The sequence below is a fragment of the Wolbachia endosymbiont (group A) of Phasia obesa genome (assembly GCF_964028125.1).
In the GTDB taxonomy this organism is placed as follows: domain Bacteria; phylum Pseudomonadota; class Alphaproteobacteria; order Rickettsiales; family Anaplasmataceae; genus Wolbachia; species Wolbachia pipientis.
The window spans coordinates 1,094,809-1,152,479 of sequence record NZ_OZ034764.1 but is presented as its reverse complement, the minus strand read 5'-3'; the positions used below and the strand labels follow the sequence as shown (position 1 = coordinate 1,152,479).

Genomic DNA, 57,671 nt, shown 5'->3' with positions numbered 1-57,671 from the left:
GCTTTTTTGACTCTTCATCTTTAATTATTTGAGCAATCTTTTGCTGGGCAATTCTTGCTGAAGCAAGATCAGTGTTAAGAGAGAGTAATTCACTAACAGTATCTCCAACTTTTGCATCTCCTTTTATTAATTTAGCTTGTGTAAGCGTAATTGATTCACACTCGGTATTCTCTTTTTCATTTGATTCATCATCAATAACTTTTAGTTTTCTATATGAAGTAACTTTGCCTGTGTTTCTATCTATATCAACTACAATTTTACTTTTGCTACCATATTTTTGATGAGCCACTGCTTCTATAGCACTTTCTAGTGCCTTTATTACAACATCAAAATCTAAACCTTTTTGAAGTGAAAGCTCTCCTGCTGTTTTTATTACATCAAGGCTTCCAACTATGTTATTCTTGTTACTTTTCTGCTTAACACTGCTTTTACGATTAGCAATCATAATAAATAAATCCAATGTAATTAGTTATAATTATAGCTCCAACGGGCAAAGAACACTATCTTAAATGTTAAATGATTGCTAATTTAAGTCAAGTTTTTTCATGTTTTTGTATAACAAGCAACGCAGGAGTAAAGAATAAAGTTAAAACCGTTGCAGCCAATATTCCACTTGCTATGGTTGTTGAAATGTCAACCCACCACTGGCTTGATGGAGCATCATATGTGATTTGTAGCGTAAAAAAATTGATATTTAACCTGGTAATCATCGGTATTAAACCAAGAACTGTGGTTGCAACGGTAAGCAATATTGGCCTAACGCGAGAAATTGCAGCGTTTATTACACATCGCTTGATGTCATTTTTGTGTACCTTAATTTGGTGATGAAAGGCATCAAGCAATAGTATGTTATTATTTACTATAATTCCTGCCAAAGCAATTATCCCCACTCCACACATAACAACTACGAAAACTTGTTGGATAAGAAAGAAAACAAAAAACACACATGTTGTGGATAAAAACACTGCTGTCATTACGATAAATGTATGGTATACATTATTAAACTGTGTCACTAATACCAATATCATTAGTGTAATCGCTAATATAAAAGCCTTTAACAAAAATGCTCCTGATTTTTGTTGATCTTCTTTGTCGCCTTTAAAATCAATTTTTACTCCCTTGTCCCAATCCTGGGCAATAGAATTCTGAATGAACTTTACTCTTTCATCAACAAGATAGCCAGTATCAACGTCAGCAGAGATTGTCACTGTGCGTAATCCATCAATCCTGTTTAGTTTGTTTACCTTTTTTTCGGGAGCATATTTTACTATATTGCTCATAGGATACGGGCCATTAACTGTATTGATAAAAAGATTGTCTATAGTCTTCATGTTGCGATCCTTTCCAGGGAAACGGAGTACAATATCGATTTCTTCATCCGTGTTATTTGGTCTATATTTTCCAATCAACACTCCATTTGTAACCATCTTTATAAAATCGCCAATGGTTGCAACACTTACTTCAGAGCTTGTAGCCTTATTCTTATCAACACTCATATTCCACTCTATTTCAGGTGCTGATCTGCTATCTTGAATATTTATAAACCCGGATGAAGGTTGGTTCATAATTTCTAGAATTTTCTCTGCTGCTAAATTCAAACTGGATGCACTCCCGCTGAGGTTGATTTGTATTGGCTTGTCAGCCGACGGTCCTGGCTTTTCCTCTTGAACATTAATTATTATTCCTTTCATGTCTTGCACACTGCTCCTTATATCATTTAGTATGTGCTTAGCTTTGCGCCTGAAGCGCCAATCCATAAGTTCTAGTTGTATTCTGGCGATAACGTTGTCTGAAAATGCTCCTGATCTAGCATAAGAAACATGAATTTCTTTTTCAATGCTCAAAATGCGTTCTTCCACTTCTTTGAGTATCAGATCTCGTGCTTTGGCTGATAAGCTTTCTTTTGCTTTAACACTGATTAAAATATTATCTGAATCCACTTTCGGAAAAAACTTTACTCCAGGACCAAAAGTAAAGTACAGCACACTAAATGAAAACAAAACGAATACAGTAGCACATACGAATTTTTTAGGATGATCCAAAACCTTCTCTAGCATTCGTACGTAAGCTCTTATTATAGGCCCAGCATTTTTTATTTCACCACTTTCGATAGCATTCATTTTTTCAATTTCTTCCTTTGAAGTTACTGATGGCTTTCCAAAGATTGCACCAAGTGTTGGTATAAAAACCAGAGCCATAATGAGCGATCCGGTTAAAGTTAAAATTATTGTAATTGGTATATACTGCATGAATTTTCCCACAGTATCAGGCCAGAGTAGTAAAGGAAAAAACACTGCCAATTTAGTTAACGTTGATGATAAGACCGGATAAAACATATCACGAACTGAAGTGTGAAAGGCTTCTACTTTGCCCATTCCGCAGATCATCTTTCTATCGGCATATTCGCTGATCACAATTGCATCATCAACCAGCATGCCAACAGCCATAATTAAACTGAAGAGCACAACGATATTTAAGGTTATACCCATAAAGTAAAGAGCTATTATCCCAATGAGAAAGGAACCGGGTATCGAGAGTGCCACAAGAATAGCAATCCTTGTTCCCATAGAAAGCATCATTATGATCAATATTAACAACACAGCAAATATTATGCCGTTTTCCAAGTCATCAAGCACATCGCGGACGTTTTTTGACTGGTCGTTTAAGTACACCACTTTTAAATTTTCAGGTAATTGATCTTTTGCCTTATCCATTAAGTATTTTACTTGATTTACTGTGTCTATTATGTTTTTTCCGTTACGTTTTGAAATTTCTAGCACGACACTAGGTAATCCATTAATGCGAGCAAACCCTTGGTGATCTTCAAACCTAGGGTATACTTTTGCTATATCTTTTATTCTCAAAACTGCATCGCCTTGAGATCTAATAGGAATATTCATAATATCTTCTATATCTTTTAGTAATCCTGATATTTTAATCGAATATTTACCGGTGTCATTTTCCAGTGATCCAGCTCCCACTAGTCTATTATTGCTTGATATAGCTTGGAATATTTCGTTTGATTGAATGTTATATTTTGTTAGAACTGTGGGCTCAATTATAACTTCCACTGTTTCTTTACGCATACCCGCCACTTCAACTTTGAGAACATTTGGCAGAGATTCTATTTCTTTCTTTAGCTTGCGTGCTATTTCAGTTAAGGCTCTTTCTGGCAAATTACCAATTAAGCCGACATTGAGTATCGGAAATAAGCTCAAGTTTATTTCATTGATTATCGGAGATTCCGCTTCAACAGGTAACTTCGATTTTATGTTTGAAAGCTTTGAACGAACATTATCGAGCACTTCTTTATTATCATACTCTGTTCCAAATTCGAGTATCATGTGAGCACCATCATTAGTTGCAAAAGCTCTCAATTCTCTTACACCTTCGATGGATCTTAGTTCATTTTCTATAGGAAGCACTAATAGCTTTTCACTATCTTGAGCAGAAATCCCAGGAAGTCCAACAAACACGCTGATTATAGGAATCTGTATATCAGGATTGCTTTCCCTTGGCATTTTTACATAAACGTATGAACCGAAGATAAAAATTACTATAAGTAATAATACCACCGCCCTGTTTCGCTCTATGAGTAAGCTCTGCATGTTGAATGTTAGCTGAATATGTGTGTTTGTACAATATTATAGTCGAGATACATTGCATATTAATTAATCCTTGTGTAGCTTTAAAACTTTATGCAAATAATTAAAATTTTCGCAAAATTGCAAGTATAAGAAAATTCCTGTATAATAATTCTAGAACAGTATTTGAGAGGTTATTATGGTGGCAATTCTAAATATAACAAAAGGCAAAAATAAAGTTATTGTGTCTGGATTAGCTGGAGCTTTATCAGCTTTAATATTTTTAACAGCAATCCACATTGCCGCAAAGATAGCCATTATCGTTTCTGCTGCTGCAGTTACTTACTTATTACTTTCGCTGATTCATAAAATAAGAACTAAAAAAGAACAGCCTGAAATTACTGGTGTTTCAGGAGAGAAAGTTTCAGAAGATGAAGGGTATAGCAGTGTTGATGAAGGTGAAGAAAAAGATACCGCAAAAGAACCAGAAAAAACTGAAACTGAGTTAGAAGAAGAAATAATAAGGAAAAGAGCACAAGAACGCATGGAGAAAGGATCACTTGGTGGTCCTATAAATGCGTTTGGCGAACCAATTCATGTGACTATAGATGCTGAAAATAGTAATCCTGTTGATTATACAAAAACTATGGTAGTGCCTGAGGAAATTATTCTTAGCATGCTAAATGATAAAACTCTTACACAAAATAACTCTAGCTCTATAAAGAATCAGATGAAACCTCTTCCTGAGCACATGGATGTGCCTGGTAATCCACTTCCTGGGCAAGTGTTAAGCAATCTAGAGCTTGAATCTAAAAGCACGCAGAAACTATCTGCTTTAGACTTGCTATTACAGTGCAAAAATGTAGATAATGATGTAAAAAAAATGCTAAAACAGCCAATTACCCAAAAGGGGTTTAACGGATTAGGATTTGATAGATAGTTGTTATATTAACCTCTCCATCTCATATTGAGGATCAGATGCAATGCCGTAGACCCTATTTGGCGGAGCAATTTTGTTCTCTATACCAAAAACCATACCTTCAATTATTGCTGTGAGTACTTTTTCAAGGTCACAATCTGCTCCGGGAACGCGGTGCTCTAGGCGGCATCTTTTGAAATCGTTGCCAAAATAGGGAATTCTTATCGCAGCAGTTCTGTTATTTACTCCCCAACTAATCGTAGTTGGAGTGTGAATATCCGGATACTGAAATCTTAAATATGAATCATCATTTGGAGCAAAAAACAACATATGTTTTTTCATCATTGCACATAATCCACCAATACTATGAATCAGATAGTCACTGTACTTTTGCTCATTGATATAAAATAAGTTACCGTTATTTGAATTCACGAGATTAACATGCACATTTAATGCACTGCCTGCTCTATCCAAATAAGGCTTTGCTTTAAAAGAAACATTCCCACCTAGTTTTTGTGCTGTTTCAGTAAGTGATTGTTTTGCTAACTCAAAATGCTTAATTAAATTGTAGGAGTTCGTATAACAACCACTTTTTATCTCATACTGATGTGTAGAATTCTCCTTCTCGCAAGAAAATTCAAGAGATGCTATTTTATTTTTGATGCTATTCAGAAATAAGTATTCTTTTTCTATTCCTTCAATGTAAAACTCTAGTTCAATACCTAATACAGCATAACAACTCAAATTACTTAATATAATCATAAATTTGCTTCAGTAAATCTATATTAGGTTAGCTATATTTATATGAATACTTTACTTATTTGCCAGTAAATTTAACATCTTATTTATACATAATGTATTACTGTTTTTAATAGCATGCTTCTAATCCTCGATACAAGCGACATTTACAAATTTTTCATTTTTTTGAAATAAAAATGATCAATTTTAATGTTTTTATACCCTTTACAACCCATCAAAAAATCACCATAATTTTTAGTATGTATTAAGTAGTATTAGCTTTTCATTTTGCAGTAGGCTATTGATTATCTTATATTTTTCTAATTATTGCTTTTTTCTTGGTGTGGTATATGAACTTAACTAGCCCTAAGGTTTCTACTATGTTTTTTGATCAGATTATTACAGTAACGGATCACAATGTTACTTGGGAAAAAATCCAAAATTGTCTTTATAATCTTTATGGAGAAGCAACATATAATAGCTGGCTGAGTTCACTAAAATTTGTCAGTAGCAGAAATGGGGAAGTTCTTTTATCCGTGTCAACAAGGTTTATAAAAGAGTGGATTACAGTTCATTACATGAAAAAAATATTATCATTATGGCAAAGCGAAGATAAAAGTATACGTTCTATTGATATTCAAGTAATTGAGGAGAGGAATTCAAATTTTAATGTTATACTAAAAAACAGAGAGGAAAGTAATCATAATCTTGGTTCGCCGCTGGATCCAAGGTTCACCTTTGATAATTTTGTAGTGGGAAAGCCAAATGAATTAGCATTTACGGCGGCAAAGCGTGTGGCAGAATCTATAGATCCAATATTAGGCAGCAATCCTTTGTTTCTATATGGTGGAGTGGGACTTGGTAAAACACATCTAATGCATGCTATAGCTTGGCACATAGTCAATTCCCCATCAGCAAAAAGAAAAGTGGTGTATTTATCAGCAGAGAAATTCATGTACCAATATATTACAGCGCTGCGAAGCAAAGATATTATGTTATTTAAAGAGCAATTTAGATCAGTAGATGTATTGATGGTAGATGATGTGCAATTTATCAGTGGTAAAGATAGTACACAAGAAGAATTTTTTCACACTTTCAATGCATTGATAGACCAAAATAAACAATTGGTTATATCAGCTGATAGGTCTCCTAGTGATCTTGATGGAGTGGAAGAAAGAATAAAATCACGACTCGGTTGGGGGTTGGTGGCAGATATTAATGAAACAACTTTTGAATTAAGGCTTGGTATATTGCAGGCAAAAGTGGAGCAGATGAATATGTATGTTCCGAAAGATGTCCTAGAGTTTTTAGCAAGGAACATAAAATCTAATATAAGAGAATTAGAAGGAGCATTAAATAAGGTTACCCATACCTCATTAATTGGAAGAAGTATGACGGTAGAATCAGCTAGTGAAACCCTAATCGATCTTCTTAGGTCAAATCATAGGTCAGTCACAATAGAAGAAATACAAAAGAAAGTAGCTGAATTTTTCAATATAAAGGTTGCAGATATGCAATCCAATAGAAGGCTTCGCAGTCTTGCAAGGCCAAGACAAATAGCTATGTATTTTGCCAAAAAATTTACGCAAAAAAGCCTACCAGATATTGGGAGAAACTTTGGTGGCAGAGACCATGCTACTGTTATACATGCAGTAAAACAAGTAGAAAATTTTATAAAGACCGACTCAAAATTTGCTGATGAAATCAATCGATTAAAAAAAATGTTTAAGTAGCGTTTTTAAAATAGCTAATAACAAATCCTAAAATGAATCGACTATAGTTTTAATCCGTTTAAGTTTAAAATCTTCTGTTAGCTTCGCAGAATACATTTCCTTATTGTGTTGATTATAGAAGGTAAATTCGTGATCATCTAAATTTAGTATTGCAAAGCCAAAGCCAAAAAAGTTTCTAACCTCGTGTGCTAAGTAGTTTTTACCATTTAAATAGTCAAATTCTACATTTTGATAAACAGATTCTTGATCTTGAGCGTGTAATGATGCACCACCGTTTCCAACTATAATTTGGTCTGGAACATTATCCATTAATAAAATCTGGGCTATATGAATGTGGCCAGAAACTATGGTAGTAACATTGCTTGGAAATTTATCTCCAAAAGCTTCGATTTGTGTAAGATTACCATGGCTTTTTAATGTCAAAAATTCTTTTTTTGGAGATCTCCAAAGCGGTTTATGAGTTAAAAACCACATGGGCTTGTCAGAACTATTTTGTATCAATTTATCAAATTGCCTCTCAAAAGCATCAATTGTGCTTTGGGTTGTAAAAATATCCTCACCGGATGAAGAGTCGAAGATAAAAAATTTCATCGGTCCAGCATCTAAGGACCAACTAGAAACGAAGTTTCCACATTTTTCAGACGAAAAGGGGTATGAATCTAGATACCTGAACCATCCTTCATAAGCTCTATCACAACTCTCATGGTTTCCACGAACAAAAAGGAAAGGGGATTGTGATAAAATATCCTTTGCAGGCTCAAACCAATCAGCGTACCAAACTTCTTTATTGTATCCATAAATATCGCCACACTTTTTTGTATTTCTACATTTTGTTTGTCTATAATGATAATCACCAACATGGATAATTAAATCTGGTTTATGAAGGGCGATTGAATCTAAATTTTTTTTTAAAGGCCAGCTATCTACCGAATTACATTCCTGCTGAAATAACATATTTATTCTACAGCCCGTGTCACCAATGAAAGCAATTTTATTAACCTTTTTTGGTAATATAGGAACCCGTAGATTCTCAATACTAATGTTTTTGGCACTTGTTTGTACTGTCAGTTCACAAACTGTTTCGTTATGATCACCATTGTTAATTGAGCTGCGATTCAGCATTTCTGTTTCCTCGCCATCAACATAAACAATGGGACACATGTCATTGTCCGTAATTGCGCGTATGCTTAGTTTATTTTCTGGGATAACTTGAGACCATGTGTATAATATTTGTGCATGGACGAAATGAAAGCTAGTTATAAGAGAGAGAGCTAAAAAAATAAAGATATTAGCTATATTCATTTGTATAAAAACCTAAGTTAAAAATTAGTAGTAAGGTTATCTTAAATGATTAAAATTTATAATCACAAAATTCATAATCAAATTATACAAACAATTTCTAAATTATTCTAGTATCAGATTGACACTCTAGATGAAAAATTCTAAAATGATTAAGTAATTTAAAATAATTATATAAAAACTAGAATATAGTGCGGCCGTGGTGGAATTGGTAGACACGCAGCGTTGAGGTCGCTGTGGCTCATAAGGCCTTGGAAGTTCAAGTCTTCTCGGCCGCACCAGTTTTTATCGCTGTTTAATATGGGTAAAAATGTTTATAGGAAATCAGAGTAGCAATAAGGTAGAAAGAGCTATCAGCGAAATCAGGCGCGGTCGGCCAATTGTAATATATGATGAAAGTAATTACCTATTGTTTGCTGCTGCTGAGGCTTTAGAAAGAGATTTATTTAATCAATACAAGCTTACATCAAGTAATGTATATGTTACTTTAACTTCAAGTAAGGTAAAATACATATCTCAGAATAAAGAACATAACAGCAAACGTCTGTTGGTGAATAATTTTGATGAACTGCTCTATTTAATAAACTGTTCAAAGGAAGATTGCATAAAAGAGTTGCAATGCTCAAAGACAATAGATGAATGTGCTATTGCCTTGCTTAAGTTCTCAGAATTATTGCCATACGCGTTAGTGGCTGATATGACTTTTGAGAATAACCATGAAATGCGAAATTGGTGCGAGAAAAATGACGTTATTGCACTGGACACGTCATTCATAAATAATTTTCAAGAAAATCAGGATGTATATGAAGTGTGCAAAACATCATTATTTTTAAAACAGACTCAAGAAGTAAATATCATATCTTATAGAACCGAAAGTGGTGGAAGAGAACATCATGCAATTATCATTGGCAATCCAGATAAAGATGACGAACCATTAGTGAGAATTCATTCTTCGTGCTATACGGGTGACTTGTTAGATAGCTTATCATGCGATTGCAGAAGTCAGTTACATCAAGCAATTCAAATGATAGCTGACTTTGGAAGTGGTATTATATTGTATTTGATGCAGGATGGAAGAGGTATTGGTTTAACTAATAAGTTAAGAGCATACAGTATGCAAAGAGAACATAACCTTGATACTGTTGATGCAAATAGAATATTGGGTTTTGAAGATGATGAAAGGAGTTTTGTTGTTGCAGCTAAAATGCTTAAGAAATTGAACATTAACAAAATCCAATTACTTACAAACAATGATAGGAAATTGTCAGAATTGGAAAGTAGTGGTATAGAGGTTACAAAGTGTCTACCACTTATTGTGGAACGTAATAAATATAACGATTCATATATGGAGACAAAGTTTGGTAAGCTAGGCCATAAGTTAAGAGTTTTTTAGCTTTTTTGTTGTAACTACTTTGTTAATTTGCTATGTTTATTAACACAAGTTAAGATTTTTAAGAATATTAAAATGCTAAGATTTTTTAAGCGAGAGAAAAGTACTGAATCGTTAGATAAGGATATAAATTGGAATTCAAACCGCTACAGCACAGTTATTGCTCAAAGGAATATTCTACTTTTATTTGCGTTAATATTATTAGCAACGATCTCTATCAGCATATTAGTCATATTTAAAATTAGCACAAGTAGCACTATTGAGCCATTTGTTATAGAAATTGACAAGAAATCTGGAATAGTGCAATTGGTTGATCCTGTCACAGTAAAGCAGTATTCTGCAGATGAAGCGCTGAACGATTATTTTATTTCAGAGTATATAAAAGCAAGGGAGGTTTTTGATCCATATCATTATAATTATAACTATTATACAAAGGTGAGGTTGTTTTCCTCATCTAATGTGTATAATGAATTTAGAAATTATATAGGATCGCAGAATATGGATGATCTTTTTAATTTATATTCAGATACCAAAAATGAATTTAAAATTCGCTCGATTCAAAAATTGGGTAACGATGCTCTTCAGGTGAGGTTTTTTGTGGAATTTATACGGAAAGATGGAAGTTCCACAAGAAAAAATAAGATAGTTATTATGTCATATAGATATGCATCGCTTGAAATGAATGATCAGCAAAGATATATTAACCCATTAGGGTTTCAAGTTATTTCATATAGAGTAGATGATGAATATGTATAGGATATTATTAGTTTTAGTTTTACTTGTAAGTAGCAATTTAAACGCATCCATTAATTATAATGAACCTATTTCTGTAGATAGTAGAATAAAGACTTTTGTGTATAGCCCTAATGAAGTATTTACGGTGGTTTTTAGTCAGGGTTACTATTCTTATATTGAATTTGCGGAAGGAGAAAAAGTTAAAAATATCGCTGTTGGTGATGCATCAAGTTGGAAAATTAATCCTTATGACAATAAATTGCTTATCATGCCATTTGAAGTTAGTAGCCGCACTAACATGATTATTACGACAACTAAAAAAAGAAATTACATTTTTGATTTAATCTCAAGGCCAAACTACGATAAATACCTGGACACTAATGCTAAGAAAGTGGATCACGATTATTCTGCTGAAAAGGATATATCTTACGTAGTACGTTTTTATTATCCTCAAGAAGAAGGTGAATTTGATGTTGATTTAGATGAGGTTTCTTTACCTACTCAAATGCAGTATACTACAGACAAGCTAGAAAAAATAATACAAGAAAATGATACGAAGTATAATTATACATATATTGATGAAGGTGGTAATGCGGATATAGTTCCGATTGAGTTATTTGATGATGGTTATTTAACCTATTTAAAATTTAGAAATAATAATAAAATACCTCAGATTTTTGTAGAAGGGGAGGATAAACCTTGTAAAAGGCTGTTATTTGATGATTATGTTATAATAAAAGGGGTACATAAAAAGCTATTTATGCGTTATGAAGATGATGAAGTTGAAATTATAAATAGGTCACTTTAGCTGTGGTACATGCAATATGAATAAAGAAAGGCGTAACAATTCAGAAGATGAGTCAGAAATAGAGAACAAGGTAGTAACAGTTGGCTCTAATCAAGGTCATAGGGCATTGATGGTTATGATTTTAGTGCTTCTGGTTGGTGTAGTGTATTATTTCTATTTTAGTCCTTCTCATAAAGAGGATTCAGAAGTTATTAAAAAAGAGGAAACAAAGCAAAACGTTCAAGAATTTAAAGGAAAGTTGGAACAAGTTCCAGATAATGTAATAGTTCCAGAAAGAATAATAACCGATTCCTTACCACCCTTACCTCCTCTTCCTACACCACAAATCGTACCAGAAATAAAACAAATTAAAAAAGAAGAAGAGAAACCAAAAGAAACCCCTGTGTCAAATATACCTATTTTGCCAAAGCCAAATTTTCCTTCTAGTAATGTTATTAGCAATTTACCTACCTCGTTTCCTACAATAGGGGGCGGAGGTTATCCTAGAGACAGACGTAGTGCACAAATGTTAACAATTTCAGGTAGTAGTGGAGAGAACAAGGCTGCTGATGCTATTTTATCCGACACTTCAGCACAGTCGAGCAAAGCTACCAGAGTAGGAAAGCTTGGTTTAATGATTACTCAAGGTAAAATTATTGATGCTGTTCTTGAAACTGCAATAAATTCTGATCTGCAAGGAATGCTGCGTGCTATGGTGAGTAGAGATGTTTATGCAGAAACTGGTGATACAGTTTTAATACCTAAAGGCTCAAGATTGATAGGTAGTTATTCATTTGACTCGAATGTTGCTAAATCTCGTGTAAATATAAACTGGAATAGAGTGATTCTGCCACATGGAATAGATGTTGCCATCTCATCACTTAGTACTGACGAGCTTGGTAGAGCAGGGATAGCGGGAATAGTTGATAATAAAATAGTAAGTGCGTTATTCTCTTCAGTGGCACTTGCTGGTGTTTCAATTAGTTCGGCTGTTATAGGGCAAAAGGCTTCTAATCTTATCGATGCGCTAACTGCCATGGATGCAGTGAAGTCTATTACTGCAACTGAAATAGATATTTCTTCTCTCAAAGGGGCTATTGTTGAGAGATTGGAGGATGCTATAAAAACTGAAGTTGGGAAGGTAGGAGACGAAAAATGGAAATTGGGTCTTAGGGCTATTGAAAAAATTCGGAATGCTAAAAGTGATCAGGATTTACTGAGAATAATAAAGGAAGAAATAGTAAGTGTGATAAAAAGTTCTGGAGCTAGTGGAGTTGATGCAATTACTAGTGACAATATCGGTATAACTTTAGACGATGTACGTCAACTGTTGAGGCAAACTCAGAAAAGAAGCAAATCTGTTTATGATGAAGCAATCGGGAAATCAATCAATGATTTTTCTAAAGACATGCGAGATATAGTGGGCAGATATACAGATAAAAAACCAACTATTTATGTTGATCAAGGCACTGCATTGAAAGTATTTGTTAACCAAGATATAGTATTTCCTCCACAGGCAATATTAAATCAATGAAATGAACTATGCTGCACTTGATACATATTTGGAGCCATTACAGGGCATATTTCAAGAAGAAGGCGTAAATGAAATATCAATAAATAAGCCAAAGGAAGTATGGATTGAAAATCGTGGTGAAGTAAGGTGTGAAAAATTAGAAATATTCGATCTTAACCATTTGAAATCTCTTGGCAGACTGATTGCTCAAGCTACAGAACAAAAGCTTAGCGAAGAAGCGCCGTTACTTTCGGCAACATTACCAAATGGTTATCGTATACAGATAGTATTTCCGCCAGCATGTGAGCCTGATAAAGTAGTCATGTCGATTCGTAAGCCTTCTAGCATGCAATTAGCACTCGATGATTACGAAAAAATGGGGGCTTTTTCTGAAACTGTTACAGAAGCAACTGATAATCCAGTTGACCGTCATTTGGATTTACTGTTAAGGCAAAAAAAAATAAAAGAGTTTTTAGAATACGCTGTAATAAGTAAGAAAAATATTATAATTAGTGGTGGAACTTCCACTGGTAAGACTACTTTTACTAATGCTACTTTGCGTGCTATTCCAGATGAGGAAAGAATTATTACTGTTGAGGATGCAAGGGAAATCGTTTTGAACGATCATCCCAATAAAGTCCATCTAATTGCCTCTAAAGGAGGGCAGGGCAGAGCAAAAGTAACCACTCAAGATTTGATAGAAGCGTGCTTACGTTTAAGGCCAGACAGAATAATAGTTGGTGAGCTCCGTGGAGCGGAAGCTTTTAGTTTTCTTAGGGCGATAAATACTGGTCACCCTGGATCAATATCAACCCTTCATGCGGATAGTCCAACAATGGCCCTTGAGCAAATAAAACTGATGGTTATGCAAGCAAACCTTGGCATTCCTCCAGACCAAATTATACCATACATTAGAAATGTGATTGATATTGTTATTCAGCTAAAAAGAACCGGTGGGGGCAAAAGAAGCATTTCTGAGATATTATTTACTAGATCTGCGAGCGAAAATGCTTAAATTTATACATAAGTTAAGGAAGAGTAGTTTATGAGTAATGGAAATCACCTACGTAATATTCTCATAGGAGGTGTAGTAGCTTTTAGCGTACTTGAGTTTTGCTTCTATCTATCTGGTATATTGTTTGTTCTGTTTGCTGATGGTCCGGATGCTGTGGATTTTAAGGCAATTAATCCTAGTTTGACGCCTTTCCCTCAAGCTCTTTGGCCAACGATTTTTGATCATATACAATATTGTTGGCATCATCCAGAGTTATATAGCCTTGAGCTCAAAATCACATTAATTATATCTTCTGCACTGCCTATCATTGTTTTAATGATTATCTTATGGAATTTAAGAGAAAGGATAATTGAGTGGCGACCATTTAAAAAGAAGGAATCACTTCATGGAGATTCGCAGTGGGCATCAGAGAAAGACATACGAAAAGCAGGATTAAGAAGCAAAAAGGGATTATTGCTTGGTAAAGATAAAAGAGGATACTTCATTTCTGATGGGTTTCAGCATGCATTGTTATTTGCACCTACAGGTTCTGGTAAGGGTGTTGGCTTTGTAATTCCTAATTTATTATTTTGGACTGACTCGGTAATTGTACACGACATAAAATTAGAAAACTATGAAATAACAAGTGGTTGGCGAGAACGACAAGGACAAAAAGTATACGTATGGAATCCAGCGCAGCCAGATGGAATAAGTCACTGTTACAATCCATTACAATGGATTAGTGAAAAACCTGGGCAGATGGTTGACGATGTGCAGAAAATAGCTAACCTAATCATGCCTGAACAAGACTTTTGGCAGAATGAAGCAAGAAGCTTATTTGTTGGAGTGGTATTATACTTACTTGCTGCACCAGAGAAAGTTAAATCTTTTGGTGAAGTTGTGCGTACGATGCGTAGTGATGACGTGGTTTATAATCTTGCTGTTGCTCTTGATACAATGGGTAAAATACTACACCCTGTAGCATATATGAATATTGCAGCTTTTTTACAAAAAGCTGATAAAGAAAGGTCAGGTGTTGTATCAACCATGAACTCATCACTTGAATTGTGGGCAAACCCATTGATTGATACTGCAACTGCGTCAAGTGATTTTAATATTCTAGATTTTAAAAAGAAGAAAATTACAGTTTATGTTGGTTTAACTCCTGACAACTTGACTAGGCTCAGGCCTTTAATGCAGGTTTTTTACCAACAGGCAACTGAGTTTTTATGTAGAAAATTGCCATCGGATGACGAGCCTTATGGCGTATTGTTTTTAATGGATGAGTTTCCTACACTTGGAAAAATGGAGCAATTTCAAACAGGTATTGCATATTTTCGTGGTTATCGAGTTAGGTTATTCTTAATTGTTCAAGATACTGAGCAGCTCAAAGGAATATACGAAGAAGCAGGGATGAACTCCTTTTTGTCAAACTCGACTTACAGAATAACTTTTGCAGCCAATAATATTGAAACAGCTAATTTAATATCGCAACTTATAGGAAACAAAACTGTACAACAAGAATCGTTGAATAAGCCTAAATTTTTAGATTTAAATCCTGCTTCAAGGTCATTACATATCTCTGAAATACAGAGAGCATTGCTATTGCCTCAAGAAGTTATTATGTTGCCACGTGACGATCAGATAATTTTAATAGAGTCGACTTACCCAATTAAATCAAAGAAAATTTTGTACTACAGTGATACCACCTTCACAAGAAGGCTGCTCAAACAAACTCGTGTGCCTACACAAGAACCATATGACCCAAACAAAGTTCTTTCTGCCGCTGCGAGCAAAGATAAGGTTAATAACGAGGGGAATAATGTTCTTGAGGGACCTAATTCAGTTGATTATCCTGCTGAAACTAAAACCGAAGATGCAGTATATGATGAATCAGATGAATTTGCAGACGAAGATATTGATGATGAAGATATCGACGATAAGTTTGAAGATGATGACGAGGAAGATGAGGATAGGAGCGATGATGGGTTTGATGACGAAGAAGAGGAGGATGAATTTGAAGATGAGGATAAATTAAAAAATGACGAGAAGTAAGGTTAACTTTGCCTATTTTTAGCTCAGAAAAGTGCAAGTTATGCAAATAATTAGCTTTTTCATATTAAGCCATTTTTAATTAATTAGTATTAGATTAGCTATTTTAACTAGGGGAGTAGTAATGATTAGTAAAAAAACATTAGCGGTTACAGCATTTGCTTTATTGTTGTCACAACAATCTTTTGCAAGTGAAACAGAAGGGTTTTACTTTGGTAGTAGGTATTACGGTCAATATTTAAATAACACAAGCGTACTAAAAACAAGCACTACAGGTATCAAAAATTTGTCTATAAATGACAGGGGTGCTCAGAACACAGAAGGTCAGTCACTAAGTGAGTATAAAGGAGATTATAATCCACCTTTTGCTGCAAATGTGGCATTTGGTTACACAGGAGAATTGGGTAACAACAGCTATAGGGCTGAATTGGAAGGGATGTATTCTTCTGTAAAAGTGGATAATATTGGTTTAACAAGTAGCCAAATAACTGTTTCATACCTAAAGGAGACTGGTGAGGATCCTAATAAAGAAACTTATCTCTATAGTGCTGCAGTTAGTCATGACCAAATTGAGAACATATCTGTAATGGCAAATGTTTATCATCATTGGAAAAGTGACCGTTTCTCTTTTTCTCCTTACGTTGGTATTGGGATCGGTGCAACAAGAATGACGATGTTTGAAAAACCGTCAATAAGACCCGCAGGTCAATTAAAAGCTGGCTTTGACTATCGCATAAACGAAGATGTAAATATGCATATCGGATATAGAGGTTTTGGTGCTATTGGTAGCGATATTAAGCTTACAGCAAAAAGGTTAGGACAAGTGGTAGACGACCCTAATAATGATAAAAAAAAGAAGCTTAATCCTAGCTCAGGTAGCAAAGTAACTGAGGAAATAAATATAGGTAATCAACTATTTCACACACACGGTATAGAGGCTGGTCTTACTTTCCATTTTGCCAGCAAAGCTTAAACATGTTGCCCTTTAAAAAATGCATAAAACCGTTCCTGTCGTCCTATGGCTTGACCATAGGATCTAGTTAAATATAGATCCAAGTAGTCACGCTACTTGGATGACTAGGTAGAGGGTACTGGGATGATATAGGATAATATGGGATGAAGGCAAAAAAACATTAGCTATGTTCTTTTCACAACAATGCATCTCTTCATTCCCGCTAAGTCATATACATATTCCTGAAAAGCTAATTCGTATGAGGGGATTATTTTGTCAATATTGCTTTGATCTTCACCTATCTCCAATATCGCAAACCCATTTTTTTTAAGGCACTTTCTCAATATTGGAAAAATGCTCAAATAACAGCTCAAACCATCAATACCACCATCAAGGGCAATTCTTGGTTCCTTTTGCACTTCAGCTTGCAAGTCTTTCAATTTGCTTCTTTTAATATATGGAGGATTACTGATTATAAGATCGAATGAACCTCTGCACTCTGTCCACGAACTTGGAAATATTTTGGCTCTGCTGAGAAGATCATGTTTTTTTGTGTTCTGATAGGCAACTTTATATGCTTCCAAGCTTTTTTCAAAACCGACGCCAACAGCATATTCATACTCACTAAGTACGGATATCAATAAACAACCTGTGCCTGTACCAAAATCTGCAATTTTTAGTTTCTGTTTTTTGTTTGGGTAATATTTTAACACTGCTAGGATTATTGTTTCACTATCTGGCCTTGGATCTAAAACATGCTGGTTAACTATAAAATTTTTACTCCAGAATTCACGATTACCTATTATTTGCGATATTGGATATCTTTCCGCTCTTTTTTTTGTTAATTTCCAAAATAAAAGTTCTTTCTCCATCGGCACTTGATCAGCATGGTTCACAATTATAAATGATCTTTCCACTCCAAGTACGTGCTGCATGATGATTTCACAATCTAAATGTGGTGATTCAACTTTATGTGACGATAATAACTCCGATCCTTCTTGAATTAAAGTGCTGATTGTTTTCATTATTCTAAAAATATGTTTCTTTCAGCCAAAAATAGCAAGATGAGCTTCCAGTTTAGGGTAGCTGCGCTAAATCCCAGTGTCAAGCACGCAGCTGTACGAACATTGCAATTTGCAGATCCAAGTAGCTTGACTACTTGGATCCAGCTAAGTTGGTGAGCATAAAAGTATAGCTAATGCGAGCTTTACGTCATACCGTCACGGTATCTCTAGATTCCGCTAACACGTAGCGGGACGACGAGGTCAGGGTGTCATCCTAGTACCTTCTCCTGTCATCCCAGTGCCCTGACTACTTGGATCCAGGAAAAAGAATGGTGTCATCCAAGTAGCCTCCCTCCCCTGTCATCCCAGTGCCCAGACACTGAGATCCAGAAAAGTTTGCTTGTAAGCAAGCAAACTAGCACAGAAAGTGGTTACAACATTTTCGATGAGATTATATGGAAAACTGGATTCCAGTGTCAAGCACTGGAATGACACCTTCCTGCTCAGTTCATGTTGCCATAAATATTAAGAAATTTACCAAGCAAAAAAAAAGGCAAAAGAAGCCCTAGTCATTGTCTATTTTCAGTATTGGCGTTTTTTAAGTCTTAAACACTGCAATTTAGCTGCTTTTAAATGCAACTCACCTTAGTTTAAATGTTTAAGAAATTTACTAAGCAGAAAAAAAGGCAAAAGATATCCCGTATTAGCTAGTTGTCACTCTCTAATCCTGGAAATTGGCGTACTATACTGTCTTAAACGCTTTATAAGCGCGTTTCAGCTTATATAGGTAAAAACCCAGAAATGTTGTGAAGACGTAAAGTGTGCATAGTGCAAAAAATTAAAAATAAGACGCCAATTACGTAATACTGTTGTCATTTAATCTGCACAGATTGAAGATAAATGAATACCTTCAGTACCATGATAATGGGGCTGGCGAAGGGTGTCAAGTAAGTTTTTTCGTTTCTACTGAATGACAGTTGTGGCTTGGGAGGTAGTGCAAGAAGTCTACTGATGGCTTTCAAGGCAGTTGAGCTTAATTATTAGAGTAGTAATGTTTATTTTTATATTGACTATTGAGGTTTATTATTTTATAACTAAAAACTTAGTTATTTTAATGAGCTTGAGTTTATAACATATGCCTACGATAAATCAATTAATACGTAAGGGTAGATTAGGATTGACCCATAAGAAAAAGGTACCAGCTTTGGGAGAAAGCAACCCTCAAAGGAGAGGTGTTTGCACTAAGGTGTATACTACAACTCCTAGAAAGCCTAACTCAGCACTCCGTAAAGTAGCCAGAGTAAAAATTAGTGGGTATGGTGAAGTGACGGCTTATATACCTGGTGAAGGTCATAATTTACAAGAACACTCTGTTGTTTTGATACGTGGTGGGCGGGTTAAAGATTTGCCAGGTGTGCGTTATCACATAATAAGAGGTGCCCTTGATCTGCGTGGTGTGCAAAATCGAAAGAAAGCTCGTTCAAAATATGGTGTAAAGAAATCTGGTTAAAGTTTATGGCTCGTCGGAATAAAGCAAAAAAAAGAGAAATAAGTCCTGATTCGCGTTACGGCAGTGTTTTGCTGATGCGTTTCATTAATACAATCATGAAATGTGGTAAAAAATCTACTGCAGAAAAGATTATCTATGACGCTTTGTCTTTAGCTGAAAAGAAAATAGGCGAAGGTGGGTTATCAATTTTTGAGACAGCAGTAGGAAATGTTACTCCTTCTATAGAAGTGCGTTCTCGACGCATTGGTGGTGCAACTTATCAAGTGCCTGTTGAAGTTCGACAAGATAGAGCGGTTTCTTTAGCGTTAAGGTGGATTGCTAAAGCAACTTCTGCTGCTCGAAAAAAGAGTGGAAAAACCACTGTTGATTGTTTGCAATCTGAAATACTGGATGCTTATAATAAACGCGGTGGTGCGTTTAAGATGTGCGAAGAAAAATATAAAATGGCTGAAGCTAATAAGGCATTTTCTCATCTTCGTTTTTAATGTTAGCTAATTAATTGTGATATGGAAATTGGAATATCTAAATACAGAAATATAGGGATAATGGCTCACATAGATGCTGGTAAGACTACCACAACAGAGCGTATTTTATTTTATACTGGTAAGCAAAATAGAATTGGTGAAGTGCACGATGGTGCAGCTTCTATGGATTGGATGGAGCAGGAAAAAGAGCGTGGTATTACAATCACATCTGCTGCAACAACATGTTTTTGGAATGATCATAGGGTCAATATAATAGACACTCCTGGTCACGTTGATTTCACTATTGAAGTTGAGAGATCTTTAAGGGTTTTGGATGGTGCAGTTGCTGTATTTGATGGAGTTGCTGGAGTTGAACCTCAATCTGAGACAGTGTGGCGTCAAGCTGATAAATATAGCGTTCCTCGTATCTGCTTTGTTAATAAGATGGATAGAATAGGGGCAAATTTTTATCGATGTGTTGATATGATAAAGACGAAGCTTGGTGCAGCACCTTTAGTTATTCATTTACCAATAGGGAGTGAGAAAGATTTCAAAGGTATAATTGACCTTATTTCTATGAAAGCCATTATATGGCAAGAAGAAACGTTGGGCGCTAAATTTTCTTATGAAGATATTCCTTCTGATTTGCTTGATAAGGCTCAAGAATATCGAAATCTTTTATTAGATGCTGCAGCTGAGATGGATGATGAAGCGATGAATACTTACTTTGAGTCTAATGATCTGCCAGTGGATTTACTGAAAAAATGCGTGAGAAATGGGACCATTAAAGGAAAATTTGTTCCTGTGTTATGTGGATCAGCTTTTAAAAATAAAGGCGTACAACCACTTTTAGATGGTGTAGTTGACTTTTTACCTTCTCCTATTGATGTTGATGTAATTGTTGGAATTGATCCTAAAGATTCAGAAAAGAAAATTGAGGTCAAACCTTCAGAAAAAGAGAAATTTGTTGCTCTTGCATTTAAAGTGATGACGGATAAATTTGTAGGCAGCTTGACGTTTATCCGTATTTATTCTGGTAAATTAAAGTCTAAATCTACCGTTTCAAATGCGTTAAAAAACGAAACTGAAGGGATTGGCAGAATGTTACTTATGCATGCAAATAACCGAGAAGATATAACTGAGGCTAGGGCTGGAGATATAGTTGCTTTAGTTGGGCTAAAGAAAACAACCACCGGAGATACTTTATGTTCTGTTGATTTTCCTATATTATTGGAGCGTATGGAATTTCCTGAGCCTGTTATTGAAATTGCTGTGGAACCTAAAACCACTTCAGATCAGGAAAAATTAGGTATTGCTCTAAATAGGTTGGTTGCAGAAGATCCTTCTTTGAGAATGTCAGTAAATGCGGAAAGTGGCCAGACTATATTGAAAGGCATGGGTGAGCTCCATCTTGAGATTATTGTTGATAGAATGAAGCGCGAATTTAACGTTGAGGCTAACGTCGGTGCTCCTCAGGTTGCATATCGTGAAACTATCACTAAATCTGTTGAAATTGATTACATTCATAAAAAACAATCTGGTGGAGCTGGTCAGTTTGCTAAGGTTAAAATAAAATTTGAACCTCTTGAGCCTGGTTCTGGGTTTCAATTTGAAAGTAAAATTGTAGGTGGTGCTATTCCAAAAGAGTATATTCCTGGGGTAGAAAATGGCTTGGAGTTGATAAAAGAAGGTGGTGTAATTTCGGGATTTCCGTTGATTGATTTTAAGGCTACCCTTCTTGATGGTGCTTTTCATGAGGTTGATTCTAGTCCTTTAGCTTTTGAACTTGCTGCTAAAGGTGCTTTTAAAGAGATGGCAAATAAAGCTGGTCCAAAAATGCTGGAGCCTATAATGAAAGTTGAAATCATTACTCCTGAAGAATATATGGGTGATGTTATGGGTGATATAAATAGTAGAAGAGGAAATGTTGCTGATATGCTCGATTTAGGTAATAATAGTAAAATAATTACTGCTTCGGTACCTCTTGCAAATATGTTTGGTTATATCAACGTTTTGCGTTCTATGTCTCAGGGAAGGGCGCAGTATAGTATGCATTTTTCTTGTTATGAGCAAGTGCCACAATATGTGGTTGATGAGTTAAAGTTAGAGTATAATTAAGGGTAATAATTATGACAGCAGTAGTGGAAGCATTTGGAAAGCCGCATGTAAATGTGGGAACAATAGGACATGTGGATCATGGGAAGACGACGTTAACAGCGGCGATAACGAAGCATTATGGAAATTTTGTAGCGTACGATCAGATAGATAAAGCGCCAGAAGAAAGGAAGAGGGGGATAACGATAGCAACAGCGCATGTTGAGTATCAGACGGAAAAAAGGCATTATGCACACGTTGATTGTCCTGGACACGCTGACTATGTAAAGAACATGATAGTAGGTGCAGCACAGATGGATGCGGCGATATTGGTAGTGTCGGGGGTTGATGGGCCAATGCCACAAACGAGAGAGCATATATTGCTGGCGAAGCAGGTAGGTGTTGGATATATCGTGGTGTATATAAATAAAGCTGATGTTGCTGATACTGATATGATAGATTTAGTAGAAATGGAAGTGAGGGAATTACTGAGTAAATACGGATTTCCAGGGGATGAAGTGCCTGTGGTGGTTGGTTCAGCGCTCAAGGCGCTGGAGGATGACAGCAGCGAATATGGAAAGAAATCAATAGACAAATTGATGGAAAAGTTAGATGAATATGTAGCGGTTCCACCAAGGCCTGTGGATTTACCATTTTTATTGCCAATCGAAGATGTATTTTCGATATCGGGGCGAGGAACAGTGGTAACAGGAAGAATAGAGAAGGGAGAGATAAAGATGGGAGAAGAGATAGAGATAATAGGTCTGAAAGCGACGCAAAAGACGATATGCACAGGTGTTGAGATGTTTAAGAAGTTGCTGGATAAGGGAAGTGCAGGACTCAATGTAGGAATATTGTTAAGAGGAACAAAAAGAGAAGAAGTGGAGAGAGGGCAAGTATTAGCGAAACCGGGGACGATAACACCGCATAGAAAGTTTAAGGCGGAGGTTTATATATTAAAGAAAGAGGAAGGAGGAAGGCATACACCATTTTTTGCGAATTACCAGCCACAGTTTTATTTAAGGACAACGGATGTAACTGGGAGCATAAAATTGCTAGATGGGAAGGAGATGGTAATGCCAGGAGATAATGTGAGTGTAGAAGTAGAATTGCAAGTACCGATAGCAATGGATAAGGGATTGCGTTTTGCGATAAGAGAAGGCGGTAGAACTGTTGGTTCTGGTGTTGTTTCTGAAATTTTGGAGTGAGAGTTTGAGTTATAGGAGTGTAGCTCAATTGGTAGAGCGCTGGTCTCCAAAACCAGAGGTTGTAGGTTCAATTCCTATCGCTCCTGCATTAATGTTGTGGTGGAAATGTTAAAAAGTTTGTGTGGTTTTTTCTGTGATATAAAGCAAGAAATACGAAGAATTGCTTGGGTAAAGAAACAGGAGGTGTTGTCATCTCTATTTGTTGTAATGATTGTTATATTATGCTTTTCGATTTTCTTCTGTTTTGTGGATTTTATGTCTCTTTACGTAATTAAGGCTTTATTTGGAATTATTTATGGAATGTGAATATAAATGGTATATCATTAAAGTTGATTATGGATATGAGCAAAACATACGCGAATTGGTAAGTAATGCTGTTTATTTTAAGGAAGTGTTTATTCCTTATCAAACGGTATGTAATTCAAAGTCTGATATAAAAGAGTTATGTGAAGTGTATGTATATATGCATCTGTGTGATGAAAGCAAAAATATTTTGAATCAAACGCCTGGATTCTGTAGTGGCGAATCTGGTGATTTTGAGATGATTTCAGATGATGAGATAAGTTTAAAGTGTAAAGAATTTAATAGATATAAATGGTATATCTTGAGAGTTGCTTCCAATTGTGAAGAGAAAGTGCGCCAACATATATTGGAAAATTCTATGAGATTGGGTGTTAATGATTACTTTAAGGAAGTTTTTATTCCATATGAAGAGCTAAGTGAAATAGAGTTAAAATCTAAGAAAATTGCTACACGAAGGAAATGCTTTCCTGGTTATGTCTTTTTATACGTGAATTTATGCGATGAAGTATTGAATTTTATCAATAATATACCAAAATCTCTTAAGGTTTATGGATTTTTGAAAAATGGTAATATTCCAAAGGTAATTTTGGATGATGAGATTCACTCAATGTGTAATGCACTTTATAATGCTCAAGAGACAAAGAAGTTAGGTTATGGTTATGAAAAAGGTGAAAAAGTGAAAATTAATGATGGTCTTTTTCAAAATTTTACTGGTAAGGTAAATATGGTAAACGATGAGAAAAAAATTATTAATGTGGAAGTATCGATTTTAGGTAAGCCGACAATAATAGAGCTTGATCTGGCTCAAGTAGAGAAAATAGAGGATTAATTATGAGTGTTGTAGTTGCTAAGATTAACTTACTTATGGAAGCTGGAAAAGCAGTTCCAGGACCAAAAATTGCTTCAGTACTTGGTCCGCGTGGTATACCTGTTCCTAAGTTTTGTGAAGCTTTTAATAAAGTTACTAGCGCTGCTAACGCTAATTATAAAGTAGGTGATTTAGTAACAGTGCGAATTTCCATAAAGGATGATCGCTCTCATGATTTTACTGTCAGCGGTCCTCCTGTGGCTTATTTACTTAAGCAGGAAGCTAAATTAAGTAAAGGTTCTGGTAATCCTGGTAAAGAATTAGTGGCTAAATTACCTATGTCTGCTATAATTAAAGTGGCAAAGTGCAAGATGGTTGATATGAAAGTGGATAATGAAGATTCAGCAGTGAAAATGGTTGTAGGCACTGCAAAATCTATGGGTATAGAAGTTGTGGAAGGTTAGGTAAATGAATACATATAATGGTAATCCTAAGCAGTGTTTGGAGAAGATTGTTGAGTCTGCTTCAGCAAAATTTAATGAATCAGTTGATGTTGCGGTCAATCTAGGCGTAGATTCATGTAAATCTGAAGAGCAGGTGCGTGGTACAGTAGTTTTGCCTAAAGGTATCGGGAAGAATATTAAAGTAGCTGTTTTCGCTCAAGATAAACATTTATTAGAAGCTGAAAAAGCTGGTGCTGATATTGCAGGAGGAGAGGATTTAGTTGAAGAAATAAAAAAAGGTAGAAAATTAGATGTTGATTGGTGCATTACTACTCCTGATTTTATGGCAAAAATCACTCCTATTGCAAAAGTATTGGGTGCTAAAGGGCTGATGCCTAACCCTAAATTTGGTACTGTGACTTCTAACATTGCAGAAGCTATTAAAACCATTAAGTCTGGTCAGATAAAATTTAGAACAGATAAAAATGGTGTTATTCATGGTAAATTAGGAAATATTAAATTTGATATTGATGACTTGCTAGAAAATTTAAAAGCCTTTCTTAAAGTAATTAAAGATAATAAACCTATTTCTGTGAAAGGAGTTTACTTTAAGGGTGTTTTTTTAAATTCAACTATGGGTAAAGCTTATAAGATAAGCAAAGTGGAAGATATAATTTAAGGGAGCGATACCGTGAAGCGTAAAAATAAGGATGAATTTATACAGAACACAATAAACGTATTTGTAAATAATGATTTCTTAATATTAGTAAATTTTAAATCTATAAATGCTAATGATTCATTAATCCTGAGGAATAACCTGAAGTCTATAACAGGTGGGGTATTAGTAGTTAAAAATACTCTGGCTCGCTTGGCTTTGGAAAGGACTGGCAAATTTTCTTATTTATCAGGCAAATTTTCTGGTCCTGTTGCTATTATATACTCTAGTGGCATAGTAGAAGCTGCAAAGTTAATAGTTGATTTTGCTAATGCTAACAAAGAAAAAATGTCTGTGATTTGCGCGGCTCATTTAAATGAATTGTTAACAGTGGAAGATGTTAATAAACTGGCTAAGTTGCCTTCTCTGGATGAATTGCGTGTTAAAATTATGCGTTTAATATCTTATGATATTCCTGCTCGATTGGCGTTGTCTATTAATTCATCTTCTATGAGGCTTATGAGAGTTTTGGATTATTATAGTTCTAAAAAATAAATTTATTGTTAAGTAAGGTGGTAATTATGAGTAATGTAACAAGTGATTTGGTTGATAAAATATTATCTTTAAATCTATTAGAGGCTTCTGAACTTGTAAAAGTTCTAGAAGAGAAAATAGGGTTGCCTGCTGGTTCTTTTCTTGGTGGAGCTGTTGGTGCTGGGGCGCCTGTTGGCGATAATGCTGCTGCTCCTGCTGCTCAAGAGAAAGTTGAATATAAAGTTGTGATTAAAGAAATTGATGCGAGTAAAAAAATAGGAGTTATTAAAGCTGTGAGAGAGGTTAATTCTACATTGGGTTTAAAAGAAGCAAAAGAGTTGGTTGAATCTTTACCTAAAGATTTGACTGCTAATGTTCCTAAAGACGAAGCAGAAAAAATCAAGCAAAAACTTATTGAAGCAGGAGCAACTAAAGTGGAGCTTGAATAATATTTAATGTATTAATTTTATATTGATATAGCTCTTTTAATTAGTTTGGGGTATTTTAATGGTTGATTCTTCTTATATGTACGCTTCTGGTGCTTTTGTTCCTAGAGTTTCTTATTCTAGGTCGATTGATTTAAAAGATTCTTTATTGGATTTGGTTAAGGTTCAAAAAGAATCGTATGATTCATTTACTCCTCAGAATAAGGGTAATGAAAGACTTGAAGTTATCTTTCATACAATCTTTCCAATAAATGATCCTTTGCGTAGGGCTACTATTGAGTTTATAAGTTGTAGGGTGGATGATCCTAAGTATGATGAATCTGAGTGTATAAAGCGTGGTGTAACTTTTTCTGCTCAGGTTATTGCTTCTATACGTCTTGTTGTTATGCAGGATGGTATTTCTCTTGATGAATATAAATCGATTAAAGAGAGTGGAGATCATTCTAAACTTGCAACCGTTGTAAAATCTATAGAAGAGCAGAAAGTCCACTTTTGTGGGTTGCCTATGATGACTGATAAGGGCACTTTCATCATTAATGGTGTGGAAAAAGTTATCGTCTCACAAATGCATAGGTCTCCTGGTGTATTCTTTGATAGCGATAAGGGAAAAACTTACAATTCTGGTAAATTGATCTATTCTGCTAGAATTATTCCTTATAGGGGTTCTTGGCTTGATATTGAATTTGATGTTAAAGACCATTTGTATTTTCGTGTTGATAGAAAAAGAAAATTGCCAATCTCAGTTTTATTAAAGGCGTTGGGTTTATCAAATAATGATATACTCGATAGATTTTATGAGAAAATAAAGTATGTAAAACATAAAGATGGTTGGAAAGTGCCTTTTGTTCCTGATAAATTTAAAGGAGTGAGGCTGCCTTTCGACTTAATGGATATTGAAGGTAATGTGCTGCTTAAAGCTAACGTTCGTATTACCTCAAGACTAGCTAAAAAGCTATATGATAATGAATTGAAAGAGTATCTGGTTCCTTTTAATTCTATATGTGGTTTATTCCTCGCAGAAGATTTAATGGATAGTGCTAGCTCTACGAAAATTTTATCTGCTGGTGAATCTATAAAGCTGGAAGACATAAAGAAGCTTGAGTTATTATCTGTAGATGAAATATCAGTGTTGAACATAGATAATTTGTTTGTTGGACCTTATATATTAAATACGCTTTTCTTAGATGAAAACATGTCTTATCAGGATGCACTATATGAAATATATAGAGTTTTGCGTCCTGGTGAAGTTCCTGTTTTAGAGATAGTAGAAGAGTTTTTCCGTAATCTTTTCTTCAGTCCGGAATATTATGATTTGTCTAACATTGGTAGGTTGAAGCTTAACTCTTACCTTGGATTAAATTATGATGAGGATTTAACTGTTTTAACGCATGAAGATATTATTGAAATTGTGAAAAAAATAGTATTGTTACGTGACGGTCAAGGATCTGTAGATGATATTGATCATTTAGGAAACAGAAGAGTAAGATCAGTTGGAGAGTTTATAGAAAATCAATTTAGAACTGGGTTGTTGAAATTGGAACGCGCAATAGTTGATTCTATGTCCACTTCTAGTTTAGATAAAGTTTCTCCATCTGATTTTATTAATCCAAAAGTGTTAACTAATGTCTTAAGAGATTTCTTCAATTCTTCTCAATTATCTCAATTTATGGATCAGACTAATCCGTTATCTGAAATAACACATAAAAGAAGGTTATCCGCGTTAGGTCCTGGCGGTTTAACAAGAGAACGGGCAGGATTTGAGGTGCGTGATGTTCATCCAACTCATTATGGAAGAATTTGCCCTATTGAGACTCCTGAAGGGCAAAATATAGGGTTAATCAACAGCTTAGCTATATACGCGCGTATTAATAAATATGGTTTCATTGAAAGCCCTTATAGAAAAGTAGTCAATAGGGTTGTTACTGATCAAATTGAGTATCTTTCTGCTATAGACGAAGGCTCACATCATATAGCTGACACTAGCGTAAAGCTTGATGAAAATAATTGCTTTGTTGATGACATGCTATACTGTAGATATGCTGGTAGCTTCGTCATGGTAAGTAGCGACCAAGTTAGTTACATTGACGTATCTCCTAAGCAGGTAATATCAGTTGCAGCTTCCTTGATTCCATTTTTAGAAAATGATGATGCTAATAGAGCATTAATGGGCTCAAATATGCAACGTCAGGCCGTACCTTTATTGAAGCCTACCGCTCCTCTGGTTGCTACTGGTATGGAGTCTTTTGTAGCTTCTGGCTCTGGTGCTGTAGTTTTAGCAAAACGCGATGGCATAGTTGATAGTTCTGATAGTAACTCTATAGTTATACGTGCTTTTGATAAAGAAAGGGTTAACTACTTGGACGTAGATATTTATCATCTAAGGAAGTTTCAGCGTTCTAACCATAATACTTGTATTAATCAAAGACCGCTAGTGTGCGTAGGTGATTATGTTAAAAAGGGTGATGTAATAGCTGATGGTCCTGCAATTAACAGTGGTGAGTTGGCGCTTGGTAAAAATTTGCTAGTCGCTTTTATGTCTTGGCAAGGTTATAATTTTGAAGACTCTATTATTATTTCTAGTGAAGTTGTTAAAAAAGATCTCTTTACTTCTATTCATATAGAAGAATTTGACTGTGTTGTACATGATACCCCTTTAGGATCAGAAAAAATAACTCGTGCTATACCTGGTGTTAATGAAGAAAATCTATATCACTTGGATGATAGTGGTATAGTGAAAATTGGTACAAGAGTTGGTCCAGGCTATATTCTGGTAGGTAAAGTTACACCTAAACCTTCTCTTTCATTGCCTCCTGAAACGAAGTTATTAATGACAATTTTTGGTGAAAAGTCATTCGATTGTGCGGATTCCTCTTTATATACATCTCCAGATGTTGAAGGGACAGTAATTGATGTACAAGTCTTTACACGCAGGGGGGTTGAAGAAAATGAAAGGGCATTACTCATCAAACAAAAAGAGATAAATGACTTTGAGGAAGAGCGAGATTATATAATCAATGTTACTAGTGAATATTTCTATGATGAATTGAAGAAACTTCTTATTAATTCTGGTTCTCAAGATCGAGAAAAATTTGACTCTATTGAACGTGAGCAATGGTGGGGTATAGGATTAAAAAACCAATCCATTTCTGAGCAAGTTAAGAGCTTAAAAAAAGATTTTGATGAAAAAGTATCACATGCAATAGCACAGTTTAAGCGAAAAGTAGAAAAATTACATGAAGGTTATGACCTGCCTCAAGGTGTGTCGATGTCAGTAAAAGTTTTCATTGCTGTGAAACATAGTCTGCAACCAGGGGATAAAATGGCTGGTAGACATGGAAATAAAGGTGTGATTTCTCGAGTTGTGCCAGTGGAAGATATGCCTTATTTGGAAGATGGTACTCCTGTTGATATTATTCTTAACCCTCTTGGTGTTCCTTCACGAATGAATGTAGGGCAAATACTGGAAACGCATGTAGGTTGGGCTTGTAGAAAATTAGGGGAAAAGGTAAGTAATATTCTCGATGAGATCAATAAGATCAAAAGTGCTTTTTGCAAGGGAATTAGGTCCCTTAACGATGATAATTTTACACAATTTGCAGTAGCATACCTTGATAATAAAAAAATTGAAAATATTGATGATGATGAAATAACGGCTTCTGTTTTAAATACACCTAATAAGAATGCACTAAATGACGAGTTGAATGAGTTAGTAGAGAACTATTTGAACTCTTGTAAAAGTTCATACAGCAATTTACGTAACTTCCTGATTGAGGTTTATAGCTATGGCAGTAACGTATCTATCTGTAATGATATTCGTAATATTAGTGATAATAATCTCATTGAATTTGCACGCAAATTACGTGATGGCGTTCCTGTTGCTGCACCTGTATTTGAGGGTCCAAAAGATGAACAAATAGCAAAATTATTTGAACTTGCTGGTTTAGATAACTCTGGACAAGCTGTATTATATGACGGTTGCAGTGGTGAAAAATTCGACCGCAAGGTTACAGTTGGTTACATGTACATGCTTAAGTTGCACCACTTGGTTGATGGTAAAATTCATGCGCGTTCAGTAGGGCCTTATAGTTTGGTTACTCAACAACCTCTTGGAGGAAAATCTCATTTTGGTGGTCAGCGTTTTGGTGAAATGGAATGTTGGGCATTACAAGCCTATGGTGCTGCTTATACTTTGCAGGAAATGTTAACTGTGAAGTCTGATGATATTAATGGTAGAGTTAAGATTTATGAATCGATAATAAAAGGTGACAGTAATTTTGAATGTGGAATTCCTGAATCCTTTAATGTGATGATAAAAGAACTACGTTCTTTATGTTTAAATGTAGATTTAAAGCAAAATGATGTAGTGATTGAAGATATATCTCACACTAACATTGCACAACCTTTTAATGAGGTTAGCATATCGATTGCTAGCCCTGAAAGTATTAAGCGTATATCTTGTGGTGAGATAGAAGATGTTTCAACTGCAAATTATCGTACGTTCAAAGTTGAGAAAGGTGGATTATTTTGCCCTAAGGTTTTTGGCCCTGTCAATGACGATGAATGTTTATGTGGAAAATACAAAAAAAGAAGACACAGAGGTCGCATATGCGAAAAATGCGGAGTAGAAGTTACATCTTCTAAAGTAAGAAGAGAAAGGATGGGTCATATAGAGCTTGCATCTCCTGTTGCTCATATATGGTTTTTGAAATCGCTTCCTTCAAGAATTGGAGCATTATTAGATATGTCTCTCAGAGATATTGAGAATATTTTATATAGCGATAATTATATCGTAATAGATCCTCTTGTTTCGCCTTTTGAAAAAGGTGAGATTATTAGTGAAAAAGCTTATAATGAAGCTAAAGATAGCTATGGGATCGATAGTTTTGTAGCTATGCAAGGTGTTGAAGCTATAAGAGAGTTGCTAACGCGCCTTGATTTACATGAAATTAGGAAGGATTTAAGACTAGAATTAGAATCTGTTGCTTCTGAGATAAGAAGAAAGAAAATTATAAAGAGATTGCGTATTGTTGAAAACTTCATTAAATCTGGAAATAGGCCTGAGTGGATGATACTTACAACTATACCTATTTTACCACCTGATTTGCGTCCTTTGGTATCGCTTGAGAGTGGTCGTCCTGCAGTTTCTGATCTGAATCATCATTATAGGACTATTATTAATAGAAATAACAGGTTGAGGAAATTGTTGAGCTTAAATCCTCCTGAGATTATGATTCGTAATGAAAAAAGGATGTTACAAGAAGCAGTTGATTCTCTTTTTGATAATAGTCGTCGTAATACTTTGGTAAATAAAGCTGGTGCTGTTGGATATAAAAAGTCCATTAGTGATATGTTAAAAGGAAAACAGGGTCGTTTTCGCCAGAACCTCTTAGGAAAAAGGGTAGACTACTCTGGACGTTCTGTAATAGTTGTTGGTCCAACTTTGAAACTAAATCAGTGTGGATTACCAAAAAGAATGGCTCTTGAACTATTCAAACCTTTTGTTTACTCAAAGCTTAAGATGTATGGTATGGCTCCAACTATTAAGTTTGCTAGTAAGTTGATAAGAGCAGAAAAACCAGAAGTTTGGGATATGCTTGAAGAGGTAATAAAAGAGCATCCTGTTTTGTTGAATAGAGCGCCTACGCTACATAGACTTGGTATTCAGGCTTTTGAGCCAATCCTTATTGAAGGCAAAGCAATACAGCTTCATCCGCTTGTCTGTACGGCGTTTAATGCTGATTTTGATGGTGATCAAATGGCAGTGCATGTGCCAATTTCATTGGAAGCTCAGCTTGAAGCTAAGGTGTTGATGATGTCCACTAATAACGTTTTAAGTCCTTCTAATGGCAGACCGATTATAGTTCCTAGTAAAGATATAGTACTTGGTATATATTATCTGACTTTACAAGAACCTAAGGAAGATAATTTACCATCTTTTGGTGCTTTTTGTGAAGTTGAGCATTCCTTGAGTGATGGTACTTTACATATTCATTCTAGTATAAAGTATAGGATGGAGTATATTAATAGCAGCGGTGAAACTCACTATAAAACTGTTTGTACAACTCCTGGCCGTTTAATATTATGGCAAATTTTTCCTAAGCATGAGAATCTAGGCTTCGATCTAATAAATCAGATATTAACAGTCAAGGAAATAACTGGTATAGTTGATTTGGTATATCGTAACTGTGGTCAAAGTGCTACAGTGGCATTTTCTGATAAATTAATGGTACTTGGCTTTGAGTATGCCACATTTTCTGGTGTCTCTTTTGGTCGTTGTGATATGGTTATACCTGAAACTAAAGCTACACATGTTGATCACGCGAGGGGTGAAATTAAGAAATTCTCTATGCAATATCAAGATGGGCTAATAACTAGAAGTGAGAGGTATAACAAGGTTATAGATGAATGGTCTAAGTGTACGGATATGATAGCTAATGATATGTTAAAAGCAATATCTATATATGATGGAAATAGTAAGTACAACTCAGTGTATATGATGGTTAACTCTGGTGCAAGGGGTTCTACTTCACAGATGAAACAGCTAGCAGGAATGCGAGGGCTCATGACCAAACCTTCTGGTGAGATTATAGAAACACCTATAATTTCTAATTTCCGTGAAGGATTGAACGTATTTGAATACTTTAATTCTACTCACGGTGCGCGTAAAGGTTTAGCTGACACTGCACTTAAAACTGCAAACTCTGGATACTTAACTCGTCGTTTAGTTGATGTATCTCAAAATTGCATAGTTACAAAGCATGACTGTAAAACAAAAAATGGTCTTGTTGTGAGAGCTACAGTTGAAGGAAGTACTATAGTTGCATCTCTAGAGAGTGTTGTGCTGGGTAGAACAGCTGCAAATGATATATATAACCCAGTGACAAAAGAATTATTAGTAAAAGCAGGGGAATTAATTGATGAGGATAAAGTAAAGCAAATCAGCATTGCAGGTCTTGATGTTGTAAAAATTAGATCGCCTTTAACTTGTGAAATAAGTCCTGGTGTATGTTCTTTATGTTATGGAAGAGACCTTGCAACTGGTAAAATTGTTTCAATAGGTGAAGCAGTTGGTGTTATAGCTGCTCAATCTGTTGGAGAGCCAGGTACTCAGTTAACGATGCGTACTTTTCATATAGGTGGAGTAATGACTAGAGGCGTTGAATCCTCGAATATTATAGCTTCTATTAATGCTAAAATAAAGTTAAACAATAGTAATATAATTATAGATAGAAACGGAAATAAAATTGTGATAAGCCGTTCCTGTGAAGTCGTGTTGATTGATAGCCTTGGTGGTGAGAAGTTGAAGCACAGTGTACCTTACGGCGCTAAGCTTTATGTAGATGAGAGTGGGTCAGTAAAAATTGGCGATAAAGTTGCGGAATGGGATCCTTATACATTGCCTATTATCACGGAGAAGACTGGTACAGTGTCTTATCAGGACTTAAAAGATGGAATTTCGATCACTGAAGTGATGGATGAATCTACAGGAATATCAAGCAAAGTAGTAAAAGACTGGAAATTGCATTCTGGTGGAGCTAATTTACGTCCTCGTATTGTGCTGCTTGACGATAATGGTAAAGTAATGACACTCGCAAGTGGCGTTGAAGCATGTTATTTTATACCAATCGGTGCAGTGCTCAATGTACAAGATGGCCAGAAGGTTCATGCAGGTGATGTTATTACAAGAACACCAAGAGAGTCAGTTAAAACTCGTGATATTACTGGTGGTTTACCGAGGGTTATAGAGTTATTTGAAGCACGTCGTCCTAAAGAGCATGCTATTGTTAGTGAGATAGATGGCTATGTAGCGTTTTCTGAAAAAGACCGTAGAGGAAAATGCAGTATATTAATTAAACCTGTAGATGAACAAATTTCTCCAGTTGAATATTTGGTATCAAGAAGTAAGCATGTAATAGTCAATGAAGGTGATTTTGTACGTAAAGGTGATCTATTGATGGATGGTGACCCTGATCTCCATGATATTTTACGTGTGCTTGGGTTAGAAGCTTTAGCGCACTATATGATTTCTGAAATACAGCAAGTTTATAGATTGCAGGGTGTTCGTATAGACAATAAGCATTTAGAGGTGATCTTAAAACAAATGCTACAAAAAGTGGAAATTACTGATCCTGGTGATACTATGTACTTGGTTGGCGAAAGCATTGACAAGCTGGAAGTTGATAGGGAAAATGATGCTATGAGTAACTCTGGCAAACGGTCTACTCATTATCTTCCTATTCTGCAGGGGATTACTAGGGCAAGTCTTGAAACTAGCTCCTTTATTTCTGCTGCCTCTTTCCAAGAGACAACAAAAGTACTTACAGAAGCAGCATTCTGCGGGAAGAGTGATCCTTTAAGTGGATTAAAAGAAAATGTTATAGTAGGAAGATTAATTCCTGCTGGTACAGGTTTGATTATGAATAAGATCAGAGCACTTTCACTTTGTGATAATGTGGATAAATATGAAAAATATTTTGATATTGAAACTTATGACGAGGAATGGTTGATGGATAATGGTTGTCATTTACACTCTGGTGAGGAAGAGAGCGTAGTGGCATACGATCAGTCGAATTGAGTACAGCTAGTGTGTCTCTTGACCAAAAAAGCCAATAATATTTTCTTTCACTTCTGTGCTATCTGTCATGTTATTTACTCTCACACGAAATTCAGATGAGCCTTGAAGCCCGCTACTGTACCAACCTATGTGTTTGCGGGCCATCTTTATTCCTGTGTCATTTCCATAGTACTCAAGAATATTGTCGTAATGCTCGAGTATGATGCTTAATCTCTCTGAAGCTGTTGGCTCAGAAGTTTCACTTCCACTGAGAAAGTTCATTGCTTGATTAATCAGCCAAGGTTTACCGTAGGCACCACGACCTATCATCACTCCGTCTGCTCCAGATTCTTTGAGAGCATTCTGAATATCATTTAAATTTTTAATATCGCCATTTACTATAACTGGAATTTTCACTTGCTCTTTAACATTTCTAACGAATTTCCAATCTGCTTGACCATTATAAAGCTGCGCTCTTGTTCTTCCATGCACAGTGATCATTTTTGCTCCTAAGTCTTCGGCAATTTTCGCAAGTCTCGGGGCATTGCGATTTTCATCGTTCCATCCAGTGCGCATTTTCACCGTAACTGGCATATTCACTGCTTTGACCACAGCTTCAATTATCTCAGCGGCTTTTTTCTCATCACGCATTAGCGCTGATCCTGCATAACCGTTTACAACTTTTTTAACAGGGCAACCAAAGTTTATGTCTATAATTTTTGCTCCCATGTCCTCGTTTAATTTTGCAGCCTCCGCCATAACATCTGGCTCACACCCAGCAAGCTGCACAGCAGTTAATGCATCGACTTTTGCTTTTTGCAAACTCTGGCGAGTTTGCATAATCATAGCTCTGCTTGCGATCATCTCTGAAACTAACAAACTTGCACCAAGTTTCTTCACAATACTTCTAAACGGATAATCAGTCACTCCAGACATTGGAGCTAAAATAACTGGAGAATCAATTGTCAAATTTCCTACTTGTAGGGACATATATTCTATGTGTTCAAACCTAGCGCATTTACACATACTGTTACAACACTTTGTATAGCCGAACTTACTTTTTCCATAAGAGAAGGCTCTACCTCTACTATCTCAGCTCTCTCATAATGACCAGGTGCCAAGTATACCGTTTCTTGTTCTTTATTTCCCCATAGCTCGTTGTTCTGCTGATAACCTTCATTTATCATTCCCGCATTTGGCAGAAACAATGTATTTACATCATTACCATTATTTTTATAGTAGACGTCAATTTCAATATTAGCCAGCGAAGCTAAGATAGAAATTTCTTCTATGAAAACATGGTAACTTTGGCTGCTGATTGCCTCTAGATAAGATCTATAAATGGATTTGCCATTGAGAAAAGAATTTGCTGCAGTATCACTATTATAATTTCTATCATATTTTCTTTCACTAATATTGAGATTACTAGCACTAATGCTTCTTAAATCACCTATAACTTCATTTTCTTTTAATGTTGTAAGACAACATAACTTTTTTATTAATTTATTAGTCTTTTTTTTGATCTTCTCTACCCGTCTGTTTGTATGCTGAACCAAATCTTTTATTGAGTCCGACATACCAATCAAATGATTTGGATTTTCTAAGAATGCACCAAAAACTTTCTGCATCTGTCCCTTCAATAACTCAGGCATCCTTGGATCATTCAAAGAGTTAAATTGACTTAAAAATTTGTGCCATTCCATTCTCATATCTTGTGCTTTTTCAGTTTTATATTGACCAGAGCTATTATCACCAAATACCGCATGGAAAAAGCAGTTGCCATCACCTGTAGTATTATATTGAACAATTTTTGTTTGCTTACTTTCTACTGAATCTAAACTTACTCCGCTATCTTTACGACTTATATTTCCTGGACCACCTAATACAGGGCTTGGCGTGCCAGCCCTGCTTTGTTCATCCTTTTTCAACGCTTTTGCAAATTCTTTTCTCTTCTCTATTAATTGCTCTGAACTAAGTTCATATTTTAGCTGATCATCAATTTCATCAAACGATTTGCCTGCTTTCAGCATATCTGTAATTTTCTTAGCATTCTCTAAGGCAAATATTCCACAATTATACTTATCATCTTGTTGTTTAGCTTTTGAGTTTCTAATACTACTATTGTCTATTCCTAGAGTTTTCTGTAGCGCACTTGATACCTCTTCTGGTAATGGTTCACCAAATGAATCGCAATAATATGCTCTAAACTTTTTACTCTTTTCATCATGAGAAATAACCAATGTTACCCAATGATTGTTATTTAAGTTAAGAATTGAAGATAATACTAAATTGTTATCCCCTTTTACTTTATCTTTATATTCTTGCAATCGGTTCCCCAGAAAAGATGTAAGATTATCGAGGCAAGAAAAGAACACTCCTTTGGAAAATTCCCTGTGACCTTTTTTACGATATGGCATCCATCCATAGTAACTTTTTGCAATCTCTGCAATATCAAAATTACTTAACCAAAATTTATAATCTTCTTTTTTATTTGTCTTATATACAAAAGAATCCTTATTTTCTTTGCAGTCAAAAATACCACTATCCCTATCAGGAGTTTTCGGTCTTGCTTGCTTTTCTGGAGTCTTGCCTTGCAAATCTTGTAGTTCTGTATCTTTTTCTTCACTCTTTTCCCCCTTTGAAGCTCTTTTTCCATTAATATAGTTCTTCGCTAAGTAAAATAAAGGTTCAACAACCATTTTGTATGCTACTGTAAGAATTATTCCCATTAAAACCCAAACTACGGGGTTAGAGATGAGCATAGCAAGTGGAAAGGTCAATAGAGGGGATCCTATTACCGCCCCTAAACAGCCAGCAGCGAATGTGGCTGCTAGGCATACACAAGTAGCGTAGATAACGAATTCCTCACCAGCAAAGTCAGTGCTCTCTTTCTGATTATTTTTTGTAATACCCAACATACTACACCCTATGAACGCTAAGTTAATTAAATTTTAACAAATTCTAACAAAAAAATCAACCATAATAATTTTAGTAGTATGAGAATATATTGAATATTAAGAGCTTTTGGAGTACAGTAACAATGTTAGTAATAGCACAATATATGCACGATATAGAATATATACGCAAAAACCCTGAAGGATTTGAAAAGGCAATGAAAAGCAGGGGAATTAGAGAATCTACTGCGGAAGAGATATTAGAAATCGATCACGAGAAAAGATCATTAACCACTAAACTGCAGGATTTGAATAGGCAGCGCAATGAAATCACAGAGGAAATAAAAAAGCTTAAAATGAGCAAGAGCCCCTGTGAAGAGCAAATAGAGTTGTCAAAAAGCATCACAAATGAGATAGAGGCAATCAGCTTAAAAGAACAAGCAGAAAAGGATAAGTTAGTGAATGTTTTATCTAACTTGCCGAATATTCCTGCGCAAGATGTGCCAATAGGCGCAGATGAGAACTCTAATTTAGAGGTGAGAAGATATGGAGGAAAAAGACAGTTTGATTTTACAGCAAAATCTCATTATGAGCTCGGGGAAAAGTTAGGTTTAATGGACTTCGAACAAGCGGCGAGAATTTCCGGATCAAGATTTACGATATTAAAAGGACAGTTAGCTAAGCTTGGACGAGCGCTAATAAATTGTATGCTTGAAATGCATGTTAATGAATTTGGCTATACTGAGGTGTACCACCCGGCTTTGGTGAAAAACGAAGCTATGTATAATGTTGGTCAGCTACCGAAATTTTCTGACGATTCGTATTTAACTACCGACGAATTGAGGTTGATTCCCACAAGTGAAGTGTTTTTAACAAATTTAGTTGCTGACAAAATAATGGAAGAAAAAGAACTGCCTATTCGCTTTACTGCATATTCGGAGTGCTTTCGTAAAGAAGCAGGTAGTGCAGGTCGCGATACCAGGGGCATGATAAGGCAACACCAATTTGGTAAAGTGGAGTTGGTAAGCATCACAACTGAAGACCAATCAAATGATGAGCTTGAGCGTATGACGAGTGTTGCTGAAGAGATATTAAAAAAATTAGAATTGCCATACAGAGTAATGCTGCTTTGCAGTGGCGATATGGGTTTTGCTGCACAAAGGACTTATGACATAGAGGTATGGTTACCTGGGCAAAATAAATATAGAGAAATATCAAGCTGCTCAAATTGTGGTGCATTTCAAGCAAGAAGGATGAACGCTAAATACTCTTCAGAAACTGATAAAAAGATGAAAAAATATATTCACACTTTAAACGGCTCAGCTTTAGCTATAGGAAGAACGATTATTGCCATAATGGAGAATTATCAAAATTCTGACGGGTCGATTGCAATACCAAACGTGTTGCAAAAATACATGAGTAATGATACTGTTATAAGCAAATAATAATTTTGACATATAGAAAAGCGAGGAAATAAAGATGAAGGTTCTGGTTATAGGTTCTGGTGGGCGTGAGCACGCTCTACTTTGGGCTCTAAAAAAATCTCCTATCTTGACTGAGTTATATGTAACTCCTGGTCGCCAAGCTATGAAAGATCTTGGGGCTCTTGTGGATGTAAATATTCAAAATTCAGTAGATGTTACACAATTTTGCAAGAGAGAAAATATAGAGTTGGTTGTTATTGGTCCAGAACAACCAATAATTGATGGGCTTGCTGATGATTTAGTTGCAGAGGGAATAAATGTTTTTGCTCCAAGTCAAGCAACTGCAAAACTTGAGGGATCGAAGTCTTTCACCAAGGGACTATGTAAACGATATGGTATACCAACTGCCAAGTACGAGTGTTTTGTTGATGAAGGGTTAGCTAAAGATTTTGTACGTAGCAATAAAATAAAGTTTCCACTTGTAGTGAAAGCAAATGGAATTGCAGCAGGAAAAGGGGTGGTTATATGTAATACAGAAAGCGAAGCTTTTTCAGCAATAAATTCAATGCTAGTGGAGAAAAAATTTGGTGAATCAGGTGAAGAAATAATCATAGAAGAGTTTTTAGTTGGAGAAGAAGTAAGTTTTTTTGCTCTTATTGATGGGTTGAAAGTAGTAACTCTTGGGTGTGCAAAAGATTATAAGAGAGTTGATGAAAGTAATGAAAGCCAAAATACTGGAGGTATGGGGTCGTACTCATCACCTTCAATTATAAGTAAGGACATGGAGCAAAAAATTATCCAAAAAATAATATACCCTACAGCTCAAGCATTGGTTAACATGGGTACGTCTTATAAAGGAGTACTCTTTGCTGGTTTAATGATTTGCAAAGATAGCCCAAAACTTCTCGAGTATAACGTTAGATTCGGTGATCCAGAAACGCAATCTATATTACCTAGATTTGATTCAAATTGCGATTTGTTAAAATTGATGTTGTCAGTTGCAGAAGGAAAGTTAAATGTCAAAATGGTGGAACTTAACAACAAATCTACAGTTTGTGTAGTTGTTGCAAGTAAAGGCTATCCGGGTGATTATCAAAAGGGAGAAGTAATTAAAGGATTAGATAAGATTGAAAGCATTCCTGGTGTGTTGGTGTTTCATGCTGGTACTAAATTCGATGAAAGTGGTAACTTAGTTTCCGATGGCGGAAGAGTGCTAAATATAGTAGCAGAAGGGAGCACTATAGAGGAAGCCAAAAGTAAGCTGTACTCAGCATTAAATTTTTTAGAATGGCCAGGGGGCTTCTTCAGATACGATATCGGTAGTTAATGTTAGCTGTCGGTTAGCAGGTGGTTCACAGAAACGAAAAACTTCCTTGACAAACTCCGCCAGCCCCCTTATCATGAAACTGAAGCTATTGTATTTGCTTTCGCCAATCTGCAGATTAAAAGGTAAGGATTACTTAATGTATCGGCGTCTTATGTTCAATTTTTTGCAGTATATAGATACTGTATGTCTTTACAAAACTTCATCTACATCTAGATTTTTATCTAAATAAGCTGAACGCGCTTATAAAGCGTTACAAGACATCAAAAAATGCCAATACTCGACAGAGATAGTAAAAGACTAGCTAACTCGGGGATTCTTTGTCTTTTTTTCTGCTTGGTAAATTTCTTAAACATTTGCAGCGTAAGTTAGTTGCAATTAAAAGCAGCTTAATCTTGCTTGTCAAGCGTTTAAAACATAAAAAACGCCAATATTTTAAAGCGGATAATAACCCCAGGGCTTCTTTTGCCTTTTTTTTCATTTGGTAAATTTCTTAAATATTTATGGCTAAACGACAATCGTCATCCCGCTACTTGTTAGCGGGATCTAGAGATACCGCGGCGGTATGACGTAGGGAAACCTTTCTTGGGTTAGCTATAAAACTAATCAGCATCTTGTTTAGCACATATAAATTAAGTTTCACAAATATAGTGCTAAACCTTGAAAATATGTTATAGCTACTTCTTCCAATTTAGTGGTGGGTTTTGACAGTACACATGTTATTTTACTAGCTACCAACTCAAGTGTCACAGAAGTTGCAATCACTGCATTTATATTCTGTACTTTAACATTTACTCTACTTTCTATTAGAGGCTTTACCCCCCTACATCATTACGTACAGCAGTATGATTTATTTCATTTTTAGTTCCACTACTATGCTGCAACAAGATATCCCCATTAACTTTTATTTCAACATTTTTGTCACTACTACCATTGTTAAAATTTAATCCCTCATCTCTTCTACTTTGTCTTTTTTCTTTTAATTTTAATTCAGTTTCTCTTTCATCAAGTACGGAAACGGTAGGAAATGGGATGTGAGTTTTTTCCTGACCATCTTGATTTATAGCTCTTGTTGTATTAAAAGCTTCGTTGCTTTTACATGATATTGTATAAGTAAGTGGTGTGTAGATTTTTTCTTCACTATCTGGATATTTTATAGTTATTGTTGCATTAAGAATGTCTTTCAGAATATCGTTTTCTCTAGCTATGTCTAAAATTTCTTGAATAACTTTGCGATCATGTAATGCGGCAAGTAACTTATCAGTTACTTTTTGATTATTTTTATGTTTTATGGTTATTGTTGTGTTAAGAATGTCTTTCAGAATACCGTTTTCTTTAGCTACTCTTAACATTTTCTCAACAGCTATACTATCTTTACGTAGTATAGCATAAGCAAGTGGTGTGCAAGTTTCTTCCTGACCATCTGGATATTTTATAGTTGTTGTTGCGTCAAGAATGTCTTTCAGAATATCGTTTTCTTTAGCTACTCTTAACATTTTCTCAACAGCTATACTATCTTTACGTAGTATAGCATAAGCAAGTAGTGTAACAGTTACTCTCCGACCATCTAGACATTTTATAGTTATTGTTGCGTTAAGAATATCTTTCAGAATACTGTTCTCCTTAGAGATTTTTAAAATTTCTTCAATAGCTATACTATTTTCACGCAGTATAGCATAAGCAAGTAGTGTGTAAGTTACTTCCCGGCTATCTGAATGTTTTATAGTTGTTGTTGCGTCAAGAATATCTTTCAGAATACCGTTTTCTTTAGCTACTCTTAACATTTTCTCAACAGCTATACTATCTTTACGTAGTATAGCATAAGTAAGCGGTGCGCAAGTTTCTTCATGACCATCTGGACATTTTATAGTTGTTGTTGCGTCAAGAATATCTTTCAGAATACCGTTTTCTTTAGCTACTCTTAACATTTTCTCAACAGCTATACTATCTTTACGTAGTATAGCATAAGTAAGCGGTGCGCAAGTTTCTTCATGACCATCTGGACATTTTATAGTTGTTGTTGCATCAAGAATATCTTTCAGAATACTGTTCTCTTCAGCTGCTACTAGAATTTCTTTAATAATTTTGCCATCCTCCCAGAACATAGTATGAGCAAGTGGTGTGTAAGTCACTTCCCGGCTATCTAAATGTTTTATAGTTATTGTTGTGTCAAGAATATCTCTCAGAATACCGTTTTCTTTAGCTACTCTTAACACTTTTTCAACAGCTATACTATCTCTACGTAGTATAACATAAGCAAGTAGTGTGTAAGTCACTTCCCGGTCTAGATATTTCATGGTTGTTGTTGTGTTAAGAATATCTTTCAGAATACTGTTCTCTTCAGCTGCTACTAGAATTTCTTTAATAGCTTTGCTATCCTTCCAGAACATAGCATAAGCAAGTGGCGCGTAAGTCACTTCCTTGTTATCTGGATATCTTATAGTTGCTGTTGTGTTAAGAATATCTTTCAGAATACCGTTCTCCTTAGAGACTTTTAAAATTTCTTCAATAGCTATACTATCTTCACATAGTATAGCATAAGCAAGTGGTGTAACAGTTGCTCTCCGACCATCTGGATATTTTATAGTTGTTGTTGCGTTAAGAATATCTTTCAGAATACCGTTTTCTTTAGAGACTTTTAAAGTTTCTTCAATAGTTTTGCTATTTTTACATAATATGGCATAAGTAAGTGGTGTGCAAGTTTCTTCCTGACCACCTGGATATTTTATAGTTGTTGTTGCGTCAAGAATGTCTTTCAGAATACCGTTTTCTTTAGCTACTCTTAACATTTTCTCAACAGCTATACTATCTTTACGTAGTATAGCATAAGCAAGTGATATAATAGTTGGTTCTTTACCCCGATGTTTGCTTACTTCCGTAGTAAGAATCCTTTGTTTTTCCTTTTTAGATATTTTTTCTAGTTCTTCAGCAATGCTACTTTTTTTGCCTTTTATTTTTGATGCTAATTTTAAAATATTTTTTTCATCTTTCTCTTTCAATTTCGAATCGTTTACCTGATGAGTCATTTTTTTTCTCAAGGTCTTTCTTATTAAACTAAGTATAACATTTCCTCTCTTCGTGGTTATAATATTTGCTTTTATGAATCAGTTGTGTTGATAATGTATTAATTGCATAGTTCAGACATTGTTTTATAAAGCAAAATTTTAGTAGACCACCTTACAAGAACGTTTCTTGCTAATTCTGAATCCGAAAAAAGGACGCAGTAAAGTTATTTGTAAGGGAAGAATGAAACTTGTAGCTATAGCTAAACTGACTTACGATAATTTGAAAAACCGTCATCCCGCTGCTTGTTAGCGGGATCTAGAGATACCGCGGCGGTATGACGGTTCGCAGTGGTATGACGGTTCGCGGCGGGATGACGATAAGCTCGTCATCCCGCTACATTAATATTGTATTAATAAAAACTTAATAATAATCCTTAATAATATATGAACTAACATGTTCGCAATTTCGTATGACAGAGGAAACAAAAGATGGATATGCTTCCTTATATGTTGCAATTCAGGAAGGTAATATTGAAGCTGCAGAACTACTAATAAAGTGTGGCACAAACGTCAATGATCATTATGAACGCAATCGTACGCCACTGCATATTGCCATCGGACGCAAACAATTAGAAATAGCAAAATTGCTAATAAAAAATGGAGCAAACGTTAATGCAAAAACTCAAAATCATGGTAAAGATGATCTAACACCAATGCACTTTGCAGTTTTTGCAAATACGCCAGAATTTATAGAATTACTAGCTAGCCATGGTGCATTGATTAATGAAAGAGAAAGCACCGAAGGGTATACTCCTCTTCACTTTGCTGCTTTGTATGGGAACAAAAATATAATACAAGCCTTAATTGATAAGGGACAAGATATTGAAGATGTGGACAATAATGGGCGAACAGCTCTGTTTTTAGCTGCTAGGCAGTGCACTGAAGCAGAAGATGATAGCAGAATAGAAATTATCAAGTATTTGATAGACAAGCTCAAAGCAGATGTAACAAAGAAAGACAATAATAACAATGCAGTACTCTTTCCTGCCGCTAATAATTGCCCTGGAAAAGTGGTAGAATTCATCATTGAGCAATATATAAAAATCTTTGAGTTAGAGAATTTTATCAACCACAAAAATAATGATGGAATGGATGCTTTGGATATTGCGCTGAATAGTGGAAACGAAAAAGCTATTGAAGTATTAAGATCATATGGAGCAGATATCAAGAATAAGGTAGATGGTAGCATTCAAAAAATTACTGCAGAAAAACCAAGTAGTACCCTAGACAGAGCAGAAAGTGCAGAGGTAGCACCTCCAATTAAGCAAAGAGTATAAAACTTTTTATAAAGCGATTATAAATTTCAGTAAGTTGCAGAGGCTCTACAATGGGAAGTGTAGTATGTTAGCAGATACAAATGACTAGATAAATTATATTTCATTAAAGTCATTTATCTTGAAACATAAGCAGGATTTTGTATAGTTGTTTCAATTTGGGTCTGTATATTGAAACAATGCGTGAAAATGACAGGTCATTGTACAAGAGATACCTAATTCGCCGACAAGAATACTAGATAAAGAAACTTACATTTCAATTATTTTACAATTTCTGTATAATCTTAAAAACTCAATTAGTGCGTTATGAAGATAATAATAGGTAATGCTAGTAAGGAATTAGGGGAATCAGTAGTTAACCGGCTAGATGTTCAACCATCCTCTGCTTGGATATCAAAGTTTACCGATGGCGAGGTAAATGTAGAAGTAGCAAATGATCTGTATAATCAAGAAGTATACATAGTACAATCTCTTTCTCCCCCTGTGAATGATAACCTTATGGAGCTTCTGCTTATAATTGATGCAGTAAATAGATTAGGAGCCAAAAGGATAGTAGTAATTATTCCTTATTATGGATATAGCAGACAAGATAGAATTATCAAAAACAATAATATGCAATCTGCTTTAAGTGCTAAATTAGTTGCAAATCTTATTCAAACTGCAGGTGCAAGTAGTGTTGCAGTTATTGATTTGCACTCAAGTCAAATTGAAGGATTCTTTGATGTACCGGTAACTAATTTGAACTGCTTTGAAGCATTTGTTGACTCTATAAACACGGAAAATTTGGCAATTGTTGCACCTGATGTTGGGGCAATTGGCAGAGCACGTGCTTTTGCGAGGGCTTTAGAGGAAAAGTACAAGATAGGGTTAAGTGATAAGATTATTGTAGTAGATAAATATAGGGAGAAAGCAGGCACATCTCAAGTAATGAACATAATAGGAGAAGTTGCAAACAAAAATTGTGTCATTGTTGATGATATAGTTGACTCTGGTGGAACGTTGTGTAATGCAGCTCTTGCTTTAAAAAGTTACGGAGCAAAGTCCGTAACTTCATGCATCACACACGGTGTGCTTTCAGGAAGTGCAGTTGAGAAAATCTCTTCCTCTTCTTTAGATAAATTAGTGATTACGGATACCATACTTCACAAACTTGAAAAAACTGGTAAAATAGAAGTTGTTTCGGTTGTAAATATTTTAACTCACTTCATCCAAGGAGGTAGAAATGCCAGCTAAGTCAACAGAAGACGTTATTACTTCACTAATAGAATTTGCAAATAAGAGAAAAATAACAATTACCAAGGAAGAAATGCTTAAAATTGCACAGCTTGTAAGGATTAAGTTATCAAATGACGAGATTGATCACTACTCCAAAGAACTGACAATGCTGGATTGGATACACGATACTTTATTGCAAGTTAATACTGAAGGTGTTTCTCCTATGCGTTATGGCAGCATAGACAAGGACATTCATGTACGCGATGATGTTATAAATTCTCAAAACATTAAAAAAGAGATATTGTCCAATACAAAACCTGAGCATGGGTATTTTGTAGTGCCAAAGGTTATAAGCGATTAAAGTAAAATAAGGCTCATATCAAACCTATAATAGATCTACTTTCAAAAATAAGACCAATCCGGTAAAGAAGCATTTGTGGGAGTGGAAACCATTTTTTGATTTTTCTTTACTAAGTCTACTAAATATAGTTTAGAGTTGCTTGGTGATTCTGTTCTTGTAAAAATGATTTCTCTACCATTTGGTAGCCATGCCGGGGATTCAATTTTATGCCCCTCTGAAAGCAGACGTTCTTCTTTGCCATCTGGCTTCATAACTCCTATGTAAAATTTTCCTGACTGAATCTTTGTAAAAGCTATCAGATCTCCTTTTGGCGACCAAACAGGCGTAGCATATCTTCCACTTCCAAAACTAATTCTTTTAGGTTTTTTACTTTTGTTAGTAAAATCGATAACGTACAGTTGCTGACTCCCACTTATATCAGAACTAAAAGCCATATACTTTTGATCTGGAGAAAAAGAGGGAGAAGTGCTTATAGCTGAACCTTTAGTAATTTTTTTTGTTCGTTTACTACTTAAATCCAAAGATAATATATTCGTTTCACCACCCAATGAGTGGGAAATTAAAAGAGATTTACCATCGGGAGAAAATCTTGGTGCAGAAACAACTCCTTCAAATGCGCTGATTATTGATTCAGTGTTATCTTTTAAATTTTTTAATATTATATAACTTTTACCATTTGCGTACGAGATATAAACAATACCCTTTCCATTTGGTGAGAATCTCGGTGTTGACACAAATCTATCGCCATTTGTTAAGTATTTTATATTACTTCCATCTTGATTCATCACAGCAATTTTACGCACAGATTTGTAGTTGCTATCTTTTTCTTCAGCGATATACGTGATTTTTGTGTTGAAGTGCCCTTTCTCACCAATTAATCTATCATGTATCACATCCGAAACGAGGTGACCAATTTTTCTCCAGTCTTTTGCTGGAAAAACAACTGACTGAGTAAGTAATTCTCTTTTTGTAAAAGTGTCAAATAAACGAAATGATAGCTCTAATGCACTACCAGATATTTCGCTTAAACTTACTGTGACTACAGTATCGCTTTTCCAAGATTTAGATTCAGCTTCCGCGCCACGTTTTACATTAAATAAGCCACAATTAGATAAATTTGTTCCTATTACCTTTGCAATATTTTCGCTTAATTCGCTTTCCAACGCTGTTTTACATGTACATTTAGATACAACAAGACCAATGTTACCAACACTGCTTTTTTTTATATCAACATATAAAGCAGCTTTTGTAAAATAAGGAATAAATAACGAAATAAATAACACCAGATGAACGAATAGCTTCATTCATTTCATACCTGTTCTATCTGAACCTCAATTATAGGCCTTTTTAGTAAATATTCCTTTAAGATACTCAATATTGAACTTTCAATCTTATTTTTAATTTTTTTTGTTGGCTGCAAACTAAACAACGACTCAACTTTCTTGACAATTTTCTGTATGGTAGCTGCATCTTCTAGCACTTCAAAAACACCAGGTACAAATACTTTTGGTTTAGCAAGCAATTTATTTTTCTTGTTTACAACTGCTGTTACCACAATAACTCCGGCATCTCTCATCCTTTTACGCATTTTTATAACACTGCTCTCCGGATGACGTAGCAGCATACCATCAATACCAAAGTAGTCAACATCAATTGAATCAACTTTTTCTCCGTTCTCCAAATTAACAATATCACCTGGTGCAATCATTATTGCTTTTGCCACACCGCACTCTTTAGCAAATTTTACATGTGCATGCGTGTGAATATATTCGCCGTGAACTGGAATAGACATCTTCGGTTTTATTAAAGAATACATTTCCTTTAGCTCTTCTCTTGTTGGATGCCCAGAAGCATGAACATGCTCTGTTTTTTCAGTAATAACTTCTACCCCCATCTCAATAAAGGCATTGAGCATGTTGTGCGCACGAGTTTCATTTCCAGGAATGATTTTTGACGAAAAGATCATGGTATCACCTTGCTGCATTTTAAATGCTTGATGACTCTTAGCAGCAAGTCTTGCGGTAGCTGCCAGTGGCTCACCTTGACAACCTGTGCAAAGTAGCACCAGTTCTTCCCTTGGAAAATTTACTGCTTCCTTTGCTTCAAGAAACTGAGGAGAATCAGTTAAATAACCACTATCTTGCGCAACTTTCACTATTCTCCATAAAGATCTACCAAGTAAAACTACTTTTCTATTTAGTGCTTTTGCAGCTTGGCTTATCGTTTCAATTCGTGCCACATTTGAAGCGAATAGCGAAACAGCAACTAATTTTTTAGACCGCTTTATTATGTTATAAATATTATTATAAATTTCACCTTCTGACTCAGGGTGATGCTTGCTTAATATATTGGTTGAATCGCAAATTGCTGCAAGCAGGTCACCTTTATCGCCAATTTCTTTTAGACGCTCCATATTAGAAGTTAATCCAACAACAGGTTTTGGATCAAATTTCCAGTCTCCGGTATGGAGTGCACTACCCATTTCAGTGCTAATTAATATTGAATTTGCCTCAGGAATTGAATGAGTTACATTTATAAACTCGACGGTAAAAGGACCCAAATTTATGCTGCCATTTATGTCTACCTCTTTTACAGGCACTATACCTTCCAATCGAAATTCTTTTAGTTTTTCTTTAAGAAAATTAACCGTAAACTTTGTTGTATATATGGAGCACTGCAACTCTTCCCACAAGTGGGGCACTGCACCGCAGTGGTCCTCATGTGCATGTGTAATTATTATTCCAAGTAAATCTTTTTTTCTTTGAGCAATAAAATCTATATCAGCAATGAGCAGCTCAACACCTGGCATAGTTTCATCTGCAAAACCAACACCAAGGTCGATCATAATCCACTTACCTTGGTAATGATATAGGCTAACATTCATCCCGATTCTTCCTACTCCCCCAAGCGGAAGAAATAAAAACTCATTTTTGTTTATATTCATTAAATTTAAATTATTAAAACCTGAGAATAGCAAAACTTCGACCTTAAATAAAGAAATTTATTGCTTTTACATAGTTTTATAGCTAACCCAAGAAAGGTTTCCCAACGTCATACCGCGATTTATTCGCGGTATAGATTCCGCTAACGAGTAGCGGAATGACGAATTTGTTGTTTTTCAAATTGTAGGTAAACCTAAGCCACTTTGGCTATAAGGAGCTAAGAAGTTTCTATTGGCTAATTATTGTTAAGTTTTCCATGAGTGAGATCAAAAAATTGCAGGATTAAATGAAAACCCGTAAACAGTTACCCCTTTATGTCATTTAGCAGATTTCTTATTTTTTTTTTACTTTACTAAAAAACCCTTCAGATTGCTGTTGTACACTTGCATTTTCCTCTTCTTCAAGCGCTTTTAATAGTTCAATTTGCTTTTTAGTTAAATTTTTTGGATTTAAAGTCTCAACTATTACCTGTACGTATAAATCACCACGAGCATGTGAGTTCATATATGGCATACCCTTTTCCCTACAACGTAGTTTGGTACCAGTTTGAGTGCCTTCAGGGACCTTTACTTTTATTTTAGCTCCATCAATTGATTGAATATCGATTTCACCACCAAGCACTGCTAGTGTCATTCTTATAGGCACTTTACAGTGTAAATCTGCTTTATTTCTAGCAAAGATTTTATGGAAAATTATTTTCACGTATACGTATAAATCTCCACTTTTTCCACCTTTTGTTCCAGCTTCTCCTTTACCACTTATCCTTACCTTAGCTCCTTCTTCTATGCCTTTTGGAATTGAAACGGATATATTTACTTCATCTCTTCTACGTCCACTTCCACCACATTTCTTACATTTGTTTTGTATTATTTCTCCTTCCCCATAGCATGTAGTACATGTTCTTTCGATGGTAAAAAAGCCTTGTTGAGTTCTAATCCTACCGCTTCCCTGGCATGTGTGGCACTGAACTGGTTTAATTGCTCCTTCGCCACCTGTGCCTTGGCATGTATCACATTTTACATTTGTCACATAATGTATAGGCGCTTGTATTCCTTTAAATGCATCTTCTAAGGTAATTTCAAGATCATAACGTAGGTCTGCTCCAGATACTCCTGTTGTACTTCTTTTTGCTCTCGATCTACTTGCACCACCACCGAATCCTCCACCAAAGAAGTCATTGAATATGCCGCTAAAATCTCCTGCAGAGCTAAAGCCTTGAAATCCACCAGAAGCACCTTCGTGGCCATAACGGTCATAGCCTGCCCTTTTCTCAGAGTCAGACAGAACTTCATATGCAGCTGTTACTTCTTTAAATTTTTCCTCTGCTTCTTTATTGCCAGGATTTCTATCAGGATGATATTTTAACGCTAATTTTTTATATGCTTTTTTTATCTCATCAATATTGGCATTTCTGCCTACTTCCAGCAGATCATAGTAGTCTTTTTTGCTCATATATAATAGTTTAGTGTTTAACCTTTAAAGATAGGTATTACATATATTAATTTCAAGTGTGACTTCTGTTTCCTATAAAATGTGGTGCACCCTGAGCGACTTGAACGCCCGACCTTTTGATCCGTAGTCAAATGCTCTAATCCAACTGAGCTAAGGGTGCTTTCACAAAGTTAACTTTAGCAGGTTTTGTAGCTTGATTCAATTAATTTGGCTAAAAATAAAACTGTTAATTTTTATCACGCGTGAACCCCTTACAATTCCCAAACTTCTGTTGCAAATAAGGATTATCAAATGCATTTTGAGGAGGAGCAGTTGGAGTAGTATTAGGATCTTGAGAAAAGTAAGGAGGTGGTGCATCATAACGAGAAGAATCTCCATAACCATGCCCTTGTTTAAGATAGCTATCTACCGCTCTTTCAGCTTTCTCGATATTTTCTGATTCTTCCTCATGCTTCATATGAAAAGCTAAACCACCAGTAAAACACACAAGAGAATTAACGCCAAGGATAACTAAACCCCACACTGGTAAGACTGGGTAAACAGCACAAGCTACCAAAGCTGCCAAAGAAACAGCGCCAACCGCAAATTCTATATTTCTGAACGTTTTAAATTTACTATCCAGGTAATCTATTTTTTCTTCTTTTCTAGCCACTTTTCTGCTGCTGTTATACCAAAAACACATACCAGCATGGAAAGCAACACACACAACTGCAGCTACCATACCTAAAGCTAATAACTTTCTATTGTCTTCTGAGTCTTTTTTCTTATCTTCTCTGCTTTGATGGCTACCACTACTGAAACCAGGGTTATTTATAACTGTAGTATGACCACCAAACAGGCTGCGAAGTAGTAAATAATCCCAAAAATCTAAACCTCTATCATTGTATACATGTATATGTGTAGTCTGAGAGCCTGTAGGTTGTGCGTTATTCCCTGCGTTATATTGATCATTTCTGCTTCCTGTATCGTGCCTATTGCTTGAATTTGGATGTGTAAATTCTTCATACACATTTTTAAAATTCTCCTTGCTCCAAGTTAAATTCGGTGTATTATTACAATACTGTAGAAACCCTTCAATATTATTATTATTACCTAATTTCTTTATATAGGCTAACGCATACCTTTTTAAAACACTATCACTTGCTACCATAAATACCCTCTTAAGTTAAGATTAAATTAATAAATATTTATTATAACAAGATAACATCTACTTGTCAACTTGAGCCTGATTCAAGTATCCGTTCAGAGTGTGGCAGAAGAACTTATTCAAATAAAGTAGGTGGTAAAATATAAACATTTTATAAAGTGAAAAATGGACTTTTCAGACCACTGCCGAGCTAAAAAAGCCCTGAAAAACGTGATACTTAGGCTACTTCTTGCTTAAGCTGTACAATTTCAGCTTGAGAAAGGCCAGTGGATTCAGCTATTAAATTAACAGATACACCAGCTTTAAGTAAATTTTTTGCAACTTCGATTTTTCCTTTCTCTATACCTTCCTCAAGTTTGTATTCAAGAATGGCTTCTTCTTTCCGCAGATCCATTATTCTTTCTTCATATGCTACTAAATCTTTCTCATTCCAGCAAAACTTGTCTAACTCATCGTAGGCTAACTTTATTATTGGTGCTTTTTCTGCTATCAACTATGTTTTTTAAAAATTTTTTTATTTGTGTAATTTTGCAAATTATATGGGCAATAAAAACCCGTTTGTCATAGAAATAGAATTTTATATCAAACAGCTACCACAGCAATTTCTGCTTAAGCTAATGAATATGTGCTTTAAGTCTGTGTGGACGCACATATTCATTAGCCAATTTTAGTTACCGTTGTGAAGATTTTTAAGTATGCAAATTAATTGCTTCTTTAAGTCTTGTATTAGCAATTACTATAATTTTACGCATTAGGGCTGTTATAGCCACCATCTTCTTCTTACCACTTTCAACAAGCTTAGAATAAAAGGCGCCAAGTATAGATTTTGACCTTGTAGCAGCCATAGCGGCTGTAAAGAGCTTTGAACGAACGTTACTTCTACCACCTGTAATCCTTCGGTAACCAACAGCTTTACCACTTTCTTTTGGATGCGGTGCAACTCCGGCAAGACTTGCTACTTCTTTTCTGTTTAAGTAACCAAGCTCTGGCATTAAACACAAAAAATCTTGTGATAACTTTTTACCTATTCCAGGAACTGTTTTAAGAATTTTTTGGCGTTGTTGTAATTCGCGGCTTTCATCAATAATCTTTTGTATAGTATCATTGAGTTCGTTTATTTGACTATCGAAAAACTCAATGGTCTTTTGACAGCTTTCTTTTATATGATCATTTTCCGGTGCTTCAAGTCTGCATTTTTCTTGAGTTCTCATTTGCGTAATATCATCACGACGTTGACAAAGTGCAGCCAAAGTTGATTGTTCTGTAGAGGTAGGTACAAATAGAGAGATAGTTCTATGGCGTTCAAATCCATATTGAGCAAGAGCTCTTGCATCTGATCTATCAGACTTTGCTAAAGCTCCGTGAGATAAAATAAAGCTTTTTACTTTACGAGTATTAGCTCGATGCACGGCAATATTTTTGTCGGTAAGAAAATGTGATAAGCCAAGCTCATATTTCCCTGTATTTTCTAAAGTCACTAAAGCATTAGGTAGAATATCTGAAAACTCTTGAAATAATTGTTGCCAACCAGAAGCATTATTATCAAATTCGACAGCATTCTTCTGTTTGTGAATTGCAACGACATTTTTAAATTTTCCGATGTCAATACCAATAAAATTTTGATAAGATGTAACCATAATAAACCTCGATAGTTTTAGTTAATTTAAGATTGTAAACGGGTGCATATATATGTCCCAAGCAACTATTCAAACGTATCGAGAGATAGGGCTAGCGTACCTTGATACCAACGGTTGTAATACCAATTTCCTTTCGGTCGCGCACGCCCGCTATTCCTAGTGAGCAGGGTTATCTTTCTCTCTTATCTCTTTTATATCACGTTTTTAACTTACAATTTCCTTAGATGGAAAATAGAGATATTACATAAAATTTTAAATCCGGTCTCAAAGTTGAGGAATGTAGACTTGGAACAGCAGAAAGATTAATGAGGTATTTAACAGTCATGAGCATTATTGCTTGGAGAATTTTCTTTATTACATCAATTGCAAGAACTAACCCAACATTACCATGTACTGCCTTATTAGCTGAGGAAGAATGGAAAGTTTTATATGTTAAAATACACAGGAAACCATGTCCAAATATAGCCCCTACTATAAAAGAAGCCGTTTCGTGAACTTGGAGGTCATTTAGCAAGAAAAAGCGACCCAAAACCAGGACCAATTACTCTTTGGAAAGGGTGGAGACGTTTCTTTGATCTAGAAGAAGGATGGCGACTTGCTCACGAACCTCATATTTGTGGGTAATAGTAAGATTTGATATGCTGCCAACACTTATGTTCAAATTAAAAATGTCATTTATGATACTAGCCACTTCACGCTTTGAGTTTTTGTAAAATCCGCTGAGTGCTGCAATTATAGACTTAACCCTTGGACCAAATGTATCTGGCGTAACACCTTCTGGTAACTTGCTACTTTTTCTTTTTCTGCATCTCCAACAACGACCATGTTCCAATTACTACATAAGGCCTAATTTCCGGAAGATCAACTTTTTGGTGAACATAAGGTTTTTCGCATATTACAAGCTCTCCTCCGCATTCGCAAATATTAGGCAACTCTATTTTTACTACTTTATCCGCTTCCATTGTGGCATGAAAATTTCCTTTATACCCAACCTGATCGCCAACATTCCTTTCGCTTTTTGGCTTGTCCTTTTTTGTTTTGTACAATTCTTTAGAGCTCGGTAGAGATGAATTTTTCGAGTTTAAACCAAGCCTTTCCTTTAATTCAGCGTTCTCTATCTTTAAAGCTTTATTTTCTGCTTTTAAGTTTTCTATCTCTGCTTTCAGTTTTTCTATTTTTTGCTGTAAATTTTTGCAAAGTTCTAAAAGGTTTACCACATTACCTCACTTTTGCTCTATGATTATCTTTTTAGATCACTTTGTCTACCTTATTCTACCACTCCGCTGAACGGATACAATTTACTAAACAGAAAAAAAGGCAAAAGAAACCCCGTGTTAGCTAGTTGTCACTCTCTAATCCTGCAAATTGGCGTACTATACTGTCTTGAACGACTTATAAGCGCGTTTCAGCTTGTGTAGGTAAAAACCTAGAAATATTGTGAAGACATAAGGTGCACATAGTGCAAAAAATTAAAAATAAGACGCCAACTACGTTGTTTTCTTGCTGTTTAATCTGCACAGATGAAGATAACTGAATACCTTCAGTTTTATGATAAGAGGGCTGGCGGAGTTTGTAAAGTAATTTTTTCGTTTCTATTCCCAATAAAAGTTTGTTATATGGTTATGCAAGAAGTCTATTATAAATGAAATGAATGTGAAAAATATCTTATTAGCGTTTTTAGTACAAATGGTATTCAGTTTGCCGCTATTTGCAGCTGATCCTGTTTTGCTCAACTGCATTGAAACTCCAGAAATATATGACCTTGATGCAAGGCCAAAAAATTTTAACTCTTCAAACAATTTAAGAAGAAAACCTGGTTCTCCAAATAGTGCAATAGGGGAATTAATACACATAGTGGGTAGAATTACTGATATAAACTGCTTACCAATACAAAATGCTGTAGTTTCTATATGGCACGCGAATTCACGCGGCGTGAACCATTACGATAAGAATATAGAGGATGATCTGAATTTTGCTGGATCAGGAAGGTTTGTAGTGAATAATCTTGGCTATTATAATTTTATTACGATAGCACCTGGTAAAATTGGTGATAGAGCTCCACATATCAACTTTCTAGTTCAACATCCGGATTTTCCAGAATTCACAACGCAAATGTTTTTTGCTGACCATAATTGCGCTGATCCTGTTCTTGAAGATTTTGTTAGTAATGGGCTTGCAAGCCTTCTCATAACACCATTTACTTACAGTGATCAGGTCATAAAAACCTATACGTTTAACATTACCTTGGGCGGATATAATAAGTTCTCTAATAAAAGATAAAAAACCTTGCATGTAAGGGAGTCCATAGTAAACTTAAGTGTTATTGTACTTAGGATGTATATGAAAAATATCTTACTGATGTTTTTGCTATGTTTTATGTACAGTTTACAATTATTTGCAACGGAGATACCAGCAATGAAAATAACAATTTCTAAAATTTCGCCCGATTTTAAAACAATAGTAATGGGTTTATTTGAAGACAACGAAACCGTAAATGATGGCGGAGTTTTGCAAGGAAAACAGGTCATAGATAATATAAAGCAATTTAGCGATTTCAATGGAAGTTTTGGTGAATTTTTCTCTACTGCTTTGCCAGAAGAAAAAAATGTTATAGTTGTTGGACTGGGTAAGAAGGATGAATGGAATGAAAATAAAGAATTAAATATTGGTGGTAAAATATATTGTGAGCTAAGCAGATTAAAAATTAAAAAAGCAGCGGTTTTAATCGAAGGTAGTGCAGCAAATGTTGCATATGGTGCGTTTCTGCGTAGTTTTAAGTTTGATAAGTATAAAACTAAAAAGGATGAGAAAATTACAGAGGTAGAGGAGATTACCGTATTAGTAAAAGATGAACAATTAAGTAATGCTGAAAGATCATTTGAGCACTTAAGGCAAGAAGGTGAGAGTATATTTCTTGCGCGCTCTTTTATAACAGAGCCTCCTAACATTCTATATCCAGAATCCTATGCTGATCATATAAAAAAAGAACTTACTAAGCTTGGCCTTGAAATCGAGGTGCTTGATAAAAAGCAGATGGAAGAGAAAAAAATGGGAGCCTTGCTTGGAGTTGCACAAGGAAGTAGTAAAGAACCAAAATTAGTAGTGATAAAATGGAATGGAGCTTCTAAAGAACAAAAGCCTATAGCTTTTGTTGGTAAAGGTATAACGTTTGACACTGGTGGAGTATCACTCAAACCTTCACGTGGTATGGAGTCGATGAAATATGACATGGCAGGCTCTGCTACTGTGGTTGGGGTGATGCATGCTTTAGCAGGACGAAAAGCAAAAGTAAATGCAATTGGCGTGGTCGCACTTGCAGAAAATGCAGTGGGTGGTAATGCTCAAAGACCAAGTGATGTAGTAACTTCAATGTCTGGACAAACAATAGAAGTGTTGAACACCGATGCAGAAGGAAGGCTCATACTTGCAGATGCTTTATGGTATACGCAAGATAGATTCTCACCAAAATTTATGATTGATCTTGCAACTTTAACTGGTGCTATAGTGGTTGCACTTGGAAATAACGAATATGCTGGTCTTTTTTCAAATAATGATGAATTAGCAAACTGTCTGATTGATGCAGGAAATGAAGTAAATGAGAAGTTATGGCGTTTTCCTATGAATGAAACTTATGACAAAATTATTGATTCACCGATTGCTGATGTTCAAAACATCGCTCCTGCAGGCTCTGGTGGAGATAGCATAATGGCTGCACAGTTTTTACAGCGTTTTGTGAATGAAACTTGCTGGGCACATTTAGATATCGCAGGCACTGCTTGGCACGAGAAAGGTACTGACATTTGTCCAAGAGGAGCAGTAGGTTTTGGTGTAAGGTTACTTAATAAGTTGGTTGAGAAGTACTACGAAGCCAATGATTAAAGGTCTTTATACTGGATTTATGGCTTAGCTACATGAACGTTTATTTTCGAGGCGCAGCAAATGAAAGTAGCTGATACATATTTCTTTTTTTCTGGATTCCAGTGTCAGCTACTTTCATGACACCCTGACAACCGTCATCCCGCTACTTGTTAGCGGCTGAGATACCGCGAATGAATCGCGGTATGACGGTTCGTGGCGGCGTGACGATAAGCTCGTCATCCCGCTGCTTGTTAGCGGGATCTAGAGATACCGCGGCGGCATGACGTAGGGAAACCGTTTTTTGGGTTAGCTATAACAGTAGTCAGGAAACAATAGCTTAAAAAGAGACTTAGTGTTAA

At 35.4% G+C, this 57,671-nt stretch carries 40 protein-coding genes, 3 tRNA genes and 3 pseudogenes (1 of these 46 running past the window's edge); 30 read left to right on the top strand and 16 right to left on the bottom strand.

Going from position 1 to position 57,671, the window contains the following annotated elements; translation table 11 throughout:
* Both nusA and ABWU29_RS05720 read right to left on the bottom strand, forming a co-directional pair.
* Positions 1–445, bottom strand: the start of a protein-coding gene (gene nusA / locus ABWU29_RS05725; RefSeq protein WP_015589511.1) for a transcription termination factor NusA. The gene continues 1,118 nt to the left of window position 1, outside the view; only the first 445 of its 1,563 coding nucleotides appear in the window; the start codon lies at positions 443–445; its stop codon lies off the left edge, out of view.
* 88 nt (positions 446–533) lie between these two features.
* Positions 534–3,608: an efflux RND transporter permease subunit gene (locus ABWU29_RS05720; protein WP_264378188.1), complete on the bottom strand. Its 3,075-nt coding sequence runs from the start codon at positions 3,606–3,608 to the stop codon at positions 534–536.
* Positions 3,609–3,783: 175 nt separating this feature from the next.
* Between ABWU29_RS05720 and ABWU29_RS05715 the strand changes: the two genes are divergently transcribed.
* A complete protein-coding gene (locus tag ABWU29_RS05715) occupies positions 3,784–4,524 on the top strand; it encodes a hypothetical protein (RefSeq protein WP_015589513.1) in 741 nt (246 codons plus the stop codon).
* Between the two features lie 3 nt (positions 4,525–4,527).
* Here the strand turns inward: ABWU29_RS05715 and ABWU29_RS05710 are convergent, their stop codons facing one another.
* Complete coding sequence (locus ABWU29_RS05710; RefSeq protein WP_015589514.1) at positions 4,528–5,265, bottom strand: glutamine synthetase; 738 nt, start codon at positions 5,263–5,265, stop codon at positions 4,528–4,530.
* A 326-nt stretch (positions 5,266–5,591) separates the two neighbouring features.
* Between ABWU29_RS05710 and dnaA the strand changes: the two genes are divergently transcribed.
* The gene (gene dnaA, locus ABWU29_RS05705; RefSeq protein WP_010962298.1) at positions 5,592–6,974 is read left to right on the top strand and encodes a chromosomal replication initiator protein DnaA; all 1,383 of its coding nucleotides are present in this window, start codon (positions 5,592–5,594) and stop codon (positions 6,972–6,974) included.
* 27 nt (positions 6,975–7,001) lie between these two features.
* On the opposite strand, the gene ABWU29_RS05700 is transcribed toward dnaA, so the two are convergent.
* The gene (locus ABWU29_RS05700) at positions 7,002–8,276 is read right to left on the bottom strand and encodes a metallophosphoesterase (protein WP_015588755.1); all 1,275 of its coding nucleotides are present in this window, start codon (positions 8,274–8,276) and stop codon (positions 7,002–7,004) included.
* 190 nt (positions 8,277–8,466) lie between these two features.
* Between ABWU29_RS05700 and ABWU29_RS05695 the strand changes: the two genes are divergently transcribed.
* The 8 genes from ABWU29_RS05695 (at position 8,467) to ABWU29_RS05660 (ending at position 16,717) form a co-directional block, all read left to right on the top strand.
* Positions 8,467–8,554: transfer RNA gene (locus ABWU29_RS05695), tRNA-Leu, on the top strand.
* A 29-nt stretch (positions 8,555–8,583) separates the two neighbouring features.
* Positions 8,584–9,666 (top strand): GTP cyclohydrolase II, encoded by a 1,083-nt coding sequence (locus ABWU29_RS05690; RefSeq protein WP_015588756.1) that lies wholly within the window; start codon positions 8,584–8,586, stop codon positions 9,664–9,666.
* Between the two features lie 72 nt (positions 9,667–9,738).
* Positions 9,739–10,419 carry a virB8 family protein gene (locus tag ABWU29_RS05685; protein ID WP_015588757.1) on the top strand — a complete coding sequence of 227 codons (681 nt, stop codon included), beginning with the start codon at positions 9,739–9,741 and terminating at the stop codon, positions 10,417–10,419.
* The gene (gene virB9 / locus ABWU29_RS05680) at positions 10,406–11,206 is read left to right on the top strand and encodes a P-type conjugative transfer protein VirB9 (protein WP_015588758.1); all 801 of its coding nucleotides are present in this window, start codon (positions 10,406–10,408) and stop codon (positions 11,204–11,206) included. Before ABWU29_RS05685 ends, virB9 begins: the two co-directional genes overlap by 14 nt.
* Positions 11,207–11,222: 16 nt before the next feature.
* Positions 11,223–12,719 (top strand): TrbI/VirB10 family protein, encoded by a 1,497-nt coding sequence (locus tag ABWU29_RS05675; RefSeq protein ID WP_015588759.1) that lies wholly within the window; start codon positions 11,223–11,225, stop codon positions 12,717–12,719.
* 1 nt (position 12,720) lies between these two features.
* The gene (gene virB11, locus ABWU29_RS05670; RefSeq protein ID WP_141456834.1) at positions 12,721–13,713 is read left to right on the top strand and encodes a P-type DNA transfer ATPase VirB11; all 993 of its coding nucleotides are present in this window, start codon (positions 12,721–12,723) and stop codon (positions 13,711–13,713) included.
* A 30-nt stretch (positions 13,714–13,743) separates the two neighbouring features.
* Positions 13,744–15,747, top strand: a complete 2,004-nt coding sequence (locus ABWU29_RS05665; protein ID WP_077188467.1) for a type IV secretory system conjugative DNA transfer family protein — start codon at positions 13,744–13,746, stop codon at positions 15,745–15,747.
* Between the two features lie 121 nt (positions 15,748–15,868).
* Positions 15,869–16,717: a P44/Msp2 family outer membrane protein gene (locus ABWU29_RS05660; RefSeq protein ID WP_141456832.1), complete on the top strand. Its 849-nt coding sequence runs from the start codon at positions 15,869–15,871 to the stop codon at positions 16,715–16,717.
* Positions 16,718–16,881: 164 nt separating this feature from the next.
* Here the strand turns inward: ABWU29_RS05660 and prmC are convergent, their stop codons facing one another.
* On the bottom strand, positions 16,882–17,721 hold the full coding sequence (prmC, locus tag ABWU29_RS05655) for a peptide chain release factor N(5)-glutamine methyltransferase (protein WP_010962305.1): 840 nt from the start codon (positions 17,719–17,721) through the stop codon (positions 16,882–16,884).
* Between the two features lie 1,114 nt (positions 17,722–18,835).
* Between prmC and rpsL the strand changes: the two genes are divergently transcribed.
* The 12 genes from rpsL to ABWU29_RS05595 all read left to right on the top strand — a co-directional run bounded on the left by rpsL (position 18,836) and on the right by ABWU29_RS05595 (position 34,740).
* Positions 18,836–19,210, top strand: coding sequence for a 30S ribosomal protein S12 (rpsL, locus tag ABWU29_RS05650; protein ID WP_006279787.1), 375 nt, complete (start codon positions 18,836–18,838; stop codon positions 19,208–19,210).
* A 5-nt stretch (positions 19,211–19,215) separates the two neighbouring features.
* The gene (rpsG, locus tag ABWU29_RS05645) at positions 19,216–19,695 is read left to right on the top strand and encodes a 30S ribosomal protein S7 (protein ID WP_007549313.1); all 480 of its coding nucleotides are present in this window, start codon (positions 19,216–19,218) and stop codon (positions 19,693–19,695) included.
* 21 nt (positions 19,696–19,716) lie between these two features.
* A complete protein-coding gene (gene fusA / locus ABWU29_RS05640; RefSeq protein WP_141456828.1) occupies positions 19,717–21,792 on the top strand; it encodes an elongation factor G in 2,076 nt (691 codons plus the stop codon).
* Between the two features lie 11 nt (positions 21,793–21,803).
* Entirely contained in the window at positions 21,804–22,976 is a 1,173-nt protein-coding gene (gene tuf, locus ABWU29_RS05635) for an elongation factor Tu (protein ID WP_353280111.1), read from the top strand.
* A 13-nt stretch (positions 22,977–22,989) separates the two neighbouring features.
* Positions 22,990–23,062, top strand: a tRNA-Trp gene (locus ABWU29_RS05630).
* Between the two features lie 19 nt (positions 23,063–23,081).
* Positions 23,082–23,282 carry a preprotein translocase subunit SecE gene (secE, locus tag ABWU29_RS05625; protein WP_022626186.1) on the top strand — a complete coding sequence of 67 codons (201 nt, stop codon included), beginning with the start codon at positions 23,082–23,084 and terminating at the stop codon, positions 23,280–23,282.
* On the top strand, positions 23,272–24,108 hold the full coding sequence (gene nusG, locus ABWU29_RS05620) for a transcription termination/antitermination protein NusG (RefSeq protein ID WP_015588764.1): 837 nt from the start codon (positions 23,272–23,274) through the stop codon (positions 24,106–24,108). Before secE ends, nusG begins: the two co-directional genes overlap by 11 nt.
* Before the next feature lie 2 nt (positions 24,109–24,110).
* Positions 24,111–24,551, top strand: coding sequence for a 50S ribosomal protein L11 (locus ABWU29_RS05615; RefSeq protein ID WP_015588765.1), 441 nt, complete (start codon positions 24,111–24,113; stop codon positions 24,549–24,551).
* A gap of 4 nt (positions 24,552–24,555) precedes the next feature.
* Entirely contained in the window at positions 24,556–25,209 is a 654-nt protein-coding gene (gene rplA / locus ABWU29_RS05610; RefSeq protein WP_015588766.1) for a 50S ribosomal protein L1, read from the top strand.
* A gap of 12 nt (positions 25,210–25,221) precedes the next feature.
* Positions 25,222–25,740, top strand: a complete 519-nt coding sequence (rplJ, locus tag ABWU29_RS05605; RefSeq protein WP_015588767.1) for a 50S ribosomal protein L10 — start codon at positions 25,222–25,224, stop codon at positions 25,738–25,740.
* 26 nt (positions 25,741–25,766) lie between these two features.
* Positions 25,767–26,168, top strand: coding sequence for a 50S ribosomal protein L7/L12 (rplL, locus tag ABWU29_RS05600; protein WP_015588768.1), 402 nt, complete (start codon positions 25,767–25,769; stop codon positions 26,166–26,168).
* A gap of 58 nt (positions 26,169–26,226) precedes the next feature.
* A complete protein-coding gene (locus ABWU29_RS05595) occupies positions 26,227–34,740 on the top strand; it encodes a DNA-directed RNA polymerase subunit beta/beta' (RefSeq protein WP_353280213.1) in 8,514 nt (2,837 codons plus the stop codon).
* A gap of 6 nt (positions 34,741–34,746) precedes the next feature.
* Here the strand turns inward: ABWU29_RS05595 and dusB are convergent, their stop codons facing one another.
* Both dusB and ABWU29_RS05585 read right to left on the bottom strand, forming a co-directional pair.
* Positions 34,747–35,709 (bottom strand): tRNA dihydrouridine synthase DusB, encoded by a 963-nt coding sequence (dusB, locus tag ABWU29_RS05590; protein ID WP_012673040.1) that lies wholly within the window; start codon positions 35,707–35,709, stop codon positions 34,747–34,749.
* A gap of 5 nt (positions 35,710–35,714) precedes the next feature.
* Positions 35,715–37,637: a Ulp1 family isopeptidase gene (locus tag ABWU29_RS05585; protein ID WP_151807695.1), complete on the bottom strand. Its 1,923-nt coding sequence runs from the start codon at positions 37,635–37,637 to the stop codon at positions 35,715–35,717.
* A 143-nt stretch (positions 37,638–37,780) separates the two neighbouring features.
* Here ABWU29_RS05585 and serS point away from each other — a divergent pair, with 143 nt between their 5' ends.
* Both serS and purD read left to right on the top strand, forming a co-directional pair.
* A complete protein-coding gene (serS, locus tag ABWU29_RS05580) occupies positions 37,781–39,058 on the top strand; it encodes a serine--tRNA ligase (protein ID WP_141457322.1) in 1,278 nt (425 codons plus the stop codon).
* A 34-nt stretch (positions 39,059–39,092) separates the two neighbouring features.
* Positions 39,093–40,364 carry a phosphoribosylamine--glycine ligase gene (gene purD, locus ABWU29_RS05575; RefSeq protein ID WP_015588772.1) on the top strand — a complete coding sequence of 424 codons (1,272 nt, stop codon included), beginning with the start codon at positions 39,093–39,095 and terminating at the stop codon, positions 40,362–40,364.
* Positions 40,365–41,176: 812 nt separating this feature from the next.
* Here the strand turns inward: purD and ABWU29_RS05570 are convergent.
* Complete coding sequence (locus ABWU29_RS05570) at positions 41,177–43,387, bottom strand: hypothetical protein (protein ID WP_353280210.1); 2,211 nt, start codon at positions 43,385–43,387, stop codon at positions 41,177–41,179.
* 449 nt (positions 43,388–43,836) lie between these two features.
* Here ABWU29_RS05570 and ABWU29_RS05565 point away from each other — a divergent pair, with 449 nt between their 5' ends.
* From ABWU29_RS05565 to gatC, 3 genes are all read left to right on the top strand, one after another.
* The gene (locus tag ABWU29_RS05565) at positions 43,837–44,703 is read left to right on the top strand and encodes an ankyrin repeat domain-containing protein (RefSeq protein WP_006280296.1); all 867 of its coding nucleotides are present in this window, start codon (positions 43,837–43,839) and stop codon (positions 44,701–44,703) included.
* 303 nt (positions 44,704–45,006) lie between these two features.
* Complete coding sequence (locus ABWU29_RS05560; protein WP_015588775.1) at positions 45,007–45,933, top strand: ribose-phosphate diphosphokinase; 927 nt, start codon at positions 45,007–45,009, stop codon at positions 45,931–45,933.
* Positions 45,923–46,276 (top strand): Asp-tRNA(Asn)/Glu-tRNA(Gln) amidotransferase subunit GatC, encoded by a 354-nt coding sequence (gene gatC, locus ABWU29_RS05555; protein ID WP_015588776.1) that lies wholly within the window; start codon positions 45,923–45,925, stop codon positions 46,274–46,276. The genes ABWU29_RS05560 and gatC overlap by 11 nt, the downstream gene beginning before the upstream one ends.
* A gap of 41 nt (positions 46,277–46,317) precedes the next feature.
* Here gatC and ABWU29_RS05550 read toward each other — a convergent pair whose 3' ends face one another.
* The 7 genes and pseudogenes from ABWU29_RS05550 to ABWU29_RS05520 form a co-directional block, all read right to left on the bottom strand.
* On the bottom strand, positions 46,318–47,580 hold the full coding sequence (locus ABWU29_RS05550; protein ID WP_015588777.1) for a Tol-Pal system protein TolB: 1,263 nt from the start codon (positions 47,578–47,580) through the stop codon (positions 46,318–46,320).
* Positions 47,581–47,585: 5 nt separating this feature from the next.
* Positions 47,586–49,220 carry a ribonuclease J gene (locus ABWU29_RS05545; protein ID WP_012673044.1) on the bottom strand — a complete coding sequence of 545 codons (1,635 nt, stop codon included), beginning with the start codon at positions 49,218–49,220 and terminating at the stop codon, positions 47,586–47,588.
* Positions 49,221–49,551: 331 nt separating this feature from the next.
* Positions 49,552–50,670, bottom strand: coding sequence for a molecular chaperone DnaJ (gene dnaJ, locus ABWU29_RS05540; protein WP_353280208.1), 1,119 nt, complete (start codon positions 50,668–50,670; stop codon positions 49,552–49,554).
* 82 nt (positions 50,671–50,752) lie between these two features.
* Positions 50,753–50,830: transfer RNA gene (locus ABWU29_RS05535), tRNA-Arg, on the bottom strand.
* Positions 50,831–50,896: 66 nt separating this feature from the next.
* Positions 50,897–51,820, bottom strand: coding sequence for a hypothetical protein (locus ABWU29_RS05530; RefSeq protein WP_015588779.1), 924 nt, complete (start codon positions 51,818–51,820; stop codon positions 50,897–50,899).
* Between the two features lie 214 nt (positions 51,821–52,034).
* A pseudogene (locus tag ABWU29_RS05525) lies at positions 52,035–52,307 on the bottom strand (hypothetical protein); the annotation flags it as partial.
* 199 nt (positions 52,308–52,506) lie between these two features.
* A complete protein-coding gene (locus tag ABWU29_RS05520) occupies positions 52,507–53,454 on the bottom strand; it encodes an IS110 family transposase (RefSeq protein WP_015588780.1) in 948 nt (315 codons plus the stop codon).
* Between the two features lie 219 nt (positions 53,455–53,673).
* Between ABWU29_RS05520 and ABWU29_RS05515 the strand changes: the two are divergent.
* A pseudogene (locus tag ABWU29_RS05515) lies at positions 53,674–54,078 on the top strand (IS4 family transposase); the annotation flags it as partial.
* A gap of 7 nt (positions 54,079–54,085) precedes the next feature.
* On the opposite strand, the pseudogene ABWU29_RS05510 reads toward ABWU29_RS05515, so the two are convergent.
* A pseudogene (locus ABWU29_RS05510) lies at positions 54,086–54,671 on the bottom strand (DUF6444 domain-containing protein); the annotation flags it as partial.
* Positions 54,672–55,101: 430 nt separating this feature from the next.
* On the opposite strand from ABWU29_RS05510, the gene ABWU29_RS05505 reads away from it, so the two are divergent.
* Together ABWU29_RS05505 and ABWU29_RS05500 are read left to right on the top strand one after the other, a co-directional pair.
* Positions 55,102–55,734 (top strand): protocatechuate 3,4-dioxygenase, encoded by a 633-nt coding sequence (locus tag ABWU29_RS05505; RefSeq protein WP_197907334.1) that lies wholly within the window; start codon positions 55,102–55,104, stop codon positions 55,732–55,734.
* Between the two features lie 96 nt (positions 55,735–55,830).
* Positions 55,831–57,333, top strand: a complete 1,503-nt coding sequence (locus ABWU29_RS05500) for a leucyl aminopeptidase (protein ID WP_353280239.1) — start codon at positions 55,831–55,833, stop codon at positions 57,331–57,333.
* The last annotated feature ends 338 nt before the right edge of the window (positions 57,334–57,671 follow it).

Coding starts and splice junctions, on each gene's coding strand:
- ABWU29_RS05720 (WP_264378188.1), bottom strand. CDS start 3,608: ATGCAGAGCTTACTCATAGAGCGAAACAGGGCGGTGGTATTATTACTT.
- ABWU29_RS05715 (WP_015589513.1), top strand. CDS start 3,784: ATGGTGGCAATTCTAAATATAACAAAAGGCAAAAATAAAGTTATTGTG.
- ABWU29_RS05710 (WP_015589514.1), bottom strand. CDS start 5,265: ATGATTATATTAAGTAATTTGAGTTGTTATGCTGTATTAGGTATTGAA.
- dnaA (WP_010962298.1), top strand. CDS start 5,592: ATGAACTTAACTAGCCCTAAGGTTTCTACTATGTTTTTTGATCAGATT.
- ABWU29_RS05700 (WP_015588755.1), bottom strand. CDS start 8,276: ATGAATATAGCTAATATCTTTATTTTTTTAGCTCTCTCTCTTATAACT.
- ABWU29_RS05690 (WP_015588756.1), top strand. CDS start 8,584: ATGTTTATAGGAAATCAGAGTAGCAATAAGGTAGAAAGAGCTATCAGC.
- ABWU29_RS05685 (WP_015588757.1), top strand. CDS start 9,739: ATGCTAAGATTTTTTAAGCGAGAGAAAAGTACTGAATCGTTAGATAAG.
- virB9 (WP_015588758.1), top strand. CDS start 10,406: ATGAATATGTATAGGATATTATTAGTTTTAGTTTTACTTGTAAGTAGC.
- ABWU29_RS05675 (WP_015588759.1), top strand. CDS start 11,223: ATGAATAAAGAAAGGCGTAACAATTCAGAAGATGAGTCAGAAATAGAG.
- virB11 (WP_141456834.1), top strand. CDS start 12,721: ATGAACTATGCTGCACTTGATACATATTTGGAGCCATTACAGGGCATA.
- ABWU29_RS05665 (WP_077188467.1), top strand. CDS start 13,744: ATGAGTAATGGAAATCACCTACGTAATATTCTCATAGGAGGTGTAGTA.
- ABWU29_RS05660 (WP_141456832.1), top strand. CDS start 15,869: ATGATTAGTAAAAAAACATTAGCGGTTACAGCATTTGCTTTATTGTTG.
- prmC (WP_010962305.1), bottom strand. CDS start 17,721: ATGAAAACAATCAGCACTTTAATTCAAGAAGGATCGGAGTTATTATCG.
- rpsL (WP_006279787.1), top strand. CDS start 18,836: ATGCCTACGATAAATCAATTAATACGTAAGGGTAGATTAGGATTGACC.
- rpsG (WP_007549313.1), top strand. CDS start 19,216: ATGGCTCGTCGGAATAAAGCAAAAAAAAGAGAAATAAGTCCTGATTCG.
- fusA (WP_141456828.1), top strand. CDS start 19,717: ATGGAAATTGGAATATCTAAATACAGAAATATAGGGATAATGGCTCAC.
- tuf (WP_353280111.1), top strand. CDS start 21,804: ATGACAGCAGTAGTGGAAGCATTTGGAAAGCCGCATGTAAATGTGGGA.
- secE (WP_022626186.1), top strand. CDS start 23,082: ATGTTAAAAAGTTTGTGTGGTTTTTTCTGTGATATAAAGCAAGAAATA.
- nusG (WP_015588764.1), top strand. CDS start 23,272: ATGGAATGTGAATATAAATGGTATATCATTAAAGTTGATTATGGATAT.
- ABWU29_RS05615 (WP_015588765.1), top strand. CDS start 24,111: ATGAGTGTTGTAGTTGCTAAGATTAACTTACTTATGGAAGCTGGAAAA.
- rplA (WP_015588766.1), top strand. CDS start 24,556: ATGAATACATATAATGGTAATCCTAAGCAGTGTTTGGAGAAGATTGTT.
- rplL (WP_015588768.1), top strand. CDS start 25,767: ATGAGTAATGTAACAAGTGATTTGGTTGATAAAATATTATCTTTAAAT.
- ABWU29_RS05595 (WP_353280213.1), top strand. CDS start 26,227: ATGGTTGATTCTTCTTATATGTACGCTTCTGGTGCTTTTGTTCCTAGA.
- dusB (WP_012673040.1), bottom strand. CDS start 35,709: ATGTCCCTACAAGTAGGAAATTTGACAATTGATTCTCCAGTTATTTTA.
- ABWU29_RS05585 (WP_151807695.1), bottom strand. CDS start 37,637: ATGTTGGGTATTACAAAAAATAATCAGAAAGAGAGCACTGACTTTGCT.
- serS (WP_141457322.1), top strand. CDS start 37,781: ATGCACGATATAGAATATATACGCAAAAACCCTGAAGGATTTGAAAAG.
- purD (WP_015588772.1), top strand. CDS start 39,093: ATGAAGGTTCTGGTTATAGGTTCTGGTGGGCGTGAGCACGCTCTACTT.
- ABWU29_RS05570 (WP_353280210.1), bottom strand. CDS start 43,387: ATGACTCATCAGGTAAACGATTCGAAATTGAAAGAGAAAGATGAAAAA.
- ABWU29_RS05565 (WP_006280296.1), top strand. CDS start 43,837: ATGACAGAGGAAACAAAAGATGGATATGCTTCCTTATATGTTGCAATT.
- ABWU29_RS05560 (WP_015588775.1), top strand. CDS start 45,007: ATGAAGATAATAATAGGTAATGCTAGTAAGGAATTAGGGGAATCAGTA.
- gatC (WP_015588776.1), top strand. CDS start 45,923: ATGCCAGCTAAGTCAACAGAAGACGTTATTACTTCACTAATAGAATTT.
- ABWU29_RS05550 (WP_015588777.1), bottom strand. CDS start 47,580: ATGAAGCTATTCGTTCATCTGGTGTTATTTATTTCGTTATTTATTCCT.
- ABWU29_RS05545 (WP_012673044.1), bottom strand. CDS start 49,220: ATGAATATAAACAAAAATGAGTTTTTATTTCTTCCGCTTGGGGGAGTA.
- dnaJ (WP_353280208.1), bottom strand. CDS start 50,670: ATGAGCAAAAAAGACTACTATGATCTGCTGGAAGTAGGCAGAAATGCC.
- ABWU29_RS05530 (WP_015588779.1), bottom strand. CDS start 51,820: ATGGTAGCAAGTGATAGTGTTTTAAAAAGGTATGCGTTAGCCTATATA.
- ABWU29_RS05520 (WP_015588780.1), bottom strand. CDS start 53,454: ATGGTTACATCTTATCAAAATTTTATTGGTATTGACATCGGAAAATTT.
- ABWU29_RS05505 (WP_197907334.1), top strand. CDS start 55,102: ATGAATGTGAAAAATATCTTATTAGCGTTTTTAGTACAAATGGTATTC.
- ABWU29_RS05500 (WP_353280239.1), top strand. CDS start 55,831: ATGTACAGTTTACAATTATTTGCAACGGAGATACCAGCAATGAAAATA.